Annotated in this window: 52 protein-coding genes and 1 riboswitch; of the genes, 32 read left to right on the top strand and 20 right to left on the bottom strand. The window is 71.5% G+C overall.

Translation table 11 applies throughout. From position 1 onward, the window contains the following. The first annotated feature begins 1 nt into the window (after nucleotide 1). The 7 genes from pdxH (at nucleotide 2) to C7C45_RS17090 (ending at nucleotide 6,089) form a co-directional block, all read left to right on the top strand. Complete coding sequence (gene pdxH / locus C7C45_RS17120) at nucleotides 2-631, top strand: pyridoxamine 5'-phosphate oxidase (RefSeq protein WP_110564646.1); 630 nt, start codon at nucleotides 2-4, stop codon at nucleotides 629-631. After that, complete coding sequence (locus C7C45_RS17115) at nucleotides 628-1,926, top strand: MFS transporter (RefSeq protein WP_110564645.1); 1,299 nt, start codon at nucleotides 628-630, stop codon at nucleotides 1,924-1,926. Before pdxH ends, C7C45_RS17115 begins: the two co-directional genes overlap by 4 nt. 18 nt (nucleotides 1,927-1,944) lie before the next feature. After that, entirely contained in the window at nucleotides 1,945-2,874 is a 930-nt protein-coding gene (locus tag C7C45_RS17110) for an aldose 1-epimerase family protein (protein ID WP_110564644.1), read from the top strand. Then, entirely contained in the window at nucleotides 2,874-3,476 is a 603-nt protein-coding gene (locus C7C45_RS17105; protein ID WP_110564643.1) for a nitroreductase family protein, read from the top strand. The genes C7C45_RS17110 and C7C45_RS17105 overlap by 1 nt, the downstream gene beginning before the upstream one ends. 187 nt (nucleotides 3,477-3,663) lie before the next feature. After that, nucleotides 3,664-3,969: a type II toxin-antitoxin system VapB family antitoxin gene (locus C7C45_RS17100; RefSeq protein ID WP_030329612.1), complete on the top strand. Its 306-nt coding sequence runs from the start codon at nucleotides 3,664-3,666 to the stop codon at nucleotides 3,967-3,969. Nucleotides 3,970-4,013: 44 nt separating this feature from the next. Next, nucleotides 4,014-5,177, top strand: a complete 1,164-nt coding sequence (locus C7C45_RS17095; RefSeq protein ID WP_110564642.1) for an acyl-CoA dehydrogenase family protein — start codon at nucleotides 4,014-4,016, stop codon at nucleotides 5,175-5,177. Nucleotides 5,178-5,276: 99 nt separating this feature from the next. Continuing rightward, nucleotides 5,277-6,089 carry a DUF4230 domain-containing protein gene (locus C7C45_RS17090; protein ID WP_110564641.1) on the top strand — a complete coding sequence of 271 codons (813 nt, stop codon included), beginning with the start codon at nucleotides 5,277-5,279 and terminating at the stop codon, nucleotides 6,087-6,089. A 252-nt stretch (nucleotides 6,090-6,341) separates the two neighbouring features. Here C7C45_RS17090 and C7C45_RS17085 read toward each other — a convergent pair whose 3' ends face one another. Beyond that, nucleotides 6,342-6,551 (bottom strand): PspC domain-containing protein, encoded by a 210-nt coding sequence (locus tag C7C45_RS17085; protein ID WP_110564640.1) that lies wholly within the window; start codon nucleotides 6,549-6,551, stop codon nucleotides 6,342-6,344. A gap of 486 nt (nucleotides 6,552-7,037) precedes the next feature. On the opposite strand from C7C45_RS17085, the gene C7C45_RS17080 reads away from it, so the two are divergent. From C7C45_RS17080 to C7C45_RS17035, 10 genes are all read left to right on the top strand, one after another. Next, nucleotides 7,038-8,408 carry an L-serine ammonia-lyase gene (locus C7C45_RS17080; protein WP_110564639.1) on the top strand — a complete coding sequence of 457 codons (1,371 nt, stop codon included), beginning with the start codon at nucleotides 7,038-7,040 and terminating at the stop codon, nucleotides 8,406-8,408. 72 nt (nucleotides 8,409-8,480) lie between these two features. Next, nucleotides 8,481-9,308, top strand: coding sequence for an ABC transporter permease (locus C7C45_RS17075; protein WP_110564638.1), 828 nt, complete (start codon nucleotides 8,481-8,483; stop codon nucleotides 9,306-9,308). After that, on the top strand, nucleotides 9,308-10,054 hold the full coding sequence (locus tag C7C45_RS17070; protein WP_110564637.1) for an ABC transporter ATP-binding protein: 747 nt from the start codon (nucleotides 9,308-9,310) through the stop codon (nucleotides 10,052-10,054). The genes C7C45_RS17075 and C7C45_RS17070 overlap by 1 nt, the downstream gene beginning before the upstream one ends. Beyond that, nucleotides 10,051-12,009, top strand: a complete 1,959-nt coding sequence (locus C7C45_RS17065) for a DUF5941 domain-containing protein (protein ID WP_110564636.1) — start codon at nucleotides 10,051-10,053, stop codon at nucleotides 12,007-12,009. Before C7C45_RS17070 ends, C7C45_RS17065 begins: the two co-directional genes overlap by 4 nt. Nucleotides 12,010-12,024: 15 nt before the next feature. Continuing rightward, nucleotides 12,025-14,235: a bifunctional glycosyltransferase/CDP-glycerol:glycerophosphate glycerophosphotransferase gene (locus C7C45_RS17060; protein WP_110564635.1), complete on the top strand. Its 2,211-nt coding sequence runs from the start codon at nucleotides 12,025-12,027 to the stop codon at nucleotides 14,233-14,235. A 122-nt stretch (nucleotides 14,236-14,357) separates the two neighbouring features. Continuing rightward, on the top strand, nucleotides 14,358-15,656 hold the full coding sequence (locus C7C45_RS17055; RefSeq protein WP_110564634.1) for an ABC transporter ATP-binding protein: 1,299 nt from the start codon (nucleotides 14,358-14,360) through the stop codon (nucleotides 15,654-15,656). A gap of 93 nt (nucleotides 15,657-15,749) precedes the next feature. Next, nucleotides 15,750-16,739 (top strand): hypothetical protein, encoded by a 990-nt coding sequence (locus C7C45_RS17050; RefSeq protein ID WP_110564633.1) that lies wholly within the window; start codon nucleotides 15,750-15,752, stop codon nucleotides 16,737-16,739. 64 nt (nucleotides 16,740-16,803) lie between these two features. Then, nucleotides 16,804-17,268 (top strand): DUF4442 domain-containing protein, encoded by a 465-nt coding sequence (locus C7C45_RS17045; RefSeq protein WP_110564632.1) that lies wholly within the window; start codon nucleotides 16,804-16,806, stop codon nucleotides 17,266-17,268. 59 nt (nucleotides 17,269-17,327) lie between these two features. Further along, on the top strand, nucleotides 17,328-18,134 hold the full coding sequence (locus C7C45_RS17040) for an HAD family hydrolase (RefSeq protein ID WP_110564631.1): 807 nt from the start codon (nucleotides 17,328-17,330) through the stop codon (nucleotides 18,132-18,134). Then, a complete protein-coding gene (locus C7C45_RS17035) occupies nucleotides 18,131-20,509 on the top strand; it encodes a glycoside hydrolase family 65 protein (RefSeq protein WP_110564630.1) in 2,379 nt (792 codons plus the stop codon). Before C7C45_RS17040 ends, C7C45_RS17035 begins: the two co-directional genes overlap by 4 nt. Nucleotides 20,510-20,558: 49 nt before the next feature. Here the strand turns inward: C7C45_RS17035 and C7C45_RS17030 are convergent, their stop codons facing one another. After that, nucleotides 20,559-20,738: a hypothetical protein gene (locus C7C45_RS17030; RefSeq protein ID WP_110564629.1), complete on the bottom strand. Its 180-nt coding sequence runs from the start codon at nucleotides 20,736-20,738 to the stop codon at nucleotides 20,559-20,561. A gap of 170 nt (nucleotides 20,739-20,908) precedes the next feature. On the opposite strand from C7C45_RS17030, the gene C7C45_RS17025 reads away from it, so the two are divergent. Further along, on the top strand, nucleotides 20,909-21,559 hold the full coding sequence (locus C7C45_RS17025; protein ID WP_110564628.1) for a dienelactone hydrolase family protein: 651 nt from the start codon (nucleotides 20,909-20,911) through the stop codon (nucleotides 21,557-21,559). Between the two features lie 3 nt (nucleotides 21,560-21,562). Here C7C45_RS17025 and C7C45_RS17020 read toward each other — a convergent pair whose 3' ends face one another. Beyond that, nucleotides 21,563-22,666, bottom strand: coding sequence for an AI-2E family transporter (locus C7C45_RS17020; protein WP_110564627.1), 1,104 nt, complete (start codon nucleotides 22,664-22,666; stop codon nucleotides 21,563-21,565). A 187-nt stretch (nucleotides 22,667-22,853) separates the two neighbouring features. Between C7C45_RS17020 and C7C45_RS17015 the strand changes: the two genes are divergently transcribed. After that, on the top strand, nucleotides 22,854-24,182 hold the full coding sequence (locus C7C45_RS17015) for an FUSC family protein (RefSeq protein ID WP_110564626.1): 1,329 nt from the start codon (nucleotides 22,854-22,856) through the stop codon (nucleotides 24,180-24,182). A gap of 10 nt (nucleotides 24,183-24,192) precedes the next feature. On the opposite strand, the gene C7C45_RS17010 is transcribed toward C7C45_RS17015, so the two are convergent. From C7C45_RS17010 to eccB, 8 genes are all read right to left on the bottom strand, one after another. Then, nucleotides 24,193-24,837, bottom strand: a complete 645-nt coding sequence (locus tag C7C45_RS17010; protein ID WP_110564625.1) for a C39 family peptidase — start codon at nucleotides 24,835-24,837, stop codon at nucleotides 24,193-24,195. Nucleotides 24,838-25,172: 335 nt separating this feature from the next. Beyond that, nucleotides 25,173-25,580: a pyridoxamine 5'-phosphate oxidase family protein gene (locus C7C45_RS17005; protein WP_110564624.1), complete on the bottom strand. Its 408-nt coding sequence runs from the start codon at nucleotides 25,578-25,580 to the stop codon at nucleotides 25,173-25,175. Between the two features lie 31 nt (nucleotides 25,581-25,611). Then, nucleotides 25,612-25,953: a YkvA family protein gene (locus C7C45_RS17000; RefSeq protein ID WP_110564623.1), complete on the bottom strand. Its 342-nt coding sequence runs from the start codon at nucleotides 25,951-25,953 to the stop codon at nucleotides 25,612-25,614. 33 nt (nucleotides 25,954-25,986) lie between these two features. Continuing rightward, nucleotides 25,987-26,784, bottom strand: a complete 798-nt coding sequence (locus tag C7C45_RS16995; RefSeq protein WP_110564685.1) for a hypothetical protein — start codon at nucleotides 26,782-26,784, stop codon at nucleotides 25,987-25,989. 153 nt (nucleotides 26,785-26,937) lie between these two features. Then, complete coding sequence (locus C7C45_RS16990; protein WP_146247340.1) at nucleotides 26,938-27,315, bottom strand: hypothetical protein; 378 nt, start codon at nucleotides 27,313-27,315, stop codon at nucleotides 26,938-26,940. Between the two features lie 207 nt (nucleotides 27,316-27,522). Beyond that, nucleotides 27,523-28,797: a WXG100 family type VII secretion target gene (locus tag C7C45_RS16985; RefSeq protein ID WP_110564621.1), complete on the bottom strand. Its 1,275-nt coding sequence runs from the start codon at nucleotides 28,795-28,797 to the stop codon at nucleotides 27,523-27,525. Further along, nucleotides 28,790-29,158 (bottom strand): hypothetical protein, encoded by a 369-nt coding sequence (locus tag C7C45_RS16980; protein ID WP_110564620.1) that lies wholly within the window; start codon nucleotides 29,156-29,158, stop codon nucleotides 28,790-28,792. The genes C7C45_RS16985 and C7C45_RS16980 overlap by 8 nt, the downstream gene beginning before the upstream one ends. 106 nt (nucleotides 29,159-29,264) lie before the next feature. Then, a complete protein-coding gene (eccB, locus tag C7C45_RS16975; RefSeq protein WP_110564619.1) occupies nucleotides 29,265-30,791 on the bottom strand; it encodes a type VII secretion protein EccB in 1,527 nt (508 codons plus the stop codon). 161 nt (nucleotides 30,792-30,952) lie between these two features. Here eccB and C7C45_RS16970 point away from each other — a divergent pair, with 161 nt between their 5' ends. Further along, nucleotides 30,953-32,137, top strand: coding sequence for a type VII secretion protein EccE (locus tag C7C45_RS16970; protein WP_110564618.1), 1,185 nt, complete (start codon nucleotides 30,953-30,955; stop codon nucleotides 32,135-32,137). A gap of 120 nt (nucleotides 32,138-32,257) precedes the next feature. On the opposite strand, the gene eccD is transcribed toward C7C45_RS16970, so the two are convergent. After that, on the bottom strand, nucleotides 32,258-33,655 hold the full coding sequence (gene eccD / locus C7C45_RS16965; protein WP_110564617.1) for a type VII secretion integral membrane protein EccD: 1,398 nt from the start codon (nucleotides 33,653-33,655) through the stop codon (nucleotides 32,258-32,260). 166 nt (nucleotides 33,656-33,821) lie between these two features. On the opposite strand from eccD, the gene eccCa reads away from it, so the two are divergent. The 3 genes from eccCa (at nucleotide 33,822) to C7C45_RS16950 (ending at nucleotide 38,623) form a co-directional block, all read left to right on the top strand. Continuing rightward, nucleotides 33,822-37,787 (top strand): type VII secretion protein EccCa, encoded by a 3,966-nt coding sequence (eccCa, locus tag C7C45_RS16960; RefSeq protein ID WP_110564616.1) that lies wholly within the window; start codon nucleotides 33,822-33,824, stop codon nucleotides 37,785-37,787. 205 nt (nucleotides 37,788-37,992) lie between these two features. Next, entirely contained in the window at nucleotides 37,993-38,301 is a 309-nt protein-coding gene (locus tag C7C45_RS16955; RefSeq protein WP_110564615.1) for a WXG100 family type VII secretion target, read from the top strand. 25 nt (nucleotides 38,302-38,326) lie between these two features. Further along, complete coding sequence (locus C7C45_RS16950) at nucleotides 38,327-38,623, top strand: WXG100 family type VII secretion target (RefSeq protein ID WP_110564614.1); 297 nt, start codon at nucleotides 38,327-38,329, stop codon at nucleotides 38,621-38,623. 98 nt (nucleotides 38,624-38,721) lie between these two features. Here C7C45_RS16950 and mycP read toward each other — a convergent pair whose 3' ends face one another. Beyond that, nucleotides 38,722-39,963 carry a type VII secretion-associated serine protease mycosin gene (gene mycP, locus C7C45_RS16945; RefSeq protein ID WP_244200416.1) on the bottom strand — a complete coding sequence of 414 codons (1,242 nt, stop codon included), beginning with the start codon at nucleotides 39,961-39,963 and terminating at the stop codon, nucleotides 38,722-38,724. Between the two features lie 50 nt (nucleotides 39,964-40,013). Further along, nucleotides 40,014-40,349 (bottom strand): helix-turn-helix transcriptional regulator, encoded by a 336-nt coding sequence (locus tag C7C45_RS16940; protein WP_110564613.1) that lies wholly within the window; start codon nucleotides 40,347-40,349, stop codon nucleotides 40,014-40,016. A gap of 185 nt (nucleotides 40,350-40,534) precedes the next feature. Here C7C45_RS16940 and C7C45_RS16935 point away from each other — a divergent pair, with 185 nt between their 5' ends. Beyond that, a complete protein-coding gene (locus C7C45_RS16935; protein WP_110564612.1) occupies nucleotides 40,535-41,254 on the top strand; it encodes a carbonic anhydrase in 720 nt (239 codons plus the stop codon). A 60-nt stretch (nucleotides 41,255-41,314) separates the two neighbouring features. Here the strand turns inward: C7C45_RS16935 and C7C45_RS16930 are convergent, their stop codons facing one another. Both C7C45_RS16930 and C7C45_RS16925 read right to left on the bottom strand, forming a co-directional pair. Continuing rightward, on the bottom strand, nucleotides 41,315-42,334 hold the full coding sequence (locus C7C45_RS16930; RefSeq protein ID WP_110564611.1) for a coiled-coil domain-containing protein: 1,020 nt from the start codon (nucleotides 42,332-42,334) through the stop codon (nucleotides 41,315-41,317). A 4-nt stretch (nucleotides 42,335-42,338) separates the two neighbouring features. Further along, nucleotides 42,339-42,469: riboswitch (cyclic di-AMP (ydaO/yuaA leader) on the bottom strand. Nucleotides 42,470-42,634: 165 nt separating this feature from the next. Then, on the bottom strand, nucleotides 42,635-44,005 hold the full coding sequence (locus C7C45_RS16925; RefSeq protein WP_110564610.1) for a YibE/F family protein: 1,371 nt from the start codon (nucleotides 44,003-44,005) through the stop codon (nucleotides 42,635-42,637). A gap of 162 nt (nucleotides 44,006-44,167) precedes the next feature. Between C7C45_RS16925 and C7C45_RS16920 the strand changes: the two genes are divergently transcribed. Then, nucleotides 44,168-46,234 carry a heavy metal translocating P-type ATPase gene (locus tag C7C45_RS16920; protein ID WP_110564609.1) on the top strand — a complete coding sequence of 689 codons (2,067 nt, stop codon included), beginning with the start codon at nucleotides 44,168-44,170 and terminating at the stop codon, nucleotides 46,232-46,234. 32 nt (nucleotides 46,235-46,266) lie between these two features. Here the strand turns inward: C7C45_RS16920 and C7C45_RS16915 are convergent, their stop codons facing one another. Continuing rightward, nucleotides 46,267-46,563: a metal-sensitive transcriptional regulator gene (locus C7C45_RS16915; protein WP_030329541.1), complete on the bottom strand. Its 297-nt coding sequence runs from the start codon at nucleotides 46,561-46,563 to the stop codon at nucleotides 46,267-46,269. Nucleotides 46,564-46,659: 96 nt separating this feature from the next. Between C7C45_RS16915 and C7C45_RS16910 the strand changes: the two genes are divergently transcribed. The 7 genes from C7C45_RS16910 to C7C45_RS16880 all read left to right on the top strand — a co-directional run bounded on the left by C7C45_RS16910 (nucleotide 46,660) and on the right by C7C45_RS16880 (nucleotide 52,722). Next, the gene (locus tag C7C45_RS16910) at nucleotides 46,660-46,869 is read left to right on the top strand and encodes a heavy-metal-associated domain-containing protein (protein WP_110564608.1); all 210 of its coding nucleotides are present in this window, start codon (nucleotides 46,660-46,662) and stop codon (nucleotides 46,867-46,869) included. Between the two features lie 13 nt (nucleotides 46,870-46,882). Next, the gene (locus C7C45_RS16905) at nucleotides 46,883-47,839 is read left to right on the top strand and encodes a hypothetical protein (protein WP_110564607.1); all 957 of its coding nucleotides are present in this window, start codon (nucleotides 46,883-46,885) and stop codon (nucleotides 47,837-47,839) included. A 12-nt stretch (nucleotides 47,840-47,851) separates the two neighbouring features. Continuing rightward, a complete protein-coding gene (locus tag C7C45_RS16900) occupies nucleotides 47,852-50,104 on the top strand; it encodes a heavy metal translocating P-type ATPase (RefSeq protein ID WP_110564606.1) in 2,253 nt (750 codons plus the stop codon). Between the two features lie 74 nt (nucleotides 50,105-50,178). Next, nucleotides 50,179-50,352: a CsbD family protein gene (locus C7C45_RS16895; protein ID WP_110564605.1), complete on the top strand. Its 174-nt coding sequence runs from the start codon at nucleotides 50,179-50,181 to the stop codon at nucleotides 50,350-50,352. A 162-nt stretch (nucleotides 50,353-50,514) separates the two neighbouring features. Next, nucleotides 50,515-50,862 (top strand): ArsR/SmtB family transcription factor, encoded by a 348-nt coding sequence (locus C7C45_RS16890; RefSeq protein ID WP_110564604.1) that lies wholly within the window; start codon nucleotides 50,515-50,517, stop codon nucleotides 50,860-50,862. Further along, complete coding sequence (locus C7C45_RS16885) at nucleotides 50,859-51,137, top strand: hypothetical protein (protein WP_208641191.1); 279 nt, start codon at nucleotides 50,859-50,861, stop codon at nucleotides 51,135-51,137. The genes C7C45_RS16890 and C7C45_RS16885 overlap by 4 nt, the downstream gene beginning before the upstream one ends. 121 nt (nucleotides 51,138-51,258) lie before the next feature. Continuing rightward, entirely contained in the window at nucleotides 51,259-52,722 is a 1,464-nt protein-coding gene (locus tag C7C45_RS16880; RefSeq protein ID WP_110564602.1) for an alpha/beta hydrolase, read from the top strand. 120 nt (nucleotides 52,723-52,842) lie between these two features. On the opposite strand, the gene C7C45_RS16875 is transcribed toward C7C45_RS16880, so the two are convergent. The 3 genes from C7C45_RS16875 to C7C45_RS16865 all read right to left on the bottom strand — a co-directional run bounded on the left by C7C45_RS16875 (nucleotide 52,843) and on the right by C7C45_RS16865 (nucleotide 55,954). After that, nucleotides 52,843-54,060: an RNA polymerase sigma factor gene (locus C7C45_RS16875; protein WP_110564683.1), complete on the bottom strand. Its 1,218-nt coding sequence runs from the start codon at nucleotides 54,058-54,060 to the stop codon at nucleotides 52,843-52,845. A gap of 32 nt (nucleotides 54,061-54,092) precedes the next feature. Next, a complete protein-coding gene (locus C7C45_RS16870; protein ID WP_244200419.1) occupies nucleotides 54,093-54,449 on the bottom strand; it encodes a YciI family protein in 357 nt (118 codons plus the stop codon). Between the two features lie 239 nt (nucleotides 54,450-54,688). Continuing rightward, nucleotides 54,689-55,954, bottom strand: coding sequence for a DUF2786 domain-containing protein (locus tag C7C45_RS16865; RefSeq protein WP_110564682.1), 1,266 nt, complete (start codon nucleotides 55,952-55,954; stop codon nucleotides 54,689-54,691). Nucleotides 55,955-56,357: the final 403 nt, after the last annotated feature.

Below are 56,357 nucleotides of genomic sequence, written 5' to 3'. Positions count from 1 at the left end.
GATGCGTAACGAGTACGCCGCGGACCTGGGCCTGACAGAGGCTGACCTGGCCGTCGACTGGTACACCCAGTTCGACAGGTGGTTCACCGACGCGGTGGCTTTCGGGCTGTCCGAACCCAACGCGATGGTGGTGGGCACCGCGGATTCGGCCGGACGGCCGAGCGGACGGACGGTGCTGCTGAAGGGGTACGACCCGGAGGGGTTCGTCTTCTTCACCAACCACCTGTCGCGCAAGGGCGTCGAGGCGTCCGCCAACCCGTACGCCAGCCTGGTCTTTCCGTGGTTCGCCATGCAGCGTCAGGTGGTGGTCGCCGGGCAGGTGACGCACGTGGACCGCGCGATGAGTGAGGCGTACTTCGCCAGCCGGCCGCGCGCCTCCCAACTGGGTGCCTGGGCCAGCCCGCAGTCGCAGGTGGTCCCGGGCCGGGCGGCGCTGGAGGAGCGCTACCAGGAGGTGACCGGGCGGTTCGCCGACGAGGCGGAGATCCCGACCCCGCCGCACTGGGGTGGGTTGCGGGTCCGACCCGAGTCGGTGGAGTTCTGGCAGGGCCGGGCCGGCCGGTTGCACGACCGGCTCCGCTTCCGCCACCTCGACCAGGGTGGCTGGATCGTCGAGCGGTTGGCGCCGTGACGGGTGTGCAGGAGGCTCGGCCGCGCGGACTGCGCCGCTGGGCGATCGACGTACGTCCGCTGCGGGTGCCCGCGTACCGGCGGCTCTGGCTCGGCAACACCGTGGCGATGTTCGGTTTCCAGTTCACCGCCGTCGCGGTTCCGGTGGAGATGTACGCCCTGACCCGGGACTCGTTCTGGGTGGGCCTGCTGGGCGTGGCGGCCTTCGTACCGTTGCTGATCTTCGGTCTCTGGGGCGGCGCGGTCGCCGACGCCCGTGACCGCCGTGCCGTGCTGCTCGGCGGGTCGGTGCTGCTCTGGGCGTCCACCCTCGGGCTGCTGGCCCAGGCGTTGCTGAACGTGGGCAGCCCGGTGCTGCTGTTGGCGTTGATGGCGCTGCAGTCGGTGGCGTTCGCGATCACCGCGCCGGCCCGCAGCGCCATGCTGCCCCGGCTGGTGCCGGACGATCTGGTGCCGGCCGCCAGCACGCTCAACTACACGACCTTCACCGCGGCCTCGGTCGCCGGCCCGCTCGTCGCCGGCCTGATCCTCTCCGCCTCGCCGGACACCACTGTCGTCCTGCCCATCGCGTACGGCGTGGACGCGGTGCTGTTCACCGCGATGCTCTGGGCGGCGCTGCGCCTGCCCGCGCTGCCGCCCGAGCCGACCACCGACGGTCAGGCCCGCCGTGCCGGCCTCGCCAGCGTGATCGACGGGTTCCGCTACCTCGCCACCACACCCGTACTCCTGCTGTCCTTCGGGGTGGATCTGATCGCGATGATCCTCGCCATGCCGCGGGCGCTCTTCCCGGAGATCGCGCACGAGCGGTTCGGCGGCGGCGGGGCGGTCGGGCTGCTCTACAGCGCCATCGCGATCGGCTCGATGGTCGGAGGGCTGACCTCCGGCTGGATCGGCCGGCTCCGCCGGCAGGGGCTCGGCCTGGTGCTCGCCGTCGTCGCCTGGGGAGTCGCGATCGCCGCGGCGGGGTTGGCCCACCAGCTCTGGCTGATGGTCCTGCTGCTCGCCGTCGCCGGCGCCGCCGACCTGGTGAGCGCGGTGCTGCGCCAGTCGATGATGCTGGTCTACGCGCCGGACCGGATGCGCGGCCGGCTTCAGGGCGTCAACACGGTCGTGGTGGCGGGTGGCCCGCGGCTGGGCGATCTGCGAGCCGGCACCATGGCCGCCGGGTTCGGTGGCGGGGTGGCCTGGGTGGCTGGTGGCCTCGCCTCGGCGGTCCTCGTGGTGGTGCTCGCGGTCGCGTTCCCGGCACTGCTGCGCTACCGGGCGGCGACGGCGTCGAGCGGTGACCGGACATGACCGGTTAGGGTCGCCGACATGGAAAGCCCCGAGCAGCGCCCGTTCTCCGGCGCCCAGTGGACCATCTCCGCCGCCGGCCACGAGGCCGTCATCGTGGAGGTGGGCGGTGGGCTTCGGACGTACCGGCACGACGGCGTCGACCTGGTCGACGGGTACCAGACCGACGAGGTCTGCCCCGGCTGCACCGGGCAGGTGCTGGCACCCTGGCCGAACCGGATCCGCGACGGCCGCTACTCGTTCGGGGAGCGGACGCACCAGCTCCCGCTGACCGAACCGGAGCGGCACGTGGCCATCCACGGGCTGGTCAACTGGGTGCCGTGGCGTCTGTTGGAGCAGTCCGAGGACGCGGTGACGGTCGGCTACGACCTTCCGCCGCAGCCCGGCTACCCGTGGCCGTTGCGGTTGGTCAGCCGGTGGAGCGTCAGCGCGGACGGGCTGCGCGCCGAGCACGAGGTGACCAACATCGGCGGGGAGGTCGCGCCGTTCGGCTTCTCCGTGCACCCGTACCTGCAGTTGCCCGGCGTCGCGGTCGACGACCTGGTGATGCGGCTGCCGGCACAGACCCGGCTGTTGGTGGACGGCCGGCTGCTGCCGGTCGGCGCGACGCCGGTGGCCGGCACCGAGTACGACTGGACCAGCCCACGCCGGATCGGTGCCGCCGAGTTGGACCTCTGCTTCGGCCAGGTGATCCGCGACGCCGACGGGGGCTCGTCGGTGAGCCTGTCCGCGCCGGACGCTTCGGCGGGGGTGAGCATCTGGGCGGACGCGGAGTTCGGCTGGTGGCAGGTGTTCACCGGGGATGCGCTCGTCGGTGAGCGGCACCGCCGCTCGGTGGCGATCGAGCCGATGACCTGCCCACCGGACGCGTTCCGCTCGGGCAAGGACGTGCTCACGCTCAAGCCCGGCACGACCTGGCGGGGTGCCTGGGGCATCCGGCCCGGGGCCTGATGGAGTTCGCCGAGGTCGTCCGGCGTCGGCGGATGGTGCGCAACTACGACCCGGACCGCCCGGTCCCGCCCGACGTGGTGGACCGGCTGCTCGACCACGCGGTCCGCGCGCCGTCGGCCGGGTTCGCCCAGGGCTGGGGTTTCCTGGTGCTGGAGGAGCCGGCCGACCGGGAGCGGTTCTGGGCCGCGACCACACCCGAGGGTGGTGGTCGGGAGCGTTGGCTGGCGGGGATGCGCCGTGCGCCCCTGATCGTGGTGCCGCACGCCAACGAGTCGGCCTATCTGCAGCGCTACGCGGAGCCGGACAAGGGTTGGACGGACCGGTCGACCGACCGCTGGTCGGTGCCGTACTGGCACGTGGACACGGGATTCGCCGCGATGCTGATGCTGCTCACCGCCGTGGACGAGGGGCTGGGGGCGTGTTTCTTCGGCATCGCGCCGCAGCGGCTCGCCTCCTACCGGGACGCGTTCGGCGTGCCGGCGGAGTACCAACCCATCGGAGCCGTCACAATCGGTTACCGGGCACCCGACCATCGGTCACCGTCGCTGCGCCGTGGGCGTCGCGGAGTGGACGAGGTGGTGCGGCGCGGCCGGTGGAGCTGAGAATGACGTCCTGTTCGTCCGGTTGAGGATCGGACGATCGGTAGCGAAACTGACATCAGGGAGCAGAACGCAGCGTGCGCTGGGCGGCTAGGCTGGCACGGTCATCGGTGCCGCGCCGCGCGGTGCCCGCCGCGGCCCGGCTCGGCGCTGTCGGTCGGCCCGGCCACGGGGAGGGGAGCGTGCCGTCGTGATCTTCAGAGCGGTCCGGGACGGGCGTCCCTACCCGGAGCACAACCTGACCCTGAAGCAGTGGGCGGAGATCCCGCCCCGTCCGCTGCGTCTGGACCAGATGATCACCACCAAGCGTGAGTTGGCGCTCGACAAGCTCCTCGCCGAGGACTCCACCTTCTACGGTGACCTCTTCCCGCACGTGGTGCAGTGGAACGGCGGGCTCTACCTGGAGGACGGGCTGCACCGGGCGTTGCGTGCCGCCCTGCAACAGCGCAACCAGATCCACGCGCGGGTGCTGGTGCTCTCCGAGCCGATCGAGTGACGAGCCCTTCTGTCGCTCGCTGAACCTTCGTTAGGGTGGCGTCCATGACCGCTCCGCTGGACCTGCTCGATCTGGACCCGTCGCTCACCGACGAAGAGCGACAGATCCGCGACGTCGTCCGCCAACTCCTCGACGACCGGGTGCGCCCGCACGTCGCCGACTGGTACGAGGACGGCCGGGTGCCCGCCCGGGAGCTGGCCCGCGAGTTCGGCAAGCTCGGCCTGCTCGGCATGCACCTCACCGGCTACGGCTGCGCCGGCGCCTCCGCGGTCGCCTACGGGCTGGCCTGTCAGGAGCTGGAAGCGGCCGACTCCGGCGTCCGTTCCCTGGTCTCGGTGCAGGGCTCGCTCGCCATGTTCGCCATCTGGCGCTACGGCAACGAGGAGCAGAAGCAACACTGGCTGCCGTCGATGGCCACCGGCGAGGCGATCGGCTGCTTCGGCCTGACCGAACCGGACCACGGCTCCGACCCTGCGTCGATGGCCACCCGGGCCCGCCGCGACGGCGACGACTGGGTGCTCACCGGCGGAAAGATGTGGATCACCAACGCGCCGATCGCCGACGTCGCGGTGATCTGGGCGCGCACCGACGAGGGCGTCCGCGGCTTCCTCGTCCCCATGGACACACCCGGTGTCACGGCCCGGGAGATCCGCCGCAAGATGTCGCTGCGCGCGTCGGTGACCGGCGAGATCGTGCTCGACGACGTCCGGCTCCCGGCGGACGCCCGACTTCCCGAGGCGATCGGGCTCAAGGCACCCCTGAGCTGCCTCACCGAGGCCAGGTACGGCATCGTCTGGGGCTCGGTCGGCGCCGCCCGTGACTGTCTGGAAACCACCCTGGCGTACGCCACCACCCGCACCCAGTTCGGCCGCCCGCTGGCCGGCTTCCAACTCACCCAGGCGAAACTCGCCGACATGGCCGTCGAGCTGGTGAAGGGGCAACTGCTCGCGCTGCACCTGGGCCGGCTCGCCGACGCCCACCGGTTGCGGCCCGAGCAGGTCAGCGTGGGCAAGCTGAACAACGTGCGGGAGGCGCTGGCCATCGCCCGGCAGTGCCGCACCATCCTCGGCGCCAACGGCGTCTCCGGTGAGTACCCGGTGATGCGGCACGCCAACAACCTGGAGAGCGTGCTGACGTACGAGGGCACCTCCGAGATCCACCAACTGGTCGTCGGGCAGCGGCTCACCGGGCTCTCCGCTTTCGCCTGACCTGCCCGTTTACGTTTTTCGTCCGCTCGACGCGCGACTGTCGTACGGGGGCCGTACCGTCATTGACAGACGACGTGTCTGACGAGGACGGTGAGCGTGATGGCCCGCGACGCTGGCATCAACGAGCCCACGAGGGAGTTCCCCGGTTACCCGACCGGCGACGATCTCAAGGAGCGGTCGGCCGCGACACCCGAGCCGACCACGGATACACCGGGGGGCTCCGGGGGCTCCGGAAATTTTGACGGCTCCGGCGGCCCGACGACCGGTGGTGGTGGGACGGCGCGTGGCCTGCTCCTGCTGCTCGGCGCTGCCGCACTGGCCGTTGTCGTGCTGCTCGGCATTCAGGCGACCGGCTTCCTGCCGGAGTTCCGCAACCCGTTCGCCAAGGAGCAGACCGACCGCAGCCAGCCGCCGCTGCTGAAGTCGATCCAGGACCTCAGCCGCTACGTGGCAGCCGAGGGCAACTTCCAGGTCGTGGTCGACACCCAGAACGACCGGCGCAACGTTCCAGACTTCCTGCTCAACGAGCGCACCCTGTTCGTCGGTGCCGGCAGCGTCGAGGCGTACGTCGACTTCACCAAGATCGGTGAGGGTGCCATCGTCCAGTCCGCCGACGGCAAGTCCGTCGAGATCAAGCTGCCCGCGCCGCAGCTCGGCGAGACCAACCTCGACATGGAGAAGAGCTACGTCTTCGCCGAGCAGCGTGGTCTGCTCAACCGGCTCGGTGACCTGGTCGGCAACGATCCCAACCGACAGCAGCAGATCTACCTGCTCGCCGAGGACCGGATCACCAGCGCCGCCCGGGACAGCGGGCTCGCCGCCCGAGCGCAGGACAACACCCGCAAGATGCTGGAGGGGCTGCTGCGCTCTCTCGGCTTCCAGCAGATCACGGTCACCTACACGGCACCCTGAGCTGCCACACCCCGTAACGCCGAAGCGCCCGCTCCGACTGTCGTCGGAGCGGGCGCTTCCATTCCGGCCTGCCCGACCAGCCGTGCGCCACCGATCGAGCGTGTGCTCAGCCGCGTTCGGCGTTCAGCATGATCGACACGACATCGGCGACCCGGGGGTATCACGGTGCCGGGATACCCCCACGTCGCCGAAACGGAGTGGATCAGTGGGGCGGGGGATCAGTGGGGCGGTGGGGCGGTGGGGCGGCGAGGATCAGTGCTGGGTGGAGGCCAGGTAGCGGTCCTCGTTCGGCATCAGGACCCACAGCACGAGGTAGACGATCACCTGGGTGCCGGGCAGTAGCAGGGACAGCAGGAACAGAAGCCGAACCATGAACGGCGACATGTTGAACCGGCGAGCCAGGCCGGCGCAGACACCGGCGATCATGCGTCCCTCGCGGGGTCGGACCAGTTTGCGACTCATCGTCGTACTCCCACTCTGCGGCGGTGCGCCGCGTCTGCAATCCACGGTAGACAGGGGTGGCCAGCTCGCCCTCAGTCCCGAGGAGGATCGGCAACCCGTGGACCCGTAGGTGCATTACCCCGGCAGCCCCTCCCCGACGCCCCGAAGCCGAACCCGAAGCCGGTCAAGAACCCGCAGCCGAAGCCGGTCAAGATCGTGCTCGATCCTGGATGTAGTGGCTTCGGGGGCGGCGGAGGCCACTCGAACCTGGATGTAGTGGCCTCGGGCCGGGTGGATCGAGTGTGATCATCCGGTGGCGGGCAGGCGACGGTCGGGTACCTGCGTTCGAGCGGCCGGTTGGGCGCTGAGCTGGGCGGGTAGGCTGGCTGATCGGGCACCCACACCCCCGGGTGACCGGCACCACACAGCCACGAGCGGGGCCGCCAGATCGGTGGTCACGATCGGGTCGGTTCCCGTACGCCGGACCGACGGCGAGGAAGCGCAGCCATGATCAGTGTTTTCGACCTTTTCAGTGTCGGCATCGGGCCGTCCAGCTCGCACACGGTGGGGCCGATGCGGGCCGCGCGCACGTTCGTGGCCGGGCTCAAGGCCGACGGGTTGCTGACCGACACCGCGCGGGTGCAGGCTGAGCTGTTCGGCTCGCTGGGCGCCACCGGGCACGGCCACGGCAGCGACCGGGCGGTGCTGCTCGGGTTGGCCGGCGAGTCCCCGGAGACGGTCGACACGGACACCGTCGGCTCTCGGGTGGAGCGGATCCGGGCCGAGCGGCGGATCAACATCCTGGACGCGCACGAGATCGACTTCGACCCGGACCGGGATCTGACGCTGCACCGCCGCCGTTCGCTGCCGTACCACCCGAACGGGATGACCTTCGTGGCGTACGACCGTGACGGCGTCGAGGTGCGCAGCCGCACCTACTACTCCGTCGGTGGCGGTTTCGTGGTGGACGAGGCGGCGGCCGGGGCGGACCGGATCAAGCCGGACAGCACGGCGGTGCGGTACCCCTTCCTGACCGGGGCGCAACTGCTGGCGCAGACCACCGCGACCGGCCTGTCGATCAGCGAGGTGATGCTGGCCAACGAGCGTTCCTGGCGCAGCGAGGCGGACATCCGGGCCGGCCTGCTGGAGATCTGGCGGGTCATGCAGGAGTGCGTGCAGGCTGGTTGCGAGCGGGACGGCGTACTCCCTGGGGGGTTGAAGGTCCGGCGGCGCGCGGCGGAGCTGCGGCGTGGCCTGGAGGCGGACGCCGGGACGGCCGACCCGCTGCACGCGATGGACTGGGTGACGCTGTTCGCCCTCGCGGTCAACGAGGAGAACGCCGCGGGTGGTCGGGTGGTCACCGCGCCGACCAACGGCGCGGCCGGGATCATTCCGGCGGTGCTGCACTACTACACCCGGTTCGTGCCGGGCGCCGATGATGACGGCGTCGTGCGGTTCCTGCTGGCGGCCGGCGCGATCGGCGTGCTGTTCAAGGAGAACGCGTCGATCTCCGGCGCGGAGGTCGGCTGCCAGGGTGAGGTTGGCTCGGCGTGTTCGATGGCGGCGGCTGGGCTGGCCGAGGCGCTCGGTGGCACCCCGGAGCAGGTCGAGAACGCGGCCGAGATCGGGATGGAGCACAACCTCGGGTTGACCTGTGACCCGGTGGGTGGCCTGGTGCAGATCCCCTGCATCGAGCGGAACGCGGTGGCTAGCATCAAGGCGATCACGGCCGCCCGGCTGGCGCTGCGCGGCGACGGTGTGCACAAGGTCTCGCTGGACAAGGTCATCAAGACCATGCGGGAGACGGGCGCCGACATGAAGGTCAAATACAAGGAGACGGCGCGTGGCGGTCTGGCCGTCAACGTGATCGAGTGCTGAGTCCGGCTGATTCGGGGCATTCGTTCACCGACTGCTAACCTGTCGTCCGTTTCAGGAGGCGGGAGGCTCGCGGTGACCTCTGGCGTCGCGGCCCTGTGGTCGCACCGTAACTCGCTGCGCATCCTGGTCAGGCGGGACCTGGCGGTCAAGTACCAGCAGTCGGTGCTGGGCTACTTCTGGTCGTTGATCGAGCCGCTCGGCATGGGCGCCATCTACTGGTTCGTGTTCGGGGTGCTCTACTCCTCCGACACCGGTCGGCACCTCGGCGAGGCGGCCGGGTCGTACCCGCTGTTCCTGATCACCGGGATCTTCGCCTGGATGTGGACCAGTTCGGCGCTGAGCGAGGCGACGAACGCGCTGACCGGCCAGTCCCGGCTGATCACCACGATGAACGTGCCGCGGCAGGTCTTCCCGATCGGCCGGGTCACCGGCCGGTTCGCCGAGTACGCGGCCGGCCTGCCGATCCTGATCGGCATCGCGGTGATCTACGCGGTGCACGGTCGGATCCACCCGGGCTGGTCGCTGCTCTCCCTCCCGCTCGCGGTGGCGCTCCAGGGGATCCTGTTGACCGGGCTCGCACTGCTGCTGTCCGCGTGGAACGTGCTGATGCGCGACGTGGAACGGTTCATGCGGTTGATCATCCGGGTGCTCTTCTACGCCACGCCGATCATCTATCCGCTCAGCCTGGTCCGGGAGTCCGGCCTGCCCGGTTGGCTGAAGGTGGTGTACGAGTTGAACCCGCTGGTCGGGATCTTCCAACTGCACCACGCGATCTGGTACCCGGACGAGTTCCCGGACGCCCGACTGCTCGCCAGCACGGTCGTCGGCAGCCTGCTGGTGCTGGCCGCCGGCTGGTGGTCGTTCCGCCGGTTGGAACCCGCCGTGCTCAAGGAACTCTGATGGCCGCGCCGATCATCGAGGCCGACGGCCTGGGCATCCGGTTCGTCCGCAACCGTCGCCGCCAACTGCGGCTGCGGGAGCTGTTCATCCACCGGGGTGGGCGTGGCGCCCTGCCCGGCCAGTTCTGGCCGCTGCGCGACGTGTCGTTCACCGTCGAGCCCGGCGAGACCATCGGAGTGATCGGCCGCAACGGCACCGGCAAGAGCACCCTGCTGCGGCTGATCGCCGGGGTGCTCATCCCGGACGAGGGCACCATCCGGGTGCACGGTGCGGTGGCACCGTTGCTGGAGTTGTCCGCCGGTTTCTCCAACGACCTGACCGGGCGGGAGAACCTGCACCTGGTCGGTGGGCTGCACGGACTGTCGACGAGCTATCTGAAGCGGCACTTCGACGAGATCGTCGAGTTCGCCGGTGAGCAGGTGGAACGGGCCATCGACACGTCGGTGCGGCACTACTCGTCGGGGATGAAGGTACGGCTGGGCTTCGCGATCATCTCGCACCTGCCGCACCCGATCCTGCTGATGGACGAGGTGACCGCGGTCGGAGACGCGGAGTTCCGCAAGAAGTGCTACGCGACAATTGATCGTCTGCTCGGGGAGGGGCGCACACTGGTGCTGGTGTCACACAACGAAAAGGACCTGACCCGGTTCTGCCGTCGGGGGTTGTACCTCGACGCGGGCCGGTTGACGCTCGACGGCACCATCGCCGAGGCACTCGACGCGTACCACGCCGCGGTTCCGCGGTGACGCTCGCGATCGTGCTCGCCGCCGGGACGCCCGCGGCGGGCCTGACCACCGCGACCGGAGAGTCGCTGGCCGACCGCCTGGCCGCGCAGATGCGCCGGGCCGGGGCGGACGAGGTGCGCTTCGCCGCCGACCTCGACGAGTTGGCCGCGCTCGTCGACACCGCCACCGCCCCCGTTCTGATCACCGGAACGGACCTGGTCGCGCACACCGCCGTACTGCGGCACCTGGCCACCAGCCCGGTGGGCCCGACGGTGACGCTGGTGCTCGGCGACCCGCCGGTGCCCGGGCGGAGCGCCGTGCGGGAGGAACGCGGCCAGGTGGTCGACGCCGGCGCGGTGGACGCCCTCGACGGGGACGCCACCGGCGTGTTCGGCGGCGCGCTGCGGGTCGGCGTGGACGACCTCCCGACCCTCGCCGCGGCGGCGCGGGCGGCGGGTGGCCCCGGGCCCGCCGTGGACCGGCTCTTCGCGGGCCTCGCGGCGCTCGGCACCCTGATCTTCGCCCAGCGGGTACGCCTGCTCGTCGCGCACCGGGTCGAGGACGCCTCCGGGCTCGCCGCTGCCGAGGCGGCGGTGAGCGCGGTCGACGAAGATCGGGCCGAGCTGCGGCTGTCGGTGAAGGAGAAGGACGACTTCTTCACCACCTACTTCGTCAGCACCTGGTCGCCGCAGGTGGTGCGGTTGTCGGCCCGGCTCCGGCTCACTCCGACCGGGGTGACGGCGATCTCGGTGCTCTTCGCGCTGGCCGCGGCGGTGCTGTTCGGGGTCGGTGGGCGACCCGCGCTGGTCGGCGGTGCGGTGCTGCTCTACCTCGGCTTCGTGCTGGACTGCGTGGACGGCCAGTTGGCCCGCTACACCCGGCACTTCAGCGCCTGGGGTGGCTGGCTGGACACGATGGCGGACCGGGCCAAGGAATACCTGGTCTACGCCGGTCTGGGCTTCGGGGTCAGCCACGCCGGGCTGGGCAACGGGTGGGCGCTCGCGATCGCGGCGATGACCTTGCAGACCGTCCGGCACATGACCGACACCTGGTACGGGGTGCTGCACGACGAGGCGGCCCGTCGACCGCGTACGCCGACGGGTGCCGGCGGTGGGATCGGCGACCGGCTCAACGCGGCGTCGACCCGGGTGCAGGCCGACACCGGCTCGGTGTCCTACTGGCTGAAGCGGACCGTCGTCTTCCCGATCGGTGAGCGGTGGGCGCTCATCGCGCTGACCGTGGCGCTGTTCAACCCGCTGGTCAGCCTGATCGCGGTGCTGGTCTGGGGTGCGTTGGCGTTCGCGTACACCGGGGCGCTGCGGACGCTGCGCGCCCGCTGGATGTGGGTGCCGGTGCTGGACACGGTCGACGCCACCCTGCACCGCGACGACGGCCCGCTGGCCCGCCGGCTGCCGGTGGTCCGCCCGATGGGGCCGCTCACCCTGGCGGTGATCGCCGCGCTCGGCCCGGCGGTGCTGCTGGTCGCGGCGTTGCTGAGCGACGCGCCCGCCGGGCTGCGCTGGGCGGTGCCGGTGGCGCTGCTGGTGCTGCTGGTCGGTGGCCTGGGTGCCGGCGCGGCGCACAACGGGCCGCTGGACTGGCTGGTGCCCGCGGCACTGCGGGCCGCCGAGTACCTGTTCGCCATCGCGGTCGGGGTGGTCGGCGACGTGCCGGGTTGGCTGATCTTCGGGTACGTTTTCGTGCTCACCGTGCACCACTACGACCTGACCGCCCGGTTGGAGAAACGGCAGGCGGCACCGCCTCTGCACGGGGCCACGCTGGGCTGGGAGGGGCGCTCGGCGCTGCTGGCCCTCGCGGCGATTGTCGGCACGGCAGGTGCCGGGCTGGCTACACTCGGTGCGTACCTTCTGGTGGTTTTCGTGGTGAGCGTCGTCCTGGCCTGGTTCGTCCGACCGGCCCGTAGCACGCGGGCGTCGGTCGCGCCGGTGGGCGCTGGAGGTGCCGCGCCACGCTGACGGAGGGACGGCCGGGTGACCCTGATCAGTTTCGTGGTGCCGGCCTTCCGGGTGCAGGGATACCTGCGCGAATGCCTGGACTCGATCCTCGGTCAGCCGGAGACCGACATCGAGGTGATCGCCGTCGACGACTGCTCGCCGGATGCCAGCGGCGACATCATCGACGAGTACGCGGCCCGCGACCAGCGGGTCCACCCGGTCCGGCTGCCGGAGAACGTGGGCCTCGGTCCAGCCCGCAACATCGGGCTGGACCGGGCCGTCGGCGAGTACGTGTGGTTCCTCGACGGCGACGACTGGCTGAAGCCGGAGTGCCTGACGGAGGTCGCCGAGCGGTTGCGCGGCACCCACCCGGACGTGCTGCTGGTCGATCATGTCCGTACCCACTGGAACGACACCGCCACGCGCAGTGCGATGGCCGAGGTGTTCCCGGAGTCACCCGGTACGGGCACCTTCCGGCTGCGGGACCGGCCGGAGGCGATGCGGCTGCTGCACACGGCGTGGAACCGGCTGGTCCGCCGGGAGTTCCTGGTCGACCTGGATCTGCGCTTCGCGCCCGGCTGGTACGAGGACGTCTCGTTCAGCTACCCGGTCCTGATGGCGGCGCAGCGGATCGGCGTACTGGATCGGGTCTGCGTCAACTACCGGCAACGCCGCGTCGGCGCGATCACCCGGACCCGGGGGGACCGGCACTTCGAGGTCTTCCCCCAGTGGCACCGGGTCTTCCACCTGATGGATTCGTGGGGGTCGGCGACGGAGGCCCTGCGGCCGGCGGTCTTCGAGCGGATGATCTGGCACTACCTGACCGTGCTCGGCAACGGCCAGCGGATCGCCCCGGAGTTGCGGCCGGCGTTCTTCGCGCAGATCACCGCCGACTACGAACGGTGGCTGCCGCCCGGCGGCTATCCGGTGCCCGACGGCGTGGAGGGAATCAAGCACCGGCTCGTCGCCGCCGGCCGCTGGCGCACCTTCAGCGCGTTGCGGGCGGCCAGCCGGGCCCGTGACACCGCGCGCAGGAAGACCCGTACCGCCCGGCGCCGGGTCGGCCCGGTCGCTCGGCGCGGTGCCCGGCTGACCCGCGACGGCCTGCTGCGCGAGTACTACCGGGCCGAGCTGCGTCGGCCGGTCGATCCGACCCTCGCGGTGTTCGCCGCCTACTGGTACCGGGGTTACTCCTGCAACCCGGCGGCGATCTACGAGGTCGCCCGCCGGTTGGCGCCGGGGGTGCGCGGGGTGTGGATCGTGCGTCGGGACCGGGTGGACACCGTGCCGTCCGGGGTGGAGTACGTGGTCGCGGGCACCCCGGCGTACTTCCGGGTGCTCGCCCGCGCCCGGTGGTTGGTCAACAACGTCAACTTTCCGGACTTCGTCCGGAAGCGACCCGAGCAGGTGCACCTGCAGACCCACCACGGCACACCGGTCAAGGTGATGGGCCTCGATCAGCAGCGCTATCCGATCGGCGCGGGCCGGATGGACTTCGCCGGGCTGCTGCGCCGGGTGGACCGCTGGGACTACAGCGTCAGCGCGAACAGCTTCTCCACCCAGATGTGGGATCGGGCGTACCCGGCCACGTACACGACCCTGGAGGTGGGCTACCCGCGCAACGACCGCCTGGTGACCGCCGGCCCGGACGAGGTGCGCCGGCTCCGCGCGGAGCTCGGCCTCGGCCCCGACGAGCAGGTCGTGCTGTACGCCCCGACGCACCGCGAGCATCTCCCCGGTTACCGGCCGCCGTTCGACCCGGACCGGTTCGTGCGGGCGCTGGGTGACTCGGGTCGGCTGCTGATGCGCAGCCACTACTTCCACGATCGTGATCGGCGTCCCGGCCGGCCGGTGGACTGGGAGCGGGTTCGCGACGTCAGCGGCTACCAGCGGGTGGAGGATCTCTACCTGATGGCGGACGTGTTGGTCACCGACTATTCGTCGGCGATGTTCGACTACGCGGTGCTGGACCGGCCCATCGTGCTCTACGCCCCGGACTGGGAGGCGTACCGGCTGGCCCGGGGTGTCTACTTCGACGTGACTGCCGAGCCGCCCGGGGCGGTGGCCACCACCTTCGCTGATCTGCTCGACCTGTTCCGTACCGACGCCGTGCGCTCGGAAGCGGCGACCAGGGCCCGAGGGCTGTTCCGGGGCCGGTTCTGCACATTGGACGACGGGCGGGCGGCCGAGCGAGTGGTGCGCCAGGTGTTTCTGGGGGAGCCGGGCGAGCGATCATCGCGCTGCTGATTGCCCGGGCTGTCGTTTAATAGCAGCGTCATTTGCCGAACATAAGACGTTTACCCGATGTGCTAAACCGATGATCCTGGTCACAGTCTTGTGGGGTTTGGCAACGACCGGGGGAGGCGTCGGTGAGCACCGTCACGCTCAAGGATGTGACGAAGGTCTTCAGGGATGGCACGGTGGCCGTCGACAGCATCAACCTGGATGTGAACGACGGCGAGTTCATGGTGCTGCTTGGGCCGTCCGGCTGCGGGAAGTCCACGGTGCTGCGGATGATCGCCGGTCTGGAGGACCCGAGCACGGGTGCGGTCATGCTCGATGGTGAGTTGGCGAACGACCTGCCTCCACGGGATCGCAAGATCGCTATGGTCTTCCAGGATTTCGCGCTCTACCCGCACATGACCGTCGGCGACAACATCGCCTTCCCACTGCGGCTTGCCGGGGTGGAGCCGGAACCGCGCGGTGAGCGGGTCGGTGACGTGGCCAGCGCGCTGGGCATCGGTGACGTGTTGGCCCGCAAGCCGGGTCAGCTCTCCGGTGGGCAGCGCCAGCGGGTCGCGATGGGCCGGGCGATCGTCCGTCGGCCCGGCCTGTTCCTCATGGACGAGCCACTGTCCAACCTGGACAGCGGCCTCCGCGCCGAGCTGCGCGCGGAGATCTCGGGCCTGACCCGGGAGCTGGGCGTCACCACCGTCTACGTCACCCACGACCAGGCCGAGGCGCTCACCATGGCGGACCGGGTCGCGATCATGCGTCGGGGCGTGCTCCAGGACGTGGGCACACCCACCCAGGTGTACGGCCGGCCGGCGACGCTCTACGTGGCCGCCTTCCTGGGTAGCCCGCGGATGAACCTGCTGGAGGCGTCGGTCTACGTCCACCTCGACCGGTACGTCACGCTCAACCTCGGTGAGCAGTCGCTCTACCTGCCCTGGAACGACATTCGCAGTCGGGCGGTGGCGCACTACCACGGTGAGCGGATCGTGGTCGGCATGCGAGCCGAGGCGCTCACCCCGGTCGCCCCGGACAGCCCCGGCGACGTGCTGCGCGGGCGGATCCGCTACCTGGAGCACCACGGGCACGAGTCGCTGGCGTTCCTCGACATCGGCGCGACCGCGATCATGGTCGACGAGATGGGTGCGCCGCTCGAACCGCCGCCGGTGGGTCAGCGTGGCCTGCGTCGGTTCGGTTCGGTGATGCAGCGCCTCACCGGCAAGCCGGTGGAGCCGCTGGACGTCCCGAGTAGCGGCACCCAGACCAGCGTGCTTCCCGATCCGGGCCGGCACCACCGCCGCCCGGCGGAGCTGGCGGTGCGGCTGGCACCGTACCCGGCGGTCAGCGCCGGTCACTCGCTCGCCGTCTCGGTTCGGATGGACGCACTGCACTTCTTCGACGAGCGTGGCGCCCGGATCGACGTGGGTTGGCGCTGACGACTCGCCGGAGCGGGGTGGCGGGCGTGCCACCTGGTGTCCTACCGTCTGCCCACCCAGTCCACAGTGAAATTCACCGAGAGGGGTGCACCCGTGTCGGGTGACCGTCCCAGCCCGCTCGTCATCGAGCGCATCCTGCGGGATCGCGCGGGCATCTGGCAGCAGGTCGTGGCCGAGCGTGACCTCAACGCGCTGACCGGGCGGATGCTGGCCAGTTCCGCCATCGCGCTGGCCTGCTACGGGGCGGTGCTGGGCGCCTTCCACAGCCCGCTCATGGCGCTGACCTCGGCGCTGAAACTGCCACTGCTGTTCCTGGTCACGCTGGCCATCTGCCTGCCCACGCTCTACCTGTTCAACCTGGTCTTCGGCGCCCGGCTCTCGGTGCGTCAGTCGTTGGCGCTGGTGATGGTGGCGATCACGGTCACCTCGATGCTCGCGGTGGCGTTCGCGCCGATCAGCCTCTTCTTCCTGATCACCGCGCCCGACTACGGGTTCTTCAAGCTGCTCAACGTGGCGATCCTGACCCTGTCGGCGCTGGTCGGGCTGCGCTTTCTGACCGGCGGGATGCAGGTGCTCAACGATCACGGCCTGCTCGCTCCCGAGGTTGCCACGGCCCAGGTCGACGCGCAGGCGGTGCCCGCCGCGTCGACGCCCGCCGCGGTGCCTGCCGCCGCCACGCCGGCTGCCGCGCCGGCCACCGGTCAGAGTGCCGAGCCGGTCGCCGTGCCGGCCGGAGTTGCGCTGGCCGAGTCGACGTCGAACGGTGCCACGACCACCGCGCCGGTCCCGGCTCACGTTCCGGCGCAGTGGAGCGGCCAGCCGGCCGGCGCCCCGCTTCCGCCCGGCTACCCGGTGGCGCAACGTCCGTGGGGCACGCCGCCGGTGCGACGGGGCGAGCCGACGCAGCGGCCGGCGAGCATGACCCTGCTCTACATCTGGATCCTGCTCTTCGGGTTCGTCGGCACCCAGCTGGCGTGGACGCTGCGCCCGTTCTTCGGCGACCCGGGTCAGGATTTCGCCTTCTTCCGCAGCATCGACGGCAACTTCTACGCGGAGATCCTGCGGACGATCGCCAACCTCTGAGCATCGGCGACAACCGAGGAAATCCCTGGTTGCTGGCCTGATTACCGACGAGTAACGTCAGGCCATGACCATCGACTCCCGCCAGGTGGCAGCCGGCATGCTCGACGCGGTGCCCTTCGCCCGTACGCTCGGCTTCGAATTCGTCGAGGTGGCACCCGAGGCGAAGGGCGGCGTGCGGGCGGTCGTCCGGATGCCCGACTCGTCAGCCACCCACAACCACGTCGGCGGCCCACACGCGGGCGCCATCTTCACGCTCGGCGAGACCGCCTCCGGCGCGGTCGTGCTGGCCGCCTTCGGGCAGTTGCTCGACCGGGCCGTGCCGCTCGCCGTCCGGGCCGAGATCGCCTACCGCAAACTCGCCATGGGCCCGGTGCTGGCCACCGCGCGGCTCGCCCGGCCGGCCCTCGACGTGATCGAGGAGTTGGAGTCCGGCCGGCGGCCGGAGTTCGACGTCGTGGTGGAGATCGAGACTGAAGACGGCAAACCCACCTCGGCCATGACCGTGGTCTGGACGCTGCGACCGAACTGAACCGGACGGGGGCGGCGGAAACGGGTTTGCGGACCCGGCAGAGTGGATAGATTCGTACCGTGCTGGGCTTACCTGGTCACGTGACCGCCTGTCTCTTCGATCTGGACGGTGTGCTGACGCAGACCGCCCGCGTGCACAACGCTGCCTGGAAGCAGACGTTCGACGAGTTTCTCCGGCAGCGCGCCACGGCCTCCGGCGAACCGTTCCAACCCTTCGACCCCGGCCCCGACTACAACCGCTACGTCGACGGCCGGCCCCGCGCCGACGGCGTCCGGTCGTTCCTCGCCTCCCGCGGGATCGTGCTGCCCGAGGGAGACCCAAACGACCCGCCGGACGCCGACACCGTCAACGGTGTGGGCAACCGCAAGAACATTCTGCTGCTGCAGCGCCTGCGCGACTCCGGCGTCGAGGTGTACCCAGGGTCGGTGCGCTACCTGCAGGAGGCGACATCCGCCGGGCTGCACCGAGCCGTCGTGACCGCGAGCGCCAACGGGGCGGAGGTGGTCGCCGCCGCCGGCCTGGAGTCGCTGTTGGAGGCCAGAGTCGACGGGTTGGTCGCCCGCGCTCAGGGCCTGCGCGGAAAACCGCACCCGGACACCTTCATCGCCGGAGCCAGGCTGCTCGGCGTGGACCCGACGCAGGCCGCCGTCTTCGAGGACGCGCTCTCCGGGGTGGCCGCCGGCCGTGCCGGAGGGTTTGGTTACGTGGTCGGCGTCGACCGGGTCGGGCAGGCTGACGAGTTGCTCGCGCACGGTGCCGACATCGTGGTGAAGGACCTCGCCGAACTGCTCGACACCGCCGATCGGCCGGTGTCTACCGGCAACGCTGCCGCGCACCGCTCGGCCGCCGATCGGGACTCCGCGTGATCCGGGAGCGGGCCTATCCGGTCGAGCCGTGGCACGTCCGCGAGACCCGGCTGGACATGGACGTGCTGGCGCAGTCGGAGTCCGTCTTCGCGCTCTCCAACGGGCACGTCGGGCTGCGGGGCAACCTCGACGAGGGCGAACCGCACGGCCTGCCCGGCACCTACCTCAACTCGTTCTACGAGCTGCGTCCGCTGCCGTACGCCGAGGCGGGCTACGGCTTTCCCGAGTCCGGGCAGACCATCGTCAACGTCACCAACGGCAAACTGATCCGCCTGCTCGTCGACGACGAACCGCTCGACGTGCGCTACGGGCAGCTGCTGGCGCACGAGCGGATCCTCGACCTGCGCGCCGGCACCCTCCACCGGGAACTGCACTGGCGCTCGCCCGCCGGCCGGGAGGTCAAGGTCCGCAGCACCCGCCTGGTCTCGTTCACCCAGCGGTCGGTCGCCGCCATCAGCTACGAGGTGGAGGCCGTCGACGGTCCGCTGCGGCTGATCGTGCAGTCCGAGTTGGTGGCCAACGAGTCGCTGCCCGCGCAGAGCAAGGACCCCCGCGTCGCGGCGGTGCTCGAGTCACCTCTGCAGGCCGAGGAGGAGCTGACCACCCCGGACGGCGGGCAACTCATCCACCGCACCAAGGTCTCCGGGCTGCGGGTCGCCGCCGCGATGGAGCACGAGGTGCACGGCCCGGACCACACCACCATCGAGTCCGAGGGATACCAGGACTGGGTACGCACCACGATCGGCTGCGTGCTCCAACCCGGCGAGAAGCTGCGGGTGGTCAAGTACCTGACGTACAGCTGGTCGAGCCGACGGTCGCTACCCGCCCTGCGTGACCAGGTGGGTGCGGCACTCGCCGGCGCCCGGTTGGACGGCTGGGACGGGCTCCACCGGGAGCAGCGCAACTACCTCGACGCGTTCTGGGACGCTGCCGACGTGTTGGTCGAGGGCGATCCGGAAGTGCAGCAGGCGGTCCGGTTCGGTCTCTTCCACGTGCTTCAGGCCGGTGCCCGGGCCGAGCAGCGGCCGATCTCGGCGAAAGGGCTGACCGGCCCCGGCTACGACGGGCACGCGTTCTGGGACACCGAGATGTTCGTCCTGCCGGTTCTCACGTACACCCAGCCGAGCGCGGTGCGCAGCGCGTTGCAGTGGCGGCACAGCACACTGGACTCGGCGCGGGAGCGCGCCGAAACGCTCAACCTCGCCGGTGCCGCGTTTCCCTGGCGGACCATCGAAGGACCGGAATCCTCCGGTTACTGGCCGGCCGGCACGGCGGCCTTCCACATTGCCGCCGACATCGCCGACGCCAGTCGCCGCTACGTGATGGCCACCGGAGACACCCAGTTCGAGCGGGAGGTCGGGCTGGAGCTGCTGGTGGAGACCGCCCGGCTGTGGCGGTCGATCGGTCACCACGACCGGCACGGGCAGTTCCATATCGACGGCGTCACCGGCCCGGACGAATACACGGCCGTGAAGAACGACAACGTCTACACCAACCTGATGGCGCAGCGGAACCTGCTGTCGGCCGCCGAGGTGGTGATGCGCTACCGGGACGAGGCGTTCCACCTCGGGGTCACCGACGAGGAGGCGGCGAGCTGGCGGGACGCCGCCACCTCCATGCACGTCCCGTACGACGAGGAGCTCGACGTCCACCAGCAGGTGGAGGGCTTCACCCGCCTCCAGGAGTGGGACTTCACGCACACGCCGGCGGAGAAGTACCCGCTGCTGCTGCACTACCCCTACTTCGAGCTGTACCGCAAGCAGGTGGTCAAACAGGCCGACCTGGTCCTCGCCATGCACTGGCGAGGGGACGCGTTCACGCCAGAGCAGAAGGTGCGCAACTTCCTCTACTACGAGCGCCGCACCGTACGCGACTCGTCGTTGTCGGCCTGCACCCAGGCGGTGCTCGCCGCCGAGGTGGGCCACCCGGAGTTGGCGCACACCTACCTGCGCGAGGCCGCGTTGATGGACCTGCACGACCTCAACGAGAACACCCGCGACGGCGTGCACATGGCGTCGTTGGCCGGCGCGTGGCTCGCCCTGGTCGGTGGGCTCGGCGGTCTGCGCGACCACCACGGTGAGCTGTCCTTCGCGCCCCGACTGTCCAGCAGACTCAATCGGCTGGAGTTCTCCCTGCAATGGCGGGGGCTGTCGTTGCGGGTGGATGTCCGGCCGCACCAGACGACGTACTCGCTGCGTCATGGCAGCCCCGACGACGTGGTGGAACTGCGCCACCATGACCAGGTGCTGCGGGTCAGCTGCGACGAGCCGGTGACCGTGCCGGTGCCGCCGGCCGAACCGTCCGGCCCTCTGCCCGAGCAGCCACCGGGCAGGTCGCCGCTGCTGCGGTTGCCCGAACACGTCACCCAGCAGTGACGGTCGGGGTGGGAGTGCTCCCGCCCCGACCGCCAGCGCCTACGTCACGTCAGACGGGTTCGCCGGTCGATGGACGCCCAATCGCGTCCCGGGGCGCCATCGCCCGGGGATCGTCGGGCAGGCGGGCCTCGACGGCCCGGTCCCCAAAGTCCTTGTTGCGCTCGACGTCCTGTTCGCGCCGGTTCCGTTCGTCCATCTGCTGCTGTCGGGACATCTGCTGCTTGGCCATGGCGATCCTCGCGATCCGTCGGGGCGCGGTTGCGCCGACACGGTCTGCGGTCGCTCGTCGCGTACCCGATGGTCTTTTGGGCAAACGCGGCCCGCAGCGGGGGCCGCTCGGGTGCGTGCGGTCCGGTGGGCGGGGTACCCGGGGCACAGGCGAGCAGGCGGAGGTGGGGCATGGACGAGCAACGCAGCACGGTGACCATTCCGGTGGGGGACGCGCAACTCCCCGCCGACCTGATGCTGCCCGCTCAGCCGGGCGGTGTGGTGCTCTTCGCGCACGGTAGCGGCAGCTCCCGGCACAGCCCCCGCAACGTGGCGGTGGCCCGCGCACTCAACGGTCGAGGGCTCGGCACGGTGCTGGTGGACCTGCTCAGCCCGGTCGAGGACGAGATCGACGCCCGCACCGCCGAACTGCGCTTCGACATCGGGCTGCTGGCCAGTCGGCTGGCCGGGATAGTCGACTGGTTGGCGGTGCAGCGACCCGCCGGTGACGTTCCGATCGGCCTGTTCGGGGCCAGCACGGGGGCCGCCGCCGCCCTGGTCGCGGCGGTGTCCCGCGCGGACCGGGTGGGTGCCGTGGTCAGCCGCGGCGGTCGGCCGGACCTCGCCGGAGACGCGCTGGCCCAGGTGCGCACCCCGACGTTGCTGCTGGTCGGCGGCCTGGACGAAGAAGTGATCACACTCAACAAGCGTGCGCTGGCTGAGCTGGGGGAGGTCGGCGAGCTGCGGGTGATCCCCGGTGCCACCCACCTCTTCGAGGAACCCGGCACCCTGGAACAGGTCGCCGACGAGGCCGGCACCTGGTTCACCACCCACCTCGCTTGATGATCAACCTGCCGAGGTGAGGGCCGAGGTGGAGCGATGCTGTTGGACGGTGTCGATGATGCGCCAGAGGACGGCGGTGATGGGGACGCTGACGAAGGCGCCGGCTATCCCCGCGACAAGCGTGCCCGCGGTCACCGCCACCAGGATCACCGCCGGGTGCAGTCGGACCTGCCGCTTCATGACCAGCGGCTCCAGCAGGTTGCCCTCGATCTGCTGCACGGCGACCACCGCGGCAAGGGTGAGCAGCGCCGTGGTGGGGCCGTTCGCGGCCAGCGCCACCAGCACCGCCACCGCGCCGGCCACCGTCGCCCCGATGATCGGCACGAAACCGCCGAGGAAGGTGATCAGCGCCAGCGGTAGGGCGAGCGGCACTCGCAGCACCACCAGAGCCAACCCGATGCCGAGCGCGTCGATCGCGGCGATCAGCATGGTGCCCCGGCTGTACGCACCCAACGTCTGCCAACCGGCCCGGCCGGCCTCGGCCAGCACGGGCTGATTCGGGCCGGACACCCGCGACAGCACCCAGTGCCACATCGACCGGCCGTCCTTGAGCAGGAAGAAGAGCAGCACCAGGGCGAGCAGCGCGGAGCCGAACACCTCGGTGGCGGTCCGGGCACCCGCCACCGGGTCCGGAGAGCTGCCGCTCAGCCCCTGCCGGGCCTGGTCGACCAGCCGGTCCAACTGCGCGTCGGTGACCGGCAGCGTGGACGTCACGAAGTCCCGACTGCGCTCCACCCCCTGCGTCAACTCCTGGCTGAGCTGGTCGAACTGACTGGCGGTCAGGTTCCACACCAACGCGCCGACCCCGACCAGAATGCCGAGCAGCAGCAGTACGGTGCAGAGCGCGGCGAGCGCCGCCGGAAAACGCAGCCGACGCAGCAGCAGGAGTACCGGGTCGAGCAGCGCAGTGAGGAAGATGGTGGCGGCCAACGCGATGGCCAGCGGCGCCAGCAGGACGGCGATCCGGCCCAGCAGGTACAACCCGGCGACGATCACCACCAGGCAGGCGCTCCACAACACCGCGGTCCGGATCAACCAGGGAAGCGCCTCCCATGTCTGGCGCGGCCCGGGGCCGCCTGCCGTCGCTCCGGGTCCGTCTGCCGCCATGTCGGTCCTCCTCGATCTCGGCGAATCCCTACCCGCCCGGGCGCTCGCCGACACCCCTGTCGCCCAACGTCGGAGGACGGGCCGGTGTCGTGGGTCGCCGTACGGTCGGCTCGGCGCGGATGCCCGCGGCCGGCGGTCGGCGCCGAACCGGCAGGATTGCCCTGCCGTCGCCGGGGTAACCGCCGCCATGGCCGACGACCGCGCACCCGCCGACCGCGAGCAGTCGCGGCTCGACGAGGCAGCCGAGCGGAGCGGCCGGGCGGTCCAACGGGTGCGACACCGCAGCGGCGAGGCCGGGCGGATCCGGGCCCGGCAGTGGGAGGTCACCCTGGTGATCTCCCTCCAGGCCGGGCTGGCTGCGGCGATCGCTGCCCTGCTCGCCAAGAACCTGCTCGGCCCTGGCTCGCACGTCTTCGCTCCCGCTGCCGCCGTCGGTACGATCGCCACCGCCATCGGGCAGCGGGCCCGACGCACCTTCGCACTGTTGAGCGGCGTGGCCCTGGGCATCATCATCGGCGACACGCTGCGTTTCATTCTCGGCTCGGGCCCGTGGCAGACCGGCGTGGTGGTCGCGCTGGCCATTGCCGCCGCGTTGCTGGTGGCCGGGAAGGGCGGTCCGCTGGTCGGTCAGGCCGGCGGTACCGCCGTGCTGATCGCCACGCTGGCCCCGATGGACAGGGGCCTGGAGGTGCCCCGGATCTTCGACGCGCTCGTCGGCGGGGTGGTCGGACTGGTGGTGGTCGCGCTGCTGTTACCGGTCAACCCGATTCGAGTGCTGGACCGGGCCGCGGCGCCGATCTACGCGATTCTCTGCGAGCAGCTCCACGAGTTGGCGCAGGCGATCCGGACACGTGATGAAGACCGGACTCTGCGCGTCCTGGAACGCTTCCGTGGCACCGAGGACGACCTGAGTCGGCTGCACGACGCGCTCAGCGGAGCGGAGGAGGTGGTGACGATCGCACCGGCCCGTTGGCACCGCCGCGAGCAGTACCACCGGTACGCCCGCAGCGCGGATCACCTCGAACGGTTGATGCTGGACAGCCGCGCCATGGCCCGCTGGTCGACGACCGCGCTGCAGTACAACGAGCCGCTCCCGCCGGAACTGTCGGACGCGATCAGCCGATTGGGTCAGGCGGTGGCCGAGATGCGAAGGGAGCGCAAATACGGTGACGACCCCCAGCGCACCCACCGGTTGATCGAACAGTGCGCCGAGTTGGCCGGGCGAGCCTCCGCGAAGGGGGTCGAGTCGTTCGGCGAGTCACTCGTCACCGGGCTACGTACCGCCGCCAGCGACCTGCTCCGGGCATGCGGGTACGAACCCGATGACGCCAACCGGGTCGTGCGCCGGGCGGCCGGCGCCGGCGAGGCCGAAGTCCACCCGCCGGCGCGGCGACAAATGGTCCGAGCCCGGCCGACGCGCGGCGCCCGGGCTCGGCGACGCGCGCACCAGGCTGCCGCCCGGAGGCGCAACGACGGCCGGGCCGGCCTTCCCGCAAGGGAGAGACCGGCCCGGTGAACCATCACGGTCAGGAGGAGTAGCCGCGCTCGGCGATCCAGTTGGCGACCTTCGGCAGGCTCACCCAGTACTCGCCCAGCGCCGGGTCGGCCGGGTCGGCGACCCGGATGGTGTCGCCACCGTCCCGGTAGCCGACGAGGGTGACGTAGTGGCCGCCCTCGTACGAGTGCGGGTTGCCGTCGGTGTCCACCGTCGTGCCCTTGATGTTGGCCACCACCGGTCGGCCCGCGTCGACTGCGGCCCGCACGTCCCGGCGCAGCTGCTCGACCTGATCGGGACGGGCCACCGAGTCACGAATTTCGGTGGTCCGGTACTTCCCGCCGGTCAGCTCGTTCAGCACTCGCGTGGTGTCCAGGGCCGACGGGGTGCCCGCCTCGGTGGTGCCCAACAGCTTGGCCACCTCGTCCTGGGAGAGCGCCTTGCCCTGTGCGGACAATGCGATCCGGGTCGCGGCCGGGCCACAGTAGTAGAAGTTCGGCTGAGCCTGGTAGTCGACGCCGAGGACCCGCTCGGCGGACCGGTCGGTCTGGCTCGACGAGGTCGGGGCAGCCTGCACCGGGGCGGCCTGCGCGGCTACCGCCGGACCGAGGGCGCAACCGCCGGCGACCAGCAGGCCGACGACGGACAGACCACTCTTCTGGACGATCGGGTTCATGATCGAGTCTCCGTTCAGGGGGTTGGCGCCTCCGACCGGCGGAGGACGGCAGCACCGGGAATGGCGCTCGCTCAGCACAGGGGCGACGACCTGCGGCCGATCTCGGCCGTGGGCGTACCGGATGGGTAACGGCTCTACTCCGGCCGGCATTCCGCCGGCGCCGGTGTAGGCGTCGCGACCAGGTGTAACGGCTGCCGGCTGGGCGGGATTCCGCTGGGCCCCTCGCCGTCGGTCTCGCGAGTGGTGGGGGGACAGCTCGGACCGAGAGCTCTCCGGCCTGCCCTAAGAGCACAATATTGCCCAGACAGGCACGAATCCGGCATCGGGTCGTGGCGTCAGAGGCTCCCCAGCAGCCCGGTCACCGTGATCTCGATGACGACCCGTTCCGGATTCGGGCGTGGGGTCCGATAACGCTCGGCGTAGCGGCGCTCCGCCTCCGCCACGGAGGCCCGATCCGCCCGGACGACCGCGCGGCCCTCGATGGTCAGCCAACGGCGGCCATCCACGTGGCACACGGCCACCGCCGCGCCCGCCGCGCCGGCGGCGGCCACCTGGCGGGCCTTGCGCGAGCCGCCGGAGGTGATGACGCGGGCCAGCCCGGCCGTCGGGTCGAGGGTCACCCCGACGGGTACGACGTGCGGAGTGCCGTCCGCGCGCAGCGTTGTCAGCGTCGCGAGGTGCCGTTCCGCGCAGAAGGCGACAACACGCTCATCGTGCACAGTCAACCGATGATCGCCCGCCATGCCCGTCCCCTGTCCACCGAACCGACCACGATCATGGCACGCGGCGGCCGACGCGGTCCCGATCCGGCTCGCCGCCCGGCCGACCGGCCAGTTGGCCGCCGGCCGCCCGGCGCTTCTGCACCAGCCGGGTGAGGTAGATCAGCGCGGCGGCCAGGACACCCATGTCATCGAGGTAGATCGGATCCGGAAGCACGTCCACCGGGAAGATCGTGTAGATCAGCGCCCCGTAGAAGGCGACCTTGCCGCCCGCGCCGAGCCCGGTCAGCAGTCGTCGCGTACGCACCACCCGCACCGCCAGCACCACGGCACCGACAAGTGTGGCGAGCGCCAGGATTGCGGCGAGCACCACGAGGACCCACGCCTCTCGGGACATGCCGTCACGCTAACCCACTCGACGTCCCGCGGCTCAGAACGCGGCCACCGTCGCGCGCCCGCGGGCGATGACCTTGTTTTCCCGGGTCTGCTCGGCCGACGGCCGGGCAACCTCACTGAGCGGCAGCACCGACGCCGACTCCGCGACCCGTCGCCCGGTAGCGGCGTGAGCTTCCTCGCGCAGACTCCGAGCCGCCGCCACAGCCAGCTCCGCCGCACGCCACGCAACCTGCTCCCGCTCACGGGCAGCGGCGTGCCGGGCTGCCAGATTGTCGCGAATCGCGCGCTGCAGCACCAGCTCCTGCTCGACCGGATGCAGCCGCGGATCCCAGCCGTCGCGGTGCGCGAAGACCTCGCTGAGCTGCTCCACCGACAACTCCCGCCGCCAGTACGCATCCAGCGCGGCACGGTGCAGGTAGCGCTCGCGGTCCACGTACTCGGCGGGGGTTCGGGCGGTGTGCGGAAGCGGCATCGCCGCTGCGGCACCGAGCCGCCGGACGGCAGCCTCGGCAGCCTGGTACGTCTGCCAGGCTGCCTCGACCGCCTCCTGTGCGGTCACCCACTCCGCGCGTCGGCGCTGTGCGGTGGTGGTCGCCCGTGCAGCGGCCACCGCGATCTCCTGGGCGTAGCGGATCTGCTCCCGTTCGTCCTGCGCCCGTTCGAGTTGGCTCGGCATGGCCGCGCGGCGGATCCGGGCGCCCGGGTCGAGGCGGAAGCGGCCGGGACGCAGCAGGAGAACAGAGACGACAACCCCCACCACCCCGAGCAGGCTCAGCCAGATGACGACAGCTCGGGACAGGTCGGGCAGGGCGGCGGAGAGAATGGATTGCATGATCAGCACCTCGCGGTCGAAGGCGGGTATCGACGGGGGCAGGAGAGGCCCGACAGCACCGGTCGGCCGAATCGCGGAGTGATCCGTCGAAGGGCGACTCAGCTGCCGCGACGGATCACCCGGGATCGGGCCCCGGGGATCGTCGGGCCTGGATCAGCGGGTGGGCGGGCCGCGTCGGGCCGGAACGCCACGGCCGGGATCGATGGCCGGCGCGTGCCCCGGGCCGTCCGCGATCGGACCGGTCACCGAGGCGGCGTCGACCGTGCCAACCGGCCGGCCGGCAACGGGCTGGCCGGCCTGTTCGGCGGACACCGCGGCATCGGGGCGGGCAGCGGCATCGGGGCGGACCGTGGCCACCCGGCTGCTCACGGCGCTGGGCCCTAGCTGCGTCGGGGTAGGCGGTGCGGTCGCAGCGAGAACGCCGCCGAGGCCGACCGCGAGCACCAGCGCAGTGACCGCCAGTCGGGTCAGCTCACGCAGAGAACGCAGCACTGCCCAGCGGGCTGGGCGGACGGGCGCTGCGGACGACACCTGACCAACCTATCGCCCGCCCCGGCATGTCGCAGCACGGTGACGGCCCGGCCTGGCGTGACCGCCACCACCATGCACACTGTGGACGCATCGATCGACGGCGCCCCGGAACGGGCAGTGCCCCGGCCGGATCGGAACCGGCCGGGGCACACGCATCGTTCGCTACGGCATCGTCGGTGGTGAAGGCTCACCCGCGGCGGATCGCGGTCAGTCGCCGCTGCCGAGCACCGGCGGCGCGGCTTTCCCGCCATCCCGCCAGACCATCTCGTCCTCGGTCAACCAGGTCAGCCGCTCGTCGGAGTCGTCATCCTGAGATCGCCCGCGCCCGCCGAGCACCCCGCCGTTGCCACCCGCCCCGCGACCGGAGCCCGACCCGCCACGCTGGCCGTCAATGCTGCGCCCGACCCCACTGGCGGAGCGACCGTCAGCCGGGGGCGCGCCACCGGCCGGACGAGCCGAGGGGGCTGGTGCGCTGCTGCCGCCCGAACCGGCGAGCGCCGCCGTGCGCAGCACCCCGCCGGCCGGTGCCCCGCCCTGCGCTCCGAAGAGCAGGCCGGGGCCGGTGCCGGCGCCAGCGGGCGGCGTGCCCGGCCCGGACAGGCCGGTCAACCCGGCGGCACCACCGGTGAGCAGCGCGCCGCCGGTCAGCGAATCCGCACCGGCGAGGAAGGTGCCGGGGGTGTCGGAGCCGTTGCCAGTGCCGACCGGGCCGACAGCGATGGCCGGCGTGCCACCGGTGCCCGAGCCATGCTCGCCAGGCACCGAGTTGTCACCGACGGTCGGCGGTGGGGCAACGCGCTCGGCTCTCGCGATGGTCGCGTCGCCGGTGTGCGCGGTGAGACCGGTGCTGGTGGGCCCGTTGCTCACCTTGGCAATGGGCGAAACGCTCTGCGGCGTCGTCGGATCGTTGTTGACCCTGTCCGGGGTCTCCGGGTCGATCGGGGGCGGATCGACCACTCGGTCGTAGGCGGAGATTTCGTAACTGCTGGCCAAGTCGGCCACCAGGTTCACCATCCGCTGGTGGGCCTTCTCCTGCTCTTCCTTGTCCTGCTGGTGACCCGCCATGCCCATGATCAGCGCGCCAGGCAGGCCGAAGGTGGCCGCACCCTTGATCGTGCCGGAGATCGCCTTGTCGTTGTCGTCGGTCTTCTCTGGGCTCTCGGCCTGCTTGTGGGCGCTGCGCAGATGGTCGGCCATCATGGTCAGCCCCTGCTTGATGCCGGCCATCCCTTCGCCGAGCGCGTCGGTGTGGGCGACGATCAGGCCGAGTCGCCGGTGGAACTCCCGACCTGCCGAGCCCGTCCAGGTGTTGCCCAGCTTCTCGAGGTCGCCGCCCAGATCCCGACCGACACCGTCCAGGATTCCCTTGAGCTCGGCCCACTGGGTGGCGACGCCCTCGATCTGCTCGGGCTTGCCGGCCATCAGGCCGTCGTACAGCTCCTGATGGCTGCTGCCCTGGTAGCGCTGGGTGTACTCAGACACGCCCGTCCTCCTTCGGCTGCAACGCCCGGTCGACCCCGTCCAGCGCCGCGGTGACGTCGGTGGCGTTGGCGGCGTTACGCGCCTCGGCAGTGCGGTAATTGGTCAGGATCGTGCTGGTCGCCTGCTGTGCCGCCAGCACCGCCCGCCGGATCCTCTCGGCCTGCTCGACATAGGACTGATGCACCTCGCTGTAGCGGCGCGCCTTGTCGGTCGCATCGAAGAACGTGCCCAACGCCGGAGGGCGGCACTGCATCTCTGTGTTGAGCTTGCGCAGCACCGACTCGACCTGGGTCAACCGCGACGCCAGGTGCTGGTGGAAGTCCTCTAGGGACAGCAGGTCGACTTCCGTACGCCCCGTCATGGCAAACATCCCCGTCGTTCTGATTGACAGCCGTCAGCGGTATTCAGATTAGTCCACCCGAGCTAGTCTGGGCGACCCGTCATTGCTGCTCAGCTGTCGGCTCCTGTCACCCAACGGGCATCCCGCCGCCCGCCCCGCCGCTCGGTGGTGCGGACGAGGGTGGCGCCGTCGTCGGCGGCGCCGTCGTCGGCGGTGCCGTCGTCGGCGGTGCGGCCGGGGCCGGCGCGTCGGGTGCGAAGACGGCCATCGCGTCCTCGGAGTCCAGGGTGGGCCCGGTCGGGATCAGTGCGAGCAGAGAGCCGGGCACCGCCAGTGGGGTGACCCCGCCGTACCCGAGCACGTCCAGCGTCGCCGCCGAGCCGAGTGGGTACCGGATGCCCTGCGGGCTGATCAGGTAGATCGTCGACCCGGCGGCACCGGACCCGCTGGTCCCGGCACCGGGCGAGGCCTGCGCGATGACGCCCTTGCCACCGGGCAGCAGCACCGCCTCGGCGGTGCGTACGGCATCCCGCCTGGTCTGGGGCACCGGCACCGCGCCCGCTTCGCTCGCGGTCAGCTCGGCGGGCGCCCGGTCGAAGACCTCCAGGGTGGTGATCGGCGGGCCGCCTCCGCTGCCGGCCCGGTACGTCGCGCAGAGCGTGGTCTGACCCGACCTGGCCTGGTAGATGGTGGGCATGGTGGTCGGCAGCCCTTCCTCGTCCACCCGCTTCTCGACATAGAACTCGCCAGCCTGATCCGGGGTGATCTCGGTGATCGCGCCGCCACCGCGGACCATCAGCAGAGCGGTGATCTCACTGATCGGGACGAGACCCTCCCGGGTCAGCACGTAGTGCCGCCCGGCGGCCTTGAACACCCGGCCGATGGTGGACGGTCGACCGGCCACGTTCCGCGTGCTGCTCTCGCCCTCGCCGGGCAGCTTCGGCTTGCGCAGCGGTGGCCCGGCCGGGATGGCGTTGAGCAGTTGCTGCCCGACCCGCAGCTGGGTGGCGCCGGCCAACTTCAGCGCGGTGATCGTCTGGTCCCCGTCGAGCACCTGGAGCCGTGCGTTGTTGGTGAGGAGGTAGCGCTGCCCGTCCACCATGACCAGCGCCGCGCGGTCGCCCAGCGGCACGCCGCCGGGCAGCGCCCGGTCGATGACCAGACGCGTGCTGGAGCGCGCGGGGTCGACCGGGTCGGGCACGTCGCAGACCGACCAGGGCAGCCCGGTCAGCGACTTGCGGTCGGGCAGGGCGTCCGGTGCCCCGACGATGCCGAGGGTGACCCCGCGCGGTCGGTCCCGCAGTGACGCCTGGGACATCGTCCGCACCTCCGCGTCCGGCTCGTTCAGGATCAGGCGGGCCGAGGCGTAGTTGAGCGTTGGATGCAACTGGCCTTGCAGGTACACGTACGTCGCGCCGGTCTCCCGTTCGATGACCAGGCTCTGGTCATTCAGTGGCGCGGCGCGGGATGTCAACTGGCCGTAGGCACCCACCCCGCCGAGGACGACGGCGGCGGCGACGACACTGCCGAAGACGGCCATGCCGAGCCGTCGCATCGGCAGGTTGGTGGTCTCCGGGTCGCCCGACAGCAGAGCGGAGACGATCCGGCGTGTGACGAAGCGGTACGCCTGCACCTGATCGCGGCGGGTCCGCATGACTTACCTCCGGCGGGGTGGATCCGCGACGATCAGGTCGGGGTGCCGTCGCGGGCTTCCCTACGATAAGGGGCCGACGATGGTTCGTCGGGACCACCGTTCGTGGCCGGCACCGGACCGACCCGGTGCAGAGTCGTACCGTGCAGGAGGGACAGTCAGCGATGACGCAGATTCAGGCGCGACCCGCCCGAGCGGCCACGGACCCGTCCGACGTTGCGACGAGGCCGTCGTCGTCGACCGACCGACCCGGCCGTGGGCGGGTCGGCCCGGTGTTCGTCGGCCAGCTCGTCGTGCTGGAGTTGTGCGTCGTCGGCGTCTGGGCAGCGTCGGCCGGGCCCAGCTGGCTGCTCCCCGCGGCGGGCGGTGTCGCGCTGCTGATCGCCCTGGCCACCTTCGCCCGACGAGGTGGCCGTTGGTGGTTCGAGGACCTGCTGCTGCGCCGGCGGATGCGACGCCGCGGCGAGCGCGCGTCGGCCGTGCCGGGCGGTAAGCCCGTCGACCCGCGGTTGACCGCGCTCGCCCCCGAGTTGAGCATCATCGAGTTGACCGACCGGGGCACCCGGCTGGGCATCGGGCAGGACGACCAGGGCTGGTTCGCCGCTGTCGCGTTGCAGTCGGTCAGCGGTGCGACGGTCGGTTCGGTGAGTGCCTCGGCGGTCGACCGCGTTCTGGAGGTGCTCGCGGACTTCAGCGCCCCGGTCTCCCGGACCCAGGTCGTCGCACACACCATGGTCTGGTATCCGGCACCCGGTGCCCCGCCTGCGGCGCACCGGACCGTCTGGGTGGCGCTGCGGCTCAGCGTCCGCGACGCCCGGGTGGAGGCGGTGAGCCGGGGCGGCGGGCTCCCCGGTGTGCACCGGACCGTGGCTGCCGGGATCGGTCGGCTGGGCAAGGCGCTGACCTCCGCGGGCCTGGCCTATCGGCCGCTCGGGCGGGAGGAGTTGCGCGCGGCCATCGTCTCGGCGGCCGGGTTGGACCTGGGGATGGAGGCGCCGGCGGAAACCTGGCTGGGGCTGCGCGGCGGTGGCTGGACCCACCGTTGCATGGTTCTGCGCGGCCGTTCGGACGTGCGCCTCGGCCCACTGGTGGACGCGATCACCGCGACCTCGGCGCCGTCGCACACCGTGGCCGCCACGGTATCGGTGGACGGTCGGGTGGCGGCGCCGCTGTTGCGGGTCGCGGCGATGGACAACCACGTCGAAGCGCTGGTCAAGGTCGTCCGAGACGTCGCGCAACGCACGGGCACGTCCCCCCGCCCCATGGATGGCCAGCACGGTCCGGGCGTCTACGCGACCGCTCCGGTCGCGTCGGCGCTGGGCGTCTCGACCCGTCCGCAACCGCGCTGACCCGCGGGGCGGTCGCGGACGCAACCGCGCTGACCCGCGGGGCGGTCGCGGACGCAACCGCGCTGACCGGCGGCGCGGTCGCGGGCACGACCGCGCCGCCGATGGGCGGTTGCGGGGCGGTCAGGGCCGCAGGTTGACGATCCAGCCGTACAGACCGCAGACCCAGAAGGCGAGCGGGACCAGCGAGATGATGAGCAGGATCTCGGCGATGTCGAGCAGCCGGCCCCAGACCGGCGAGATGCGCTTGCCGGCGACGGACAGTCCGTAGATCAGGCTGATGACCGCGGCGAGCACCAGCCCGCCGAGGATCAGACCGAGCCGGACCGGCAGCGACCCGCCGGCGAAGGCGCTCGCGGCGGCCAGGCCCAGCCCGACGGTGCCGGCCAGCAGCACGGGGGTGCGCTGGGCGCGGCCCAGCAGCGGTCGTGCCCGCAGCAGCGACAGCAGGGCCAGCACCAGGCACAGCAGCACCGTCGACAGACGCCTGTCCAGGGCCAGCACGAACTGCGCGCCGAGCACCAGCAGCGAGACGGTCCACAGCAGGCCGGTCATGAACTGGTCGGCGCGTTCGCTGCGCTGGAGCACCTGCCGGCCGTCCACCGACTCGCTGTCGGTCTTCAGGTCCTCCGGACCGGTCGGGATCGACGGTACCGGCAGTCTCGCCAGGCGGTAGGCCGCCATCGGCAGGGCCGGCAGGATGCCGAACGCGACCGCCGCCACCACCGCGGCGGCGGCCGGCGCGTCGAGGCCGAAGACCAGACAGAGCAGCGCGCCGAACCCGGTCGCGGCCCCCACCCCGATCGCGGCGAAGAAGAGGGGGTACCGGTCGCCGACCGCCAGCACGGCCACCGCTCCGGCGACCACGGCGGCGGTCGCCGCGAGCAGGACGTGCGGGCTGGCCAGATCGGTCAGTGGCCGGTCGCCAGCGAGGAGCAACAGGCCGCCGGTGGCGGCATGCCCCAGGCCGACGAGGGCCAGCAACGCGCCGGTGCGGCTGTCACCGGCGGCCCTGGACAGCACCGCCGCGCCCACCAGCAGCGCGACCGCGACCAGCAGGGCCGCCAACGCCCCGGGCAGGTGCGGCGGACCGGCGAAGAGCGCGGCCAGCGCGCCGGCGCCGAGCGCAGCCGCGGCGAAGACCACCGCGAAGGACCGGGTCGCGTCGACCTGCCAGGCGCCGGGGCGTTGGTTGGTCGCGGTGGCGACGGCATCCACCACGTCGTCGAAGACGATCTCCGGTGCTGCCGCCGACCGGGGGTTGAAGTAGAGCACCTCCCCGTCGCGGACGCTGAGCTGCGCGGCGGTGCGCCCGCCGTCCAGGGGCGCCCCACCCAACCGGGACAGGGCCCAGCCGCCGTGCCGCGCGCCCTCGTCGGCCATGTCCTCGCCGGCGTAGCGCAGCAGGGTGGGGAGCAGGTCGGCCATCGGGATGTCCGACGGCAGCGCCAGGTCCATTCGGGTACGTGGAGCCACGATGGTGATTCGGCTCAAACCGCCGGTCGCCGTCTTCGTCGCCACAGTGGCCTCCAGGTGTGCGTCTGTGATCGGCTGGCCGCGATGCCACGCTCCGGGTCCACCGCGCCCACGGCAGATTACCTACGATGACGGGCACGTACGATGCCCACCCGCGGGCTTCGGTCCGCGCGGGCACGTCATCAAGGCCGCTTCTGGGGAGGAGACAGCCGTGAGCACGGTGGTGTTCCGCCGGCTTCCGCGTCAGCCGGGACCGGCTTTACCGCGCGGCGAGGTGCTGCTGGAGTCGCCTCCCGAGCTGCCCGAGCCAACGCCCCGCGGGATGGGGCAACTGCTCATGATCCTGCCGATGTTCTGCGGGGTCGGTGCGATGGCGTTCCTCTACGCCGGCAAGGGCGGCGGCATGATGACGTACGTCGCCGGTGGGCTCTTCGGCGTCTCGATGCTCGGCATGGCGATCGGGTCACTGGCCAACAGCGGTGGCAAGGACAAGGCCGAGCTGAACGCCGACCGGCGCGACTACATGCGCTACCTGGCGCAGATGCGCAAGCGCACCCGCCGGGCCGCTGAGCAGCAGCGGGCGGCGATGGCGTGGCGGCACCCGGAGCCCGACGCGCTCTGGTCGATCGCGGCCTCCCGGCGACTCTGGGAGCGACGGATCACCGAGGACGACTTCGGCGAGACGCGGATCGCGCTGGGCCCGCAGCGACTGGCGGTGGAGATCGTCCCGCCGGAGACGAAGCCGGTGGAGGATCTGGAGCCGATGAGCGCCATCGCGCTTCGCCGGTTCGTCCGCGCACACTCCACCGTGCCCGAGTTGCCGACCGCGCTGTCGGTGCGCGCGTTCAGCCGGGTGGTGCTGCGCGGTGACCGCGCGCCCGTGCTCGACCTGACCCGGGCGGCGCTCGGGCAACTGGCGACCTTCCACGCCCCGGACGACCTCATGGTCGTGGTGGTCGCCGCGCCCGACCGGCAGTCCTCCTGGGGCTGGGTGAAGTGGCTGCCACACGCGCACCACAGTGGTCGTACGGACGCCGCCGGTGCCCGCCGTCTGGTCTTCGCCAGTCTGGCCGAAGCCGAGGCGTCGCTCGCGAGTGAGCTGGCGGGACGACCTCGTTTCGCGCCCGAGGCCAAGCCACTGACCACCGCCCCGCACCTGGTCGTGGTGATCGACGGTGGCGAGATCTCAGCGACCTGCCAGCTGGTGGGTCCGGGGTTGCTCGGCACCACGGTGATCGACCTCTCCGGCACGGTGCCGCGCGATGCCGGGCGCTGGCTGCTCTGCCTCGACGTGGCCGACGGAAGCTCGCTCGACCTGGTCCGGGGCAGCACCTCGTCGCCGCTGGGTCGCCCCGACCAGCTCAGCGCCGAGGCGGCCGAGGGGCTGGCTCGACAGATCGCCCCCTACCGGCTGTCCCAGCAGCAGACCAGCAGCGACGAGCCGCTGGCCCGCAGCACGGAACTGCCGGACCTGCTCGGCGTGGGTGATGCCGCGACGGTGGACGTACAGAACACCTGGCGCCCGCGCGGTCACCGGGACCGGCTGCGCATCCCGCTCGGTGTCGGACCGGACGGCAACGTGGTCGAGCTCGACTTCAAGGAGTCGGCGCACGAGGGCATGGGCCCGCACGGTCTGGTGATCGGTGCCACCGGGTCCGGCAAGAGCGAGCTGCTCCGTACGGTGGTGGCCGCGTTGGCGGTGACCCACTCGTCGGAGGAACTGAACTTCGTCCTGGTGGACTTCAAGGGCGGCGCGACGTTCGCCTCGCTGGAGGCGCTGCCGCACACCAGCGCGGTGATCACCAACCTGGCCGACGAGTTGCCGCTGGTCGACCGGATGCGCGACGCGCTCGCTGGTGAGATGGTGCGCCGGCAGGAACTGCTGCGGGCGGCCGGCAACTACGTCTCCCGCTTCGAGTACGAGAAGGCCCGGGCGGCCGGCGAGCCGCTGGCCCCGATGCCCAGCCTGTTGATCATCTGTGACGAGTTCAGCGAGTTGCTCGCCGCCAAGCCCGACTTCATCGACCTGTTCGTGATGATCGGCCGGTTGGGTCGCTCGCTCGGCGTGCACCTGCTGCTGGCCAGCCAGCGGCTCGAAGAGGGCAAGCTGCGTGGCCTGGACACCCACCTGTCGTACCGGATCGGTCTGCGTACCTTCTCCGCGGTGGAGAGCCGGATCGTGCTGGGTGTCCCGGACGCGTACGAGTTGCCGAACGCACCGGGCCACGGCTATCTGAAGACGGACACCAGCACGATGCTGCGGTTCCGGGCGGCGTACGTGTCGGGGGCCTACCGGGCACCGGGCCAGCAGGCCGCCACGTCGCAGGCGCTGGTGCAGCGTCGGATCGTGCCGTACGGCCTGGACTTCATCGCGGCGCAGGTCCCGCAGGTGCCGGTGGACACCACTCCGGAGCCCGAGCAGCCGGCCGACGGCAAGGCCGTGGCGATGCTCGACGTGCTGATCGACCAGCTCAAGGGACGGGGCCGCCCGGCCCACCAGGTGTGGCTCCCGCCGCTGTCCGACCCGCCGGGCCTGGGCGAGCTGCTCGGCCAGTTGGCGGTCGACCCGACCTACGGGCTGTGCACCGCGTCCTGGCCCGGGCGCGGGCGGCTGACCGTGCCGGTCGGGGTGGTGGACCGCCCGTACGAGCAGCGCCGTGACCCGATGATGGTGGAGTTGGCCGGGGCCGGCGGCAACGTGGTCATCGTCGGCCGGTCGATGAGTGGCAAGAGCACGATGCTGCGTACGCTGCTCGCCTCGCTGTCGCTCACCCACACGCCACGTGAGGTGCAGTTCTTCTGCCTGGACTTCGGCGGTGGCGCGCTGCGCAGCCTGGAGCGTCTGCCGCACATGGCCGGGGTGGCCGGTCGGCGGGACGTCGAGGCGGTACGCCGGACGGTGGCTGAGGTGGTCGCCGTCCTGGACGAGCGGGAGGCGCGCTTCGCCCAGCACGGCATCGACTCGGTGGCCAGCTACCGTCGTCGCCGTGCCGCGGGCGAGTTCGCCGACGACCCGTTCGGTGACGTGTTCCTGGTGGTGGATGGTTGGAACACACTGCGCCAGGAGTACGAGGAGCTGGAGCAGACCATCACCACGCTGGCCAACCGGGGCCTCGGCTTCGGCGTGCACGTGGTGCTCACCGCGGTGCGGTGGGCGGAGATCCGGATCAACATGCGTGATCTGCTCGGCACCAAGCTGGAGCTGCGCCTCGGTGACGCGTCCGAGTCCGAGATCGACCGTCGGGCGGCGACGAACGTGCCGGAGAAGTCGCCCGGTCGCGGCCTGACCCGGGACAAGCTGCACTTCCTCACCGCCGTCTCGCGCCTGGATGGCCGTCGGGACATCGAGGACCTCAGCGAGGCGTCGGTGGCCCTGGCCGGGCACGTGGCGGCGAACTGGCCGGGCCGTCCGGCGCCGAAGGTGCGGCTGCTGCCGCGCAAGATGTCGGTGACCGAGCTGGCCCGGATCATCGACCGGTCGGCACCCGGTCTGCCGGTCGGGGTCAACGAGTCGGCGCTCGCGCCGGTCTACCTGGACCTGGTCAACGAGCCGCACCTGACGGTCTTCGGCGACGCCGAGTGCGGCAAGACCAACCTGCTGCGGCTGATTGCCCGGGGCATCACCGAGCGGTACACGCCGGCCCAGGCCCGGTTGGTGATCGCCGACTACCGGCGTGGCCTGCTGGGGGCGGTGGAGGGCGACCACCTGCTCGACTACGCCCCGTCGAATCAGGCGTTCGCCCAGGGGCTCGGTTCGATTCGCAGCGCCTTGTCCAACCGGTTGCCCGGCCCGGACGTGACCACCGCCCAGCTACGCGATCGCAGTTGGTGGAAGGGCCCGGACCTGTACATCCTGGTGGACGACTACGACCTGGTGGCCTCCGGTGGCAGCAACCCGCTCAGCGCCCTGCACGAGTTGTTGCCGCAGGCCCGCGACATCGGTCTGCACCTGATCATCACGCGTCGGGTCGGTGGGGTGTCCCGGGCGCTCTACGAGCCGGTGCTGCAGCGACTGCGCGAGCTGGACTCGCCGGGTCTGCTGATGTCCGGAAACCGGGAGGAGGGCGCGGTCTTCGGCACGTTGCGACCGAGCCCACAACCGCCCGGCCGGGGCACCCTGGTCCGTCGACGCGATGGCCAGCAACTGATCCAGACCGCATGGTCCGAGCCGTCCTGAGTGGGCTCGGTCGTTCGGTGGTGGTGGTGAGCCATCTTGGTCCGATTCACCGCTATCCATCGAACGCCCCGGGTCAGGGCTGCGAAGGCTCGACTGGTTCGGCTACGGTCTTCTCAGGAGTGTCCGTCGGTGGGGTGTTGGTGCCTTGCCGCGGGGGAGGGGTGCGGCAAAGCCGCCACCACAACATGACGGAAGGGTGTGAAGCATGGCGTTCGAGGTCGAAGCTGCGACTCTACATACCGCCGCGAGTGACGTGCGGTCCACGCGCAGCGAGGTCGACGGCGAGCTCAAGAAGCTGTGGAACGTGGTCGACGACCTGGCCATGGCGTGGAAGGGTCAGGCGTCCACGGGATTCCAGTCGTTGATGACGCGCTGGAACGAGGACACCGTCAAACTGCTGACGGCGATGGACAACATCGCGGACCTGCTCGATCAGTCGGGTACGACGCACCAGGTCAACGACGAAGAGCAGCAGCAGATGCTGGACAAGTTCCACTCTGCTCTCAACCCGTGATCCGCAGTCAGCAGAGGAGGAAATCGTGACGATCAAAGTTGACTACGCTGTCCTCGAGAGCAGCAACCAGCAGATGCAGGCCATCTCGAAGACCCTCGAGGAGAAGCTCGACACGCTGCGGTCGATGCTGTCCAAGCTCCAGTGGGACGGCGAGGACCGGGTTGCCTACGAGCAGCACCAGGCAAAGTGGGACACGGCGGTCCGGGACATCAACCGGATTCTGAACGAGATCGGCGGTGCCGTCGGCATCGCCCGCGAAAACTACCTCAGCACCGAGATGAGCAACTCCAAGGTGTGGGATGGCGGCGGTCGCCGCGGCTGACCAGCTCCGCCGAGCAGGTTGAGGCATTCGCCGATGCGGCTCCGGTCCGGTTCACCCGGGCCGGAGCCGCATTGTGTTTGGCGTCACCGCGCCAGCGGTCAGCCGGCAGCCGGTGAGTCGGTGCGTCGGCCAGGGCGCCAGCCACGCTGGCGGCCCCGAGCCACGATCGGTCGTGCGATCAGCAGCAGCACGGTGAGCAGCCCGCCGACCGCCGCCGCCCAGATCGCGGCAGGGCGTTGCCAGCCCAGTGGGTCGTCGCGCACGACGGGTGCCGCGATCGCGGCGACCGGCTGGTTCTTCCGGGTGCCCAGCAGGCTCGACACCGCCCGGTACGGGTTGACGACGCCGTAACCGATGTCGGCGTTGTGGCCCTCCGGAGGGTTGTCGGCCGTGCGTTCCATTCGTTCGGCGACCTGCTGCGGGTCGAGATTCGGGTAGGCGGCTCGGACGAGCGCGGCCACTCCCGAGACGTACGCCGCCGCGAAGCTGGTGCCACCGGTCGGCTCGGCGCGGTAGCCGGGCCCCTGGGGTGCCGGCCCGATGATGTTCAACCCCGGTGCGGCGATGTCGACGTAGTCGCCGCTGATCGAGCTGCCGACGTGGCCGCCCTGCTCGTCCACCCCACCGACAGCGATCACGCCGGGGTAGGCGGCCGGGTATCCCGGCCTGTTCTGCTGGTCCTCCGTCCGGTTGCCAGCGGCAGCGACCAGCACCACCCCCTTGGACAGCGCACGGTCGACGGCCGCTGTCAGTTCGGGGAGGGGGATCGTCGTCAGGGACAGGTTGATCACGTCGGCGCCCTGCTCGACCGCCCAGTCGATCGCTGCGGCGATCTCCACGGGCAGCCGTAGGTCCGTGGTGTCCTTGAGGCTTGGCAGCACCCGGATCGGCAGGATGCGGGCGCCCGGGGCGACGCCGCTGAACGGGACGCCCGTGCCCTCCCGGCCGGCGATGATGCCGGCGATCATCGTGCCGTGCCCGACCAGGTCGCACTGGCCCTGGTTGTCCGGCAGGTCGTTGAAGTCGCGCCCCTCGAGCACCTGGCCGGAGAGGAGCGGATGAGTGGCGGAGACCCCGGAGTCGATCACCGCGACCGTCACTCCGGCGCCCCGGGTCAACGGCCACGCCGAGGACGGCTCCAGCCGGCGCAACCCCCACGGCATCGCGGACAGGCCCTCCTCGCCGGTTGGGCCGCACGTGGGCGGTGCAGCCCTCGCCGGGGCGGGTGCCACCAGGGCGGCGCCGAGCAGAGCCGCCAGGGCTCCACTGAGGACGCCGCGGGTGGCACGGCCGGTATTGCGGAACATGTTGGTCGCGCTCAACGGCGGGCATTCGCGCACCCGCAGAGATTACCGCTGTGACCCGTCGGGCAGCGGCCCGGCGATGAGGGTCAGGCCGGAGGGCTGACCTTGGTGGCGGGTGTTTCGGCGAACAGCGCGAGCAGGTCGCCGACTTGGCGGTCGGCCTCGGCGGGGTGCCGGAACCGGCCGGCCGGGTTGAGGGTGTATTCGTTGCGCCGCCCGACGCGGGTGCGGTGCAGGTACCCGCCCGCCTCCAGGTCGGCGACGATCGCCTGCGCGGCCCGTTCGGTCACGCCGACCTCGGCCGCGACATCGCGCAGCCGGGCGGTGGGGTCGCGGGCGATGGCCAGCAGGACGTGCCCGTGGTTGGTGAGGAACGTCCAGTTCCGCCCGCCGCCGGTGTCGCCCGTCGCAGTGCTCGCCATCGTGTGACCGCCTCTTTGGGTGCGTCGCCCAGGGTCGACCCGGGAGTCAACGTATGAAATCTATATCACGCATACCTTGACGCAACTTACGGTGCGTGTGACGGTGGAGCCCGAGCCAGCGCCCGCCGCCGGCCCGGCTGAAGAGCCGGTTGACCAGGTAAAATGCGTGAAGACGAGGTGCGGGGATGAGTCGTCCCGGAACGCCCGGCGGGCAGCCGGGTCCGCAGCGGACCACCGACGGGGCGTCCGCGACCAGCGAGCCGGCCCGGGCGTACGCCGAGCTGACCGCCGGAAACCGGCGCTTTGTCAGCGGTGCCCCACGCCATCCCAATCAGGACGCCGGGCACCGGGCCGCCGTGGCCGACGGACAGCACCCCTTCGCGGTGATCGTCGGCTGCTCCGACTCCCGGCTGGCCGCCGAGATCATCTTTGATCGAGGGCTCGGCGACCTGTTCGTGGTCCGCACGGCCGGGCACACCGCCGGCCCGGAGGTGCTCGGCAGCGTGGAGTACGCGGTGACCGTGCTCGGCACTCCGCTGGTGGTGGTGCTCGGTCACGACTCGTGCGGCGCGGTCCAGGCGGCGCGTGAGTCCGCCGCCACCGGCGCTCAACCCAGCGGCCATCTGCGCGCGGTGGTCGACGCTGTGCTGCCCAGCCTGCGCCGGGCCGAGGCCGAGGGCGTGGACGACATCGACGGCATCGTCGACATTCACATCGCGCAGACCGTTGAGACGCTGCTCGGGCAGTCGCCCGTGCTGGCCGAGGCGGTGGCGCAGGGGCGGTGCGCGGTGGTGGGGGTGTCCTACCGGCTCGCCGCCGGGGTGGTGCGCCCGGTGACCGCGGTGCCGTCCGGCCTCGCGTCGCTCGACGTGCCGAACGCGGCGACCGATCCGGCCGCCGCCTGACGTGACGAGGGCCGTTCCGCGCTACGCGGAACGGCCCTCGACGACGCGGGATCCTGCGGGTCAGAGCAGCGACATGTGGACGTGGTCGGTGTGGTTCGACGGCCCGCTGTACGACTTCCAGCCGGTCGCCGGGAACCAGATCTGCCGGTTCCAGATCACGTAGTAGATGCCGAGTCGGTCGGCGTTACGGATGAGGAACGCGGCCACGTTGTTGCCGTACATCCGGGTGTCGTCGTTGTGCCACGGTGCGAAGCCGCTCTTCTGCAACGACCAGTCGCAGGCGCGGCCCTTCGGGTGCTCCCATGGCCCGCCGGAGCGGTAGCAGCCGACGAACCGGTTGAAGCCGGCCCGCTTGACCTCCTTGTACGCGTGCAGCGTGCGGGGCGTGATGCAACCGGACGTGGTGGGGTCGTCCTCGCTGCACGACTGGGGCTTCCACTCACCGTCGGCGGTGCGACCCGGGCCGATCTTGGCGACCGGCGAGGTGGCGTCCACCAGGCCGCCGGTGAAGCCCTTCCCGCCGACGAGGGCGAGCGCCTTGTCTGCCTCGCTCTTCCGCTTCGCCATCAGTGCGGTCTGCTTCTGCTGCTCACGGACTTCGGTGTCGAGGGCCAGCTTCGCCTGCTCGGCGCGGGCCTTCGCCTCATTGACCTTGGAGAGCTTCTGCTCGTTGACCATGTTCATCTCGTCGAGCGCCGCGGCACGTTGGACGAACGTGTCAGGGGCGTTGCTCTCGAGCAGCATCGCGAGGGCGCCCATCCGGCCGGTTCGATACGACTGGGCGGCGATCTGCCCGACCTGTGGGGCCAGCGCGTCCAGGTCGGCCTTGGCCCGGTCGACCTCCAGCGCCAGCTCCAGTTGCCGCTTCTTCGACTTGTCCAGTCTGGACTTGGCGGCGGAGTAGTCGCGGTTGGCCTGCTCGATGACGTCGGTGATCAGCTGGGGCTCGTTGTCCTCCTCGTGCCCGGACGGTGTGGGAGTCGTCGGGGCGGCGTGGGCAGGGAGGGGCCCAGCGAGCACGGTCAGTGCGGCGATCACGGCCACCACGGGTGTCAGCCAGCGGCGTAGGGGTGCCGTCACAATGTTCCCTTCCGTCGACCGCCGACCGGGTTAGCTGACGGGTTCGGGGCGGAAGTGGCCCCTACCGCTGACGCGGATTCACCCCACGTACCTGGGTCCCCGGTTCGCCGGTTGGCGATTGGGCGGCGGCACCGCAGGCGCCGCTTCGCGCCTTCATCGGTAACCGGCAGCGAGGTTACCCGAGAGCCGACCTACTGAGCTACGCCTGGCTGCCGACGAAAAGTGTCTTTTCGCCATAGCGTTGCGTGACCAGTGACGCGGTTCTCACGTTGGCTGCTCATCTGGTCACGCTGCGGAGTGTCACCATGCCGGATCCGTGCTCCTGCCCGACTCCGGCCATCCGCCGGTGGCGGAGGACGGGGGTGGCGTCCGCGTCTGATCCGGCTCGTCGGGGTGACCCGTTCGCGGTGCGACGAGTGCGGCCAGTGCCTCCGCGCGGTCCGGTTGGGGCCGCGAGGCGGGAGCGTCGGTGGACGGTGGGGAAGCCGTACGCCCGGCGGCGGTCACCACCGCGGCCAGCCCGGTGGTCAGCGGCACGGCGGCGATCAGACCGAGTGTGGCGACCGCGCTGCGGACGATCTCCTGCGCGAGGAACTCACTGGTGAGGAGCTGCCCGATCGGCCGCGAGTCGGCGGTGAGCAGGAGCAGCAGGGGTAGCGACGCGCCCGCGTACGCCAGCACGATGGTGTTGACAGTGGAGGCGATGTGCGCGCGGCCAACCCGGGTGGCCGCGCGGTAGAGCTGCAACCGGGTCAGCCCGGGGTTGGCGTTCGCCAGCTCGGTGACGGTGGCCGCCTGGGTGACCGTCACGTCGTCGAGTACCCCGAGCGATCCGATGATGATCCCGGCGAGCAGCAGACCGTGCAGGTCCACGTCGCCCTGGAACATCGACAGGGTGGTGGCGTCTTCGCTGCCGAAGCCGGTGAGGTGGGTCGTGGCCGTGGCGATGGTGGCGAGCACCCCGGTCAGCACCAGGCTGCCCAGGGTGCCGAGCACCGCGACCGAGGTCTGCGCGGTGACCCCGTGCGTCAGATAGAGCACCACGAACATGATCAGGGCCGCGCCGACCACCGCCACCAGTAGTGGTGATCTACCAGCGCCGATGCCCGGCAGCACGAACGTCAGCAGAATGGCGAAGCTGGCGGCCAACCCGGCGAGCGCGGCCAGACCCCGCCACCGACCGAACGCGACGATCGCGGCCGCGAAGACCACCGCCAGCCACACCATCGGGGTGCCGCGCTGGTGCTCGGCGATGTTCCAGTTGCTGACTGTGGGATCGGTCGGATCGGTCAGCTCGACCAGGATGACCTCGTCGCCGACGTCGACCCGAGGTGCGCCGGGCCCGTCGGGCACCGGTGTCCGCACCTGCCGGCCGGCGGTCGGCCCGTCGTCCACCCGGACGTCGACCGTGCCGCACCGCCCGCCGCCGGCCGTCGGTGTGCCCTCGGGGGCCGACGGTGTCGGCGGGCACGGCTCGGTCACCACCCGGGTCACCGTGCCGGGATAACGCGGCACGTCCGCACCGCCATCGGTCTGCGGTGACCCACCGCGTGGCCAGAGCAGCACCGCGGCGAGCACGGTGGCGACGAAGAGGGGCACCACCGTCAGGACGAGGATCCGTCGTACCCGGGGCGGGGCGGACGAAGCGGTGTGGGTGTGGCCGGAACCCAAGGTGAGACTCCCAACGTTCCGGTGCGGGTACGTGTCGGCGGGCTGGTCGGCTCACTGTCGGAGGGAATGCTAACCGGCGCGGATCGGGCATGCCGGTCGTCACCGGGGGTGTCGGTGGCTGAACCGCCCGCGTGCCGGTCCCCGGCCGGGCATGTTGGAGGAATGCCCGCTTCGTCGCCGCCCGACCCCGGCCGCCAGCAGCACGATGCCCCGGGCGCGACTGTCCAGCACGCCGGGCACGACAGGCACGCCGGGCACGATCCGGAGTTGTTCCGTCTCCGGTTCTGGGCCTGCCTGGTGCTCACCGTTCCGGTGGTCCTGGCCAGTCACCTCGTGGCGGATCAGCTCGGTCTGAACTGGGACGTCCCGGCCCGTTCCTGGGTTGGCCCGGTGCTCGGCTCGGTGGTGTTCTGGTGGGGCGGTTGGCCGTTCCTGGTCGGTGCTGTGCGGGAGGTGCGGGACCGGTCGCCCGGCATGATGTTGCTGGTCGCGATGGCGATCACCGTCGCGTACACCGCGTCACTGGCCACCAGCGTGGGGGTCTTCGACCTGGACTTCTGGTGGGAGTTGGCCGCGCTGGTCACCATCATGCTGCTCGGGCACTGGCAGGAGATGAAGGCCATCGGGCAGGCCCGGGGGGCGCTCGCGGCGCTGGCCGCGCTGCTGCCGGACGAGGCCGAGCGGGTGGCCGCCGACGGACGGGTCGAGGCGGTTCCGGTGACCGGCCTGCGCGTCGGCGACGTGGTGCTGGTCCGCCCGGGAAGTCGGGTGCCGGCGGACGGTCGGATCGTGAACGGCGCTGCGGAATTGGACGAGTCGATGATCACCGGCGAGTCGCGACCGGTCGTCCGGTCGGTGGGCGATCGGGTGGTGGCCGGCACCGTCGCCACCGACTCGGTGGTCCGGGTCCGCGTCGAGGCGGTGGGTGAGCAGACCGCGCTCGCCGGCATCCAGCGCATGGTCGCGCAGGCCCAGGGTTCCGGCGGGCGGGCCCAACTGCTCGCCGATCGGTTCGCCGCGGCGCTGTTCTACGTGGCCACCGGTACCGCAGTGTTGACCGTGCTGGTGTGGACCGCGCTCGGCGATCCCGACGAGGCGGTGGTCCGCGCGGTCACCGTCCTGGTCATCGCCTGCCCGCACGCACTGGGTCTGGCCATCCCGCTGGTCGTCGCACTCTCCACCGCGCTGGCCGCGCGGTCCGGAATCCTGGTCAAGGACCGGTTGGCGTTGGAGCGGATGCGGACGGTCGACGCGGTGCTCTTCGACAAGACCGGCACGCTGACCCGGGGCGAGCACGCCGTCACGGACCTGGTGCCGGCCTCCGGCGCCGAGCGGGACGAGGTGCTGCGGATCGCGGCTGGCGTCGAGTCGGACAGTGAGCATCCGCTGGCTCGGGCGATCGTGGCGGCGGCGGGGGCCGCCGGCCCGGCCCCCGCCGCCGGGTTCCGGTCATTGCCGGGCCGCGGGGTGCAGGCCACCATCGAGGGTACGGAGTACGCGGTGGGTGGGCCGGCGCTGCTGCGGGAACTGGGCCTGTCGCTCCCGGCGGAGTTGGAGGCGGCGACCGCGCGGTGGTCGGCGCGGGGCGCCGCGGTGCTGCACCTGGTGCGCCTGCCGGAGACCGTGCTCGGCGCGTTCGCGTTGACCGACGAGGTGCGTCCGGAGGCTCGGCGGGCCGTCGACGAGCTGCGTGCCGCAGGTGTTCGGACCATCGCCATGATCACGGGTGACGCCCGGTCGGTGGCCGACGCGGTCGCGGCCGACCTCGGCTTCCGGCCCGGCGTCGACGAGGTCTTCGCCGAGGTGCTGCCGGCGGAGAAAGATGAACGGGTGGCCGAGCTTCAGCGGCGGGGGTTGACCGTGGCGATGGTCGGCGACGGGGTGAACGACGCGCCCGCGTTGGCCCGAGCGGACGTCGGCATCGCGATCGGCGCGGGCACCGACGTGGCGATCGAGTCCGCGGGCGTGGTGCTGGCTTCGTCGGACCCGCGCGGGGTCGGTGCCGTCTTACGGATGTCCCGGGCGTCCTACCAGAAGATGCGCCAGAACCTGGCCTGGGCGGCGGGCTACAACGTGGTGGCGCTGCCGCTGGCGGCGGGGGTGTTGGCCGGGGGCGGCGTGGCGTTGAGCCCGGCGCTTGCCGCGCTGCTGATGTCCGCCTCCACCATCGTGGTGGCGCTCAACGCGCAGTTGCTGCGTCGGGTGCGTCTTGGCCCGGGGCCGGGCTGACGGCCCTCGGCTCGGCACCGGACTGAGGGCCGTCAGCCGCGCTTCATCAGTCGGCCGACTGCCGCCATCATCTCGGTCGCCATCTCATCGGCCCTGCCCTCGGCCGCCCCCTCGTGCATGCAGTGCCGGGCGTGCCCGTCGAGCAGCCCCAGCGCCACCTTGTCGAGTGCGGCCTGGATCGCGGAGATCTGGGTGAGCACGTCGATGCAGTAGCGGTCGTCGTCGACCATCTTCTCGATGCCACGGACCTGCCCCTCGACTCGGCGGAGTCGCGCGAGCAGCTGGTCCTTGCTGGCGGTGTACCCGCGGATCGGGGTGGGAGCGGTCATGGCGACCAGGATAGCCTACCCCTGGGGGGTATGGTACGGTGCATTGCTGGTGGGATACCCCCACCGGGTACCGGTACCTCTTAGGGAGACGATCCGATGGTCAACACGACGTACCAGGTGCAGGGCATGACCTGTGGGCACTGCGTCAGCGCGGTCAGCGCCGAGGTCGGCGCCATCGCGGGTGTGCGTGACGTCCAGGTCGACCTCGCCGCCGGCCGGGTCACCGTCAGCAGCGACGAGCCGCTGGACGTGCAGGTCGTCCGGGCCGCTGTCGACGAGGCCGGCTACGACCTCGTCGACGCGTGAGCAGAGGGCCGGCATGCGCACGGTGACGAGACTGGCCGGGTTCGCTGTCGGCCTCGCGGCGGTCTTCAGCGCGACCTACGGGATCGGCCGCGCGGTCGACCGCGCCCCCGTCGTCGAGGGCCGGCACGACGGTGCTGCCGCCAGCGCGACGGAAGAACCGGACGAGGCAGCCGACCGGCTCCCCGGCGGCCTGCTCGTCTCCGACCGCGGCTACACCCTCGACCCGGTCGACGCCCAGGCCGACGAGTTCGCCTTCCGGATCACCGGGCCGGACGGCCAGCCGGTGACCCGGTACGACGTGGCGCACGACAAGCAGATGCACCTGATCGTCGCCCGACGGGACCTCTCCGGTTTCCGCCACGTGCACCCCGACCTGGCCACCGACGGCACCTGGCGGGTCGCCACCCCACTGGCTGGCCCAGGGCAGTGGCGGGCGTTCGCCGACTTCACCCCGACCGGGGGTGACCCGCTGACCCTCGGCGTGGACGTGACCATCCCCGGTGCGCTGACCGAACGGCCGTTGCCCGCCCCGGCTACCAGCACCACCGTCGACGGCTACACGGTCACCCTGACCGGCACGCCGCAGCCCGGCCGCACGTCACCGCTCACCCTCAGCATCAGCCGGAACGGGCAGCCGGTCACCGACCTGGAGCCCTACCTGGGCGCGTACGGGCACCTGGTGGCACTGCGCCGGGGTGACCTGGCATACCTGCATGTGCACCCGGACGGGACGCCGGGCGACGGACGGACCCGGCCCGGCCCGGCCGTCACCTTCCTCGCCGAGGTGCCCTCGGTGGGCAGCTATCGGCTCTACCTCGACTTCCGGCACGGTGGAGCGGTGCACACCGCCGAGTTCACCGTCAGCACCGGCACCCCGCCGGCCGACGCCCCGCCGACCGGAAGCAACCCGAGCGGACCCGCGCCGACCGGCGGTGCCGACCATGGCACCCCCGGGCACGGGCACAACTGACGGGACCAGACGATGACCACCACCGGCAGACCGCTGCCCGAGGCGCCGAACCGGATCGAGTTGGCGATCGGCGGGATGACCTGTGCCGCCTGCGCCGCCCGGATCGAAAAGAAGCTCAACCGGATGGACGGGGTGAGCGCCACCGTCAACTACGCCACCGAGAAGGCGACCGTCCGGTACGCCGACGGCGTCACGCCGGACGACCTGATCGAGACCGTGCAGAAGACCGGCTACCAGGCTGCGCTGCCGGCCCCACCGACCGCCGAGCCGGCGGCGGATCCGTTGGAGGGCCCGCGTACCCGGCTCTGGGTCTCGGTGGCGCTGAGCGTGCCGGTGGTCCTGCTGGCCATGGTCCCGGCCTGGCAGTTCGACTACTGGCAGTGGCTGTCGCTGACCCTGGCCGCCCCGGTGGTGGTCTGGGGTGGGCTGCCGTTCCACCGGGCCGCCTGGACGAACCTGCGGCACGGCGCGGCAACCATGGACACGCTGGTCTCACTCGGCACCCTGGCCGCGTTCGGCTGGTCGCTCTGGGCGCTCTTCTTCGGTGACGCCGGCATGCCGGGGATGACGCACCCGTTCCGCCTCGACATCACCCGCACCGACGGCGCCGGCAACATCTACCTGGAGGCGGCCGCCGGGGTGACCGTGTTCATCCTGGCCGGCCGCTACTTCGAGGCGCGATCCAAGCGGACCGCCGGTGCGGCCCTGCGCGCCCTGCTCGAACTCGGCGCCAAGGAGGTGGCGGTGCTGCGCGACGGGGTGGAGACCCTGATCCCCGTGGAGCAGCTCACCGTCGGTGACCGGTTCGTGGTCCGCCCCGGGGAAAAGATCGCCACCGACGGCGTGGTCGACGAGGGTAGCTCCGCCGTCGACGCCAGCATGCTCACCGGCGAGTCGGTGCCGGTCGAGGTCGGTCCGGGTGACGGTGTGGTCGGCGCCACCATCAACGCGGGCGGTCGGCTGATCGTCAGCGCCACCCGGGTCGGCGCGGACACCCAGCTCGCCCGAATGGCCGACCTGGTCGAGCAGGCGCAGAGCGGCAAGGCGGCCGTGCAGCGGTTGGCGGACCGGATCTCCGGCGTCTTCGTGCCGATCGTCATCACCCTCGCCGTCGGCACGCTCGGCTGGTGGCTCGGTAACGGGGCCGGCCCGACCGCGGCGTTCACCGCCGCCGTGGCCGTGCTGATCATCGCCTGCCCCTGCGCGCTCGGCCTGGCCACCCCGACCGCGTTGCTGGTCGGCACCGGCCGGGGCGCCCAACTCGGTGTGCTGATCAAGGGGCCGGAGGTGCTGGAGTCGACCCGCCGGGTGGACACCGTGGTGCTGGACAAGACCGGCACCGTCACGTCCGGCCGGATGACCCTGGTGGACGTGGTGCCGGCGAGTGGCGAGGACCGGGCCGAGCTGCTCCGGCTCGCGGGGGCGGTCGAGGCCGCCTCCGAGCATCCGATCGCCCGAGCGGTCGCGGCGGGCGCCTCCGAGGCCGGGCCGCTGACCCCCGTGACGGGCTTCACCAACCTCGAAGGGCTGGGCGTGACCGGCACGGTCGACGGGCGTGTCGTGCTGGTCGGCCGTGCCCGGCTGCTGCGTGCGCGCGAGATCGACGTACCGCCGGAGGTCGAGCGGGCTGTCAGCGAGGCGGAGGCCGCCGGTCGTACGGCGATCGTCGCGGGTTGGGACGGCCGGGCCCGAGGCGTGCTCGCGGTCGCCGACGTGGTTCGGCCGACCAGCCGGGCGGCGGTGGCCCGGCTGCGGGCGCTGGGGCTCACCCCGGTCCTGCTGACCGGGGACAACACCACGGTGGCTCGCGCGATCGCCGCCGAGGTGGGCATCGACGAGGTGATCGCCGAGGTGCTGCCGGCCGGAAAGGTCGACGTGGTCAAGCGGCTCCAGGCGCAGGGGCGGTCGGTGGCGATGGTCGGTGACGGGGTCAACGACGCCCCGGCGCTGGCCCAGGCCGACCTGGGGCTGGCCATGGGCACCGGCACCGATGTCGCGATCGAGGCGTCCGACCTCACCCTCGTTCGAGGTGACCTGGACGCCGCCGTGGACGCCATCCGGTTGTCCCGGCGCACGCTCGGCATCATCCGGGGCAACCTGTTCTGGGCGTTCGGCTACAACGTGGCGGCCCTGCCGCTGGCCGCCGCCGGGCTGCTCAACCCGATGATCGCCGGTGCCGCGATGGCGCTGTCCTCGGTCTTCGTGGTGGCCAACAGTCTGCGGCTGCGCCGGTTCCGTCCGGCTGCCGACGATCGCGGACTGTGACGGCGGTAATGGTTGGACCGGCGTCGGCGGGGGTACTGGTGGTGTTGTAGCGACGCTTGCGATGGAGGTTGGCAATGGGTATCGACGACAAGATCAACAACGCCACCGAGGACGCGGCCGGCAAGCTGAAGGAAGGCGCTGGTCGCGCCACCGATAACGAGCAGCTCGAGGCCGAGGGTCGCGCTGACCAGTCCACGGCCAAGCTCAAGCAGGCGGGCGAGAAGATCAAGGACGCCTTCAAGAGCTGACGTACGACGTACCCGCGCGCCGGGCCGGTGATCACTCACCGGCCCGGCGTTCTGTGTGTCCGGCCCTGCGGGTGACCCTGAGAACCCCCTGATTTCGCCGCCCGTTCGCACCACCACGCGCCGATACCTGCTAACTTCTCTTGGCATGTGCGAGGGCCGGTTATGAGCAGAGCTTCACCGCTGACCGGTGACGACCTGATTCGGGTGCTGGCGGCGTTGTCCAACCCGCACCGGCTGCGGGTCGTCGCCGCGCTGGCCCACGAGCGTGCCTACGTCAGCGGGCTGGCCCGACAACTGGGCATCAGCCGAGCGCTGCTGCAGGTCCACCTACGGAAGCTGGCAGCGGCCGGGTTGGTCACCGCCAGCCTGGAGTTGTCGGAGGACGGGAAGGCCATGAACTACTACGAGGTGGAGCCGTTCGTGCTCACACTCACCCCCGAGGTCATCGCGGCGGCAGTCGAGACGCTGACCGTGCCCGACTCGGCCGAACAACCAGGAGCGGACCGATGACCGGAATGAGCGACCACGACTGGACCGAGGTGGTCGGCGCGATCGGCATCTTCGCCCTGCTGATCAGCGTGTTCACGGTGACCGTCGTCCAGTTCGCCAAGACCCGGCGGGCCCGGCTCGAGTCGGCCCGCGCGGACGACTACCGCCGGCTCGCCGAAACGGCAACTCAGGCCCAGGCGGAGAACGCCCGACTGCTCGCCGCCATGGATGGCCGGCTGGGCGGGATGGAGACCCGGATGAGCACTGTCGAACGCGTCCTGAGCGACGTCGACTGACCTCGGCGACGAAGGTCCCGGGCCGTCGAGCGGCTACTCGACGGCCCGGGCGGAAGCAGCATCACCTCGCCCACTGGGCGAGTTCACCGGCAACGCTCCTTCAAGGAGAGGACAGCACCTCATGCTGCGCGTACGCAAATCTGCCGTCGGCTGGGCGGTCGCCCTGGCCCTCACGGCCGCCGGCCTGACCCCGGCGAGCCCGGCCGCCGCCCGCCCCACCATCGACTGGCAACCCTGCCCGAAGGACGCCACCGCCGAGTGCGGCACCCTGTCGCTGCCGGTGGACTGGAACCGACCCCGAGGTGAGCGCTTCGACCTGGCGTTGGCTCGCCGGGTCGCCACCGATCCGGCCGCCCGGCAAGGTTCGCTGGTCTTCGGCCCCGGCGGGCCGGGCGACAGTGGAGTCGACCGGGTGGTGAACGGCAGTTCCCGGTTCAGCGCCGACCTGCGCCGCCGATTCGACATCGTCAGCTTCGACCCGCGCGGCACCGGCGGCAGCCACCCGGTGGTCTGTTCCCGGGACCTGCTCTCCCGGCAACCGCAACTGATCGCCGACCAGGCTCAGTTCGACGCCACCCTGGCCGGCAACGCACTGCTGCGCGCCGACTGCCGGGCCCGTACCGGGGCGCTCTACGACCACGTGGACACGACCAGCGCCGCCCGCGACCTGGACGCGATCCGCAGCGCGCTCGGCGAGCGGCAGTTGACCTTTCACGGCAGTTCGTACGGCACCCTGCTCGGCGAGCGGTACGCCGAGCTGTACCCCGACCGGGTCCGCGCCATGGTGCTGGAGGCCGCGATGGACCACAGCGGCGACACCCGCGCGTTCCTCGACAGCCAGGCGGTCACCGCGGAGGACGCGTTCGACGAGTTCGTGGCCTGGTGTGACCGGTCCAGCGCCTGCGCCCTGCACGGTCGGGACTTCCGGGCGATCTGGGCCGGGCTGCGTACGCGGGCCGAGCGCGGCACGCTCACCGATCCGAAGCGCCCCGGGATCGTGCTGACCCCGTTCGAGTTGGCCCGGCTCACCCACAAGGAGTTCTACGACACCGGGCGGTGGCCGGGGCTGGCCGAATGGCTCGGCACGATGGAGACCTCCGCCTCGCCGGCCACCGCGCTATCGGCCGCAGCCGGACCGACCGCCGAGGCCGTGGCGTCGTACCCCTTCGCGGTCTTCTGCCAGGACTGGAGCCTGCCCGTCCGCGACTACCGGGAGTACGCCGGACACCTGCGCCGGGTGGCCCGCCTCGCGCCCGACCTGCGCTATCCGACGGCGCTGTTCGCCCTCGCGACCTGCCTGGGCACGCCGCAGCCGGTCGCCAACCCGCAGCACCGCCTGCGGGTCCGCACCGCCGTGCCGCTGCTGCTCGCCGCCACCGTGCACGACCCGGCCAGCGGGTACGGCTGGGCCACCAACGTGGCGCGGCAGTTGGGCAGGCACGGCGTGCTGCTCACCTATCAGGGGTGGGGGCACGGTAGCTACACCACCAGCCCGTGCGTGGGGCAGGCTGTCGATGCCTACCTGATCGACCAAGTGGTGCCGGCCCGGGGCACCAACTGCCCGGCCATCGAACCCGAAGTCTGACCGTCGGCCGCCGGGTGGGTCAGTCCCGCCCGGTGGTCGAGGGCGTGATCAGGGGCGTCGCGTGGCGCGTACGACGTGGGCGGCGCGGGCGAGCGCGACGGGAGCGAGCGCTGGCGGACCTCAGCGTTGCCCCGTCAGCCGGGCGGCCTTCAGCTCCAGGTACCGCTGCTCCGGCAGGCTGGTCGTGCCGCGTGCCGCCGCCAGGTACGCCTCCCGCGCCGCGCCGCCCTCCCCGGCCAACTCCAACAGGTGGGCCCGGACGGCGACGAGCCGGTGGTGGCCGGCGGTGCGCTCGTCGGCGTCCAACGACGTGAGCTGGGCGAGACCCGCCCGTGGCCCGTCCACCATGGCAACCGCCACCGCCTGGTTGAGGGTGACCATCGGGTTCGGCGCGATCCGGGCCAGCAGCCGGTACAGCACGACGATCTGCCGCCAGTCCGTCTCCGCCGCCGTCGGCGCCTCGGCGTGCACCGCGGCGATCGCCGCCTGAAGCTGGTACGGGCCGGGCGGTGACCACGTCAACGCCTCGGTGATCAGCGCGATCCCCTCCGTGATGGCAGTCGCGTCCCACCGGGTGCGGTCCTGCTCGGCCAGCGGCACCAGCTCACCGTCCGGGCCGAGCCGAGCCGCCCGGTGCGAGTCGGTGAGCAGCATCAGCGCCAACAACCCGGCCACCTCGCCGTCGTCGGGCAGCAGCCCATGCAGGATGCGGGCCAACCGGATCGCCTCCCCGGTCAACTCGGCCCGGTGCAGGTCCGGCCCACTCGACGCGGTGTACCCCTCGTTGAAGATCAGGTAGAGCACCCGGAGCACCGTGCGCAGCCGCTCGTCCCGCTCACCCGGCTCGGGCATGGTGAACCGGGCACCAGCCGCCTCGATCCGCTGCTTGGCCCGGCGGATCCGTTGGCTCATCGTCGCCTCCGGCACCAGGTGCGCCCGAGCGATCTGGGCGGTGCTGAGACCGCCGACCGCGCGCAGGGTGAGCGTCACCTGCGTCGATCCGGTCAGCGCCGGGTGGCAGCAGAGAAACAGCAAGGTGAGGGTGTCGTCGGCGTCCGCCACCGCCGGCTCCGCGTCGGCCGGCGGAGCCACCCCGGCGTACGCCGGCTCGCGCCGCGCCACCGCCACCTCGCGGTCCCGGCGAGCGCTCTCGCTGCGCCACTCGTCGGTGAGCCGGCGGGTGGCCACGGTGAGCAACCACGCGCGCGGACTATCCGGTACGCCCTGCCCCGGCCACTGCGTCGCGGCGGCCAACAGCGCCTCCTGGACCGCGTCCTCGCACCTGTCGAACTGCCCGTACCGGCGGACCAGCAGGCCGAGGACCTGCGGCGCGAGCATGCGCAGCAGGTCCTCGACCGTCCGGTCGTCGGTCACATCTCCGTCCCGGCCTCGTTCATGATCGGGCGGACCTCCATCGCGCCGCCGTAGCGCACGTCCGGCCAGCGGGCGGCGATCTCGGCGGCCCGCTGCGGACTGTCGCAGTCGACGGTCAGGTAGCCGGCGAACTGTTCCTTGCTCTCCATGAACGGCCCGTCGATGACCTCGGCGTTGCCGTCCACGAGCCGAACCGTCAACGTCTGCGACGGGTTGGCCAACGCCTGCCCGTCCACCAGCTCGCCGGTCTCGGTCAGCTCCTTCATGATCTCGTCGACCTCGCCGAACAGAGCCAGGCGGTCCTGCTCGGTCAGCTCCTCGGTGAAGCCGGGACGGTTCCAGATCAGCAGCATGTACTTCACGGCGGATGCTCCTCAAGCCTCGGTCACACCCCGGCCGGGGCGCGACTCACCGGAGGGTCGGAGCCGAAACCCCGTTCCCTACCGCGTACCGAAGAAAATCGCAGAAAGTTGCGCCAGCGGTGGTCCCACGCCGGTCGGGTCGGCGCGAGCGTGGTCCCAGGCCGGTCGGGTCGGCGCCGGTCGGGTCAGCGCCGGTCGGGTCGGCGCCGGTCGGGTCGGCGTCGGTCGGGTCAGCGCCGGTCGTCGGGTCGGCCGGGCACCTGCCGGGGTCTACGCCCGCCGCCGACGTCCAACGACGCGCGGTCGGCGGCCGAGGTGCCGGACGACCAACCCTCGGCGTCGCGGACGCTGAGCCGGTGCCGGGTCACGCCCGGGAAGAGCGTGTCCAGCCGCTCCCGGACCGCCTCGCCCCGCGCGGCGAGCACCGGCAACAACCGCTCCGCCCCGGCCGTCTCGGCCGCCGCCTGGTCCGCCGCGTCGGTTGCCGCCTCGGTGGCCGCACGCAGCCGTTCGCCGATCCGCAGCGCGAACGCGTTGAGGAAGGACTCGTCCCAGACCTTCGTCCGCCGCCCCGACCCCGCCCGCCGTTCGGCGCGACCACGCAGCATCGCCGCGGTCGCCTGCACCAGCAGGGAGGTGTAGAGCAACTCCACCGCCACCAGGTCGGCCGGCCAGCCCAGCACGGTCGCGAAGCCGAGATCGTCGGACCAGACCGCCTCGCACCGGTTCGCCGCCGCCACCTCCTGCACCAGCAGCGCCTTGGCCCCCGCGTACGGGGTGTCGGTGCTCAGGCGTACCCCGCCGGGCACGTCGCCGCGCTCCGACCCGGCGGCCAGCAGCGCCTCGTCGATGCTGTGCCGGGCGATCAACTCCTGGGCCTTCCCGGTCAGCGCCTCCGCCTCGGCCGGGAACGTCGTCGACTCGGCCTTGGCCAGCAACGCCCGTACCCGGTCCAGCATCGGCGACCCGCTGCGGGCCGTACCGGCCGGTCGGGCGGTCGCCGCGCCGGTCGTGCCCGGGGGCGGGCGCAGCACCGCGATCGGCGGCAGGCTCTCCACCAGCGCGAGGACGTCCACCGCCGCACGGAGCGCGTCGGCCCGGTCCAGCGACTCCCGCCCCGACCAGGCGGCCAGCACGTTCTCGACGTCCGCCCGTACCTCGCTGGCCAGCTCGCGCAACTGCTCGTCAAACCAGGCCGGGACCGGATCCGACTGCCCGCGCCGCTGGACGGCCATCGCGTCCCGGACCAACCGCGCCGCGCGGGGGTCGATCCGCCGGCTGGTGATCCGGTCCACGTCGACCGGCTGCCAGCCACGCGGCCAGAGCCGCCCCAGGCCGCGGACCAGGCGACGCACCAGCGCGGCGTCCACCGCCGTGGTGCCGTCCGCCGCGCCGGTGCCGACCATCAGTTGGTCCAGCTGCCGTTCGGCCAGCCGTACGTCGGTGCCGCGCACCGCCGCGAGCGCGTTGGCGACGAGTTCGTCCGCGTCCGGCACGGGCACCTCCTCCACTTCTCGGTTGTCTTCTCGGGCTCGGTTGCCGTCGGGTTTCGTTGCCCCTCGGGTTCCGTTGCCCCTCAGGTTCGGTTGGCCCTCGGGTTCCGTTGCCCCTCGGGTTCGGTTGGCCTTTCGGGATTTGTCGCACCTTCAGGCTCCATGATCATGCCGCGAGCCGTGCGGGAGTCGCGAAACGGGGAGGTCCCGCCCCGCCCAGACGCGCCTGACTACGGATCCCGCTTTGATCAACACAAGATCGGCGATGTTGCGGTATCAACCAGGCCGGATGCCGCAACATCGCCGACCTCGTGTTGATCAGCGCCGGATGCACGCCCGGATGGGCTTTGGGTCGGCACATTTCGTCCAGTTCAGGGTAGTTTGGCCCCGACCGACCGACCGACCG

The sequence above is a fragment of the Micromonospora arborensis genome, assembly GCF_003205615.1.
Taxonomy (GTDB): domain Bacteria; phylum Actinomycetota; class Actinomycetes; order Mycobacteriales; family Micromonosporaceae; genus Micromonospora; species Micromonospora arborensis.
This window is presented reverse-complemented; position numbering and strand designations above follow the sequence as displayed.

What these genes read in the sequence shown, in the direction of transcription:
- C7C45_RS16895 (WP_110564605.1), top strand. Translation starts at nt 50,179, where the DNA reads ATGGGTATCGACGACAAGATCAACAACGCCACCGAGGACGCGGCCGGC.
- C7C45_RS16970 (WP_110564618.1), top strand. Translation starts at nt 30,953, where the DNA reads ATGACGCAGATTCAGGCGCGACCCGCCCGAGCGGCCACGGACCCGTCC.
- C7C45_RS17080 (WP_110564639.1), top strand. Translation starts at nt 7,038, where the DNA reads ATGATCAGTGTTTTCGACCTTTTCAGTGTCGGCATCGGGCCGTCCAGC.
- C7C45_RS16885 (WP_208641191.1), top strand. Translation starts at nt 50,859, where the DNA reads ATGACCGGAATGAGCGACCACGACTGGACCGAGGTGGTCGGCGCGATC.
- C7C45_RS16910 (WP_110564608.1), top strand. Translation starts at nt 46,660, where the DNA reads ATGGTCAACACGACGTACCAGGTGCAGGGCATGACCTGTGGGCACTGC.
- C7C45_RS16915 (WP_030329541.1), bottom strand. Translation starts at nt 46,563, where the DNA reads ATGACCGCTCCCACCCCGATCCGCGGGTACACCGCCAGCAAGGACCAG.
- C7C45_RS17070 (WP_110564637.1), top strand. Translation starts at nt 9,308, where the DNA reads ATGGCCGCGCCGATCATCGAGGCCGACGGCCTGGGCATCCGGTTCGTC.
- C7C45_RS17000 (WP_110564623.1), bottom strand. Translation starts at nt 25,953, where the DNA reads ATGTCCCGAGAGGCGTGGGTCCTCGTGGTGCTCGCCGCAATCCTGGCG.
- C7C45_RS16905 (WP_110564607.1), top strand. Translation starts at nt 46,883, where the DNA reads ATGCGCACGGTGACGAGACTGGCCGGGTTCGCTGTCGGCCTCGCGGCG.
- C7C45_RS17085 (WP_110564640.1), bottom strand. Translation starts at nt 6,551, where the DNA reads ATGAGTCGCAAACTGGTCCGACCCCGCGAGGGACGCATGATCGCCGGT.
- C7C45_RS17020 (WP_110564627.1), bottom strand. Translation starts at nt 22,666, where the DNA reads ATGGCGGCAGACGGACCCGGAGCGACGGCAGGCGGCCCCGGGCCGCGC.
- C7C45_RS17090 (WP_110564641.1), top strand. Translation starts at nt 5,277, where the DNA reads ATGGCCCGCGACGCTGGCATCAACGAGCCCACGAGGGAGTTCCCCGGT.
- pdxH (WP_110564646.1), top strand. Translation starts at nt 2, where the DNA reads ATGCGTAACGAGTACGCCGCGGACCTGGGCCTGACAGAGGCTGACCTG.
- C7C45_RS16980 (WP_110564620.1), bottom strand. Translation starts at nt 29,158, where the DNA reads ATGACGGGGCGTACGGAAGTCGACCTGCTGTCCCTAGAGGACTTCCAC.
- C7C45_RS17045 (WP_110564632.1), top strand. Translation starts at nt 16,804, where the DNA reads ATGACCATCGACTCCCGCCAGGTGGCAGCCGGCATGCTCGACGCGGTG.
- C7C45_RS16920 (WP_110564609.1), top strand. Translation starts at nt 44,168, where the DNA reads ATGCCCGCTTCGTCGCCGCCCGACCCCGGCCGCCAGCAGCACGATGCC.
- C7C45_RS16875 (WP_110564683.1), bottom strand. Translation starts at nt 54,060, where the DNA reads ATGCTCGCGCCGCAGGTCCTCGGCCTGCTGGTCCGCCGGTACGGGCAG.
- C7C45_RS17005 (WP_110564624.1), bottom strand. Translation starts at nt 25,580, where the DNA reads ATGGCGGGCGATCATCGGTTGACTGTGCACGATGAGCGTGTTGTCGCC.
- eccB (WP_110564619.1), bottom strand. Translation starts at nt 30,791, where the DNA reads ATGCGGACCCGCCGCGATCAGGTGCAGGCGTACCGCTTCGTCACACGC.
- C7C45_RS16935 (WP_110564612.1), top strand. Translation starts at nt 40,535, where the DNA reads ATGAGTCGTCCCGGAACGCCCGGCGGGCAGCCGGGTCCGCAGCGGACC.
- C7C45_RS17025 (WP_110564628.1), top strand. Translation starts at nt 20,909, where the DNA reads ATGGACGAGCAACGCAGCACGGTGACCATTCCGGTGGGGGACGCGCAA.
- C7C45_RS16900 (WP_110564606.1), top strand. Translation starts at nt 47,852, where the DNA reads ATGACCACCACCGGCAGACCGCTGCCCGAGGCGCCGAACCGGATCGAG.
- C7C45_RS17105 (WP_110564643.1), top strand. Translation starts at nt 2,874, where the DNA reads ATGGAGTTCGCCGAGGTCGTCCGGCGTCGGCGGATGGTGCGCAACTAC.
- C7C45_RS16870 (WP_244200419.1), bottom strand. Translation starts at nt 54,449, where the DNA reads ATGCTGCTGATCTGGAACCGTCCCGGCTTCACCGAGGAGCTGACCGAG.
- C7C45_RS16880 (WP_110564602.1), top strand. Translation starts at nt 51,259, where the DNA reads ATGCTGCGCGTACGCAAATCTGCCGTCGGCTGGGCGGTCGCCCTGGCC.
- C7C45_RS16995 (WP_110564685.1), bottom strand. Translation starts at nt 26,784, where the DNA reads ATGCAATCCATTCTCTCCGCCGCCCTGCCCGACCTGTCCCGAGCTGTC.
- C7C45_RS17015 (WP_110564626.1), top strand. Translation starts at nt 22,854, where the DNA reads ATGGCCGACGACCGCGCACCCGCCGACCGCGAGCAGTCGCGGCTCGAC.
- C7C45_RS17010 (WP_110564625.1), bottom strand. Translation starts at nt 24,837, where the DNA reads ATGAACCCGATCGTCCAGAAGAGTGGTCTGTCCGTCGTCGGCCTGCTG.
- C7C45_RS16955 (WP_110564615.1), top strand. Translation starts at nt 37,993, where the DNA reads ATGGCGTTCGAGGTCGAAGCTGCGACTCTACATACCGCCGCGAGTGAC.
- C7C45_RS16940 (WP_110564613.1), bottom strand. Translation starts at nt 40,349, where the DNA reads ATGGCGAGCACTGCGACGGGCGACACCGGCGGCGGGCGGAACTGGACG.
- C7C45_RS17110 (WP_110564644.1), top strand. Translation starts at nt 1,945, where the DNA reads ATGGAAAGCCCCGAGCAGCGCCCGTTCTCCGGCGCCCAGTGGACCATC.
- C7C45_RS16890 (WP_110564604.1), top strand. Translation starts at nt 50,515, where the DNA reads ATGAGCAGAGCTTCACCGCTGACCGGTGACGACCTGATTCGGGTGCTG.
- C7C45_RS17095 (WP_110564642.1), top strand. Translation starts at nt 4,014, where the DNA reads ATGACCGCTCCGCTGGACCTGCTCGATCTGGACCCGTCGCTCACCGAC.
- C7C45_RS17030 (WP_110564629.1), bottom strand. Translation starts at nt 20,738, where the DNA reads ATGGCCAAGCAGCAGATGTCCCGACAGCAGCAGATGGACGAACGGAAC.